The organism is Gammaproteobacteria bacterium (genome assembly GCA_029880545.1).
In the GTDB taxonomy this organism is placed as follows: domain Bacteria; phylum Pseudomonadota; class Gammaproteobacteria; order Acidiferrobacterales; family SZUA-150; genus JAOUOD01.
In genome coordinates this window covers 172,438-230,108 of record JAOUOD010000005.1, presented here as the reverse complement: position 1 = coordinate 230,108, position 57,671 = coordinate 172,438, and the positions used below count along the sequence as shown (strand labels likewise).

The 57,671-nt window shown below is 54.0% G+C and carries 58 protein-coding genes (2 of these 58 only partly in view); 26 read left to right on the top strand and 32 right to left on the bottom strand.

What is annotated here, in order from left to right; translation table 11 throughout:
• Positions 1–1,195, bottom strand: the 5' end (the start) of a protein-coding gene (gene hrpB / locus OEZ10_07850; protein MDH5632894.1) for an ATP-dependent helicase HrpB. 1,289 nt of this gene lie to the left of the window's left edge; the window shows 1,195 of its 2,484 coding nt (coding positions 1–1,195); it begins with the start codon at positions 1,193–1,195; its stop codon lies off the left edge, out of view.
• Positions 1,196–1,291: 96 nt separating this feature from the next.
• Between hrpB and OEZ10_07845 the strand changes: the two genes are divergently transcribed.
• On the top strand, positions 1,292–1,933 hold the full coding sequence (locus OEZ10_07845) for an AAA family ATPase (protein MDH5632893.1): 642 nt from the start codon (positions 1,292–1,294) through the stop codon (positions 1,931–1,933).
• A 5-nt stretch (positions 1,934–1,938) separates the two neighbouring features.
• Here the strand turns inward: OEZ10_07845 and OEZ10_07840 are convergent, their stop codons facing one another.
• From OEZ10_07840 to OEZ10_07820, 5 genes are all read right to left on the bottom strand, one after another.
• Positions 1,939–2,460, bottom strand: coding sequence for a YaeQ family protein (locus OEZ10_07840; GenBank protein ID MDH5632892.1), 522 nt, complete (start codon positions 2,458–2,460; stop codon positions 1,939–1,941).
• A gap of 7 nt (positions 2,461–2,467) precedes the next feature.
• A complete protein-coding gene (locus OEZ10_07835; protein MDH5632891.1) occupies positions 2,468–3,229 on the bottom strand; it encodes a lysophospholipase in 762 nt (253 codons plus the stop codon).
• 73 nt (positions 3,230–3,302) lie between these two features.
• Positions 3,303–5,267, bottom strand: coding sequence for an ATP-binding protein (locus OEZ10_07830; protein ID MDH5632890.1), 1,965 nt, complete (start codon positions 5,265–5,267; stop codon positions 3,303–3,305).
• A gap of 164 nt (positions 5,268–5,431) precedes the next feature.
• A complete protein-coding gene (locus OEZ10_07825; protein ID MDH5632889.1) occupies positions 5,432–6,670 on the bottom strand; it encodes a hypothetical protein in 1,239 nt (412 codons plus the stop codon).
• A gap of 26 nt (positions 6,671–6,696) precedes the next feature.
• Positions 6,697–7,494, bottom strand: a complete 798-nt coding sequence (locus OEZ10_07820) for an outer membrane lipoprotein-sorting protein (GenBank protein MDH5632888.1) — start codon at positions 7,492–7,494, stop codon at positions 6,697–6,699.
• A gap of 85 nt (positions 7,495–7,579) precedes the next feature.
• Here OEZ10_07820 and OEZ10_07815 point away from each other — a divergent pair, with 85 nt between their 5' ends.
• Together OEZ10_07815 and OEZ10_07810 are read left to right on the top strand one after the other, a co-directional pair.
• Positions 7,580–8,629: a lecithin retinol acyltransferase family protein gene (locus OEZ10_07815; GenBank protein MDH5632887.1), complete on the top strand. Its 1,050-nt coding sequence runs from the start codon at positions 7,580–7,582 to the stop codon at positions 8,627–8,629.
• A gap of 31 nt (positions 8,630–8,660) precedes the next feature.
• Positions 8,661–9,563, top strand: a complete 903-nt coding sequence (locus tag OEZ10_07810) for an alpha/beta hydrolase (protein MDH5632886.1) — start codon at positions 8,661–8,663, stop codon at positions 9,561–9,563.
• Here the strand turns inward: OEZ10_07810 and OEZ10_07805 are convergent.
• From OEZ10_07805 to egtD, 8 genes are all read right to left on the bottom strand, one after another.
• On the bottom strand, positions 9,558–10,619 hold the full coding sequence (locus OEZ10_07805; protein ID MDH5632885.1) for an AI-2E family transporter: 1,062 nt from the start codon (positions 10,617–10,619) through the stop codon (positions 9,558–9,560). The two genes, OEZ10_07810 and OEZ10_07805, sit on opposite strands and share 6 nt — an antisense overlap.
• A gap of 135 nt (positions 10,620–10,754) precedes the next feature.
• The gene (locus tag OEZ10_07800) at positions 10,755–10,952 is read right to left on the bottom strand and encodes a hypothetical protein (protein ID MDH5632884.1); all 198 of its coding nucleotides are present in this window, start codon (positions 10,950–10,952) and stop codon (positions 10,755–10,757) included.
• Positions 10,953–11,061: 109 nt separating this feature from the next.
• Positions 11,062–12,579, bottom strand: coding sequence for a DegQ family serine endoprotease (locus OEZ10_07795; protein ID MDH5632883.1), 1,518 nt, complete (start codon positions 12,577–12,579; stop codon positions 11,062–11,064).
• 72 nt (positions 12,580–12,651) lie between these two features.
• Positions 12,652–15,258 carry an ATP-dependent chaperone ClpB gene (clpB, locus tag OEZ10_07790; GenBank protein ID MDH5632882.1) on the bottom strand — a complete coding sequence of 869 codons (2,607 nt, stop codon included), beginning with the start codon at positions 15,256–15,258 and terminating at the stop codon, positions 12,652–12,654.
• Positions 15,259–15,385: 127 nt separating this feature from the next.
• Positions 15,386–16,270 carry a prenyltransferase gene (locus OEZ10_07785; protein MDH5632881.1) on the bottom strand — a complete coding sequence of 295 codons (885 nt, stop codon included), beginning with the start codon at positions 16,268–16,270 and terminating at the stop codon, positions 15,386–15,388.
• Between the two features lie 416 nt (positions 16,271–16,686).
• Positions 16,687–17,982: an MFS transporter gene (locus OEZ10_07780; GenBank protein MDH5632880.1), complete on the bottom strand. Its 1,296-nt coding sequence runs from the start codon at positions 17,980–17,982 to the stop codon at positions 16,687–16,689.
• A gap of 146 nt (positions 17,983–18,128) precedes the next feature.
• Complete coding sequence (locus OEZ10_07775; GenBank protein MDH5632879.1) at positions 18,129–18,461, bottom strand: metalloregulator ArsR/SmtB family transcription factor; 333 nt, start codon at positions 18,459–18,461, stop codon at positions 18,129–18,131.
• Between the two features lie 170 nt (positions 18,462–18,631).
• Positions 18,632–19,657, bottom strand: a complete 1,026-nt coding sequence (gene egtD, locus OEZ10_07770; protein ID MDH5632878.1) for an L-histidine N(alpha)-methyltransferase — start codon at positions 19,655–19,657, stop codon at positions 18,632–18,634.
• A gap of 160 nt (positions 19,658–19,817) precedes the next feature.
• On the opposite strand from egtD, the gene egtC reads away from it, so the two are divergent.
• The 4 genes from egtC (at position 19,818) to OEZ10_07750 (ending at position 23,365) form a co-directional block, all read left to right on the top strand.
• Complete coding sequence (egtC, locus tag OEZ10_07765) at positions 19,818–20,597, top strand: ergothioneine biosynthesis protein EgtC (protein ID MDH5632877.1); 780 nt, start codon at positions 19,818–19,820, stop codon at positions 20,595–20,597.
• Positions 20,594–21,760: an SUMF1/EgtB/PvdO family nonheme iron enzyme gene (locus OEZ10_07760; protein MDH5632876.1), complete on the top strand. Its 1,167-nt coding sequence runs from the start codon at positions 20,594–20,596 to the stop codon at positions 21,758–21,760. Before egtC ends, OEZ10_07760 begins: the two co-directional genes overlap by 4 nt.
• 62 nt (positions 21,761–21,822) lie before the next feature.
• Positions 21,823–22,659, top strand: a complete 837-nt coding sequence (gene nadC / locus OEZ10_07755; GenBank protein ID MDH5632875.1) for a carboxylating nicotinate-nucleotide diphosphorylase — start codon at positions 21,823–21,825, stop codon at positions 22,657–22,659.
• 292 nt (positions 22,660–22,951) lie between these two features.
• Complete coding sequence (locus tag OEZ10_07750) at positions 22,952–23,365, top strand: hypothetical protein (protein MDH5632874.1); 414 nt, start codon at positions 22,952–22,954, stop codon at positions 23,363–23,365.
• Between the two features lie 54 nt (positions 23,366–23,419).
• Here OEZ10_07750 and OEZ10_07745 read toward each other — a convergent pair whose 3' ends face one another.
• The 3 genes from OEZ10_07745 to rluD form a co-directional block, all read right to left on the bottom strand.
• Positions 23,420–24,265, bottom strand: coding sequence for a ZIP family metal transporter (locus tag OEZ10_07745; protein MDH5632873.1), 846 nt, complete (start codon positions 24,263–24,265; stop codon positions 23,420–23,422).
• Between the two features lie 71 nt (positions 24,266–24,336).
• A complete protein-coding gene (gene pgeF / locus OEZ10_07740) occupies positions 24,337–25,083 on the bottom strand; it encodes a peptidoglycan editing factor PgeF (protein ID MDH5632872.1) in 747 nt (248 codons plus the stop codon).
• Positions 25,076–26,047 carry a 23S rRNA pseudouridine(1911/1915/1917) synthase RluD gene (rluD, locus tag OEZ10_07735; GenBank protein ID MDH5632871.1) on the bottom strand — a complete coding sequence of 324 codons (972 nt, stop codon included), beginning with the start codon at positions 26,045–26,047 and terminating at the stop codon, positions 25,076–25,078. The genes pgeF and rluD overlap by 8 nt, the downstream gene beginning before the upstream one ends.
• Positions 26,048–26,125: 78 nt before the next feature.
• Between rluD and OEZ10_07730 the strand changes: the two genes are divergently transcribed.
• On the top strand, positions 26,126–26,926 hold the full coding sequence (locus tag OEZ10_07730) for an outer membrane protein assembly factor BamD (GenBank protein MDH5632870.1): 801 nt from the start codon (positions 26,126–26,128) through the stop codon (positions 26,924–26,926).
• Between the two features lie 122 nt (positions 26,927–27,048).
• On the opposite strand, the gene OEZ10_07725 is transcribed toward OEZ10_07730, so the two are convergent.
• The 4 genes from OEZ10_07725 to sucC form a co-directional block, all read right to left on the bottom strand.
• Positions 27,049–27,387, bottom strand: a complete 339-nt coding sequence (locus OEZ10_07725; protein MDH5632869.1) for a P-II family nitrogen regulator — start codon at positions 27,385–27,387, stop codon at positions 27,049–27,051.
• A gap of 74 nt (positions 27,388–27,461) precedes the next feature.
• On the bottom strand, positions 27,462–29,087 hold the full coding sequence (locus OEZ10_07720) for an NAD+ synthase (protein ID MDH5632868.1): 1,626 nt from the start codon (positions 29,085–29,087) through the stop codon (positions 27,462–27,464).
• Between the two features lie 3 nt (positions 29,088–29,090).
• On the bottom strand, positions 29,091–29,960 hold the full coding sequence (sucD, locus tag OEZ10_07715) for a succinate--CoA ligase subunit alpha (GenBank protein MDH5632867.1): 870 nt from the start codon (positions 29,958–29,960) through the stop codon (positions 29,091–29,093).
• A 10-nt stretch (positions 29,961–29,970) separates the two neighbouring features.
• The gene (sucC, locus tag OEZ10_07710; GenBank protein ID MDH5632866.1) at positions 29,971–31,131 is read right to left on the bottom strand and encodes an ADP-forming succinate--CoA ligase subunit beta; all 1,161 of its coding nucleotides are present in this window, start codon (positions 31,129–31,131) and stop codon (positions 29,971–29,973) included.
• A 162-nt stretch (positions 31,132–31,293) separates the two neighbouring features.
• Between sucC and OEZ10_07705 the strand changes: the two genes are divergently transcribed.
• From OEZ10_07705 to infA, 4 genes are all read left to right on the top strand, one after another.
• Complete coding sequence (locus OEZ10_07705; protein MDH5632865.1) at positions 31,294–32,439, top strand: GNAT family N-acetyltransferase; 1,146 nt, start codon at positions 31,294–31,296, stop codon at positions 32,437–32,439.
• 19 nt (positions 32,440–32,458) lie between these two features.
• Entirely contained in the window at positions 32,459–33,211 is a 753-nt protein-coding gene (aat, locus tag OEZ10_07700; protein MDH5632864.1) for a leucyl/phenylalanyl-tRNA--protein transferase, read from the top strand.
• The gene (locus OEZ10_07695) at positions 33,208–33,942 is read left to right on the top strand and encodes an arginyltransferase (protein MDH5632863.1); all 735 of its coding nucleotides are present in this window, start codon (positions 33,208–33,210) and stop codon (positions 33,940–33,942) included. Before aat ends, OEZ10_07695 begins: the two co-directional genes overlap by 4 nt.
• Before the next feature lie 125 nt (positions 33,943–34,067).
• On the top strand, positions 34,068–34,286 hold the full coding sequence (gene infA / locus OEZ10_07690; GenBank protein ID MDH5632862.1) for a translation initiation factor IF-1: 219 nt from the start codon (positions 34,068–34,070) through the stop codon (positions 34,284–34,286).
• Between the two features lie 192 nt (positions 34,287–34,478).
• On the opposite strand, the gene clpA is transcribed toward infA, so the two are convergent.
• Both clpA and clpS read right to left on the bottom strand, forming a co-directional pair.
• Positions 34,479–36,734: an ATP-dependent Clp protease ATP-binding subunit ClpA gene (gene clpA, locus OEZ10_07685; protein MDH5632861.1), complete on the bottom strand. Its 2,256-nt coding sequence runs from the start codon at positions 36,732–36,734 to the stop codon at positions 34,479–34,481.
• Positions 36,735–36,819: 85 nt separating this feature from the next.
• The gene (clpS, locus tag OEZ10_07680; protein ID MDH5632860.1) at positions 36,820–37,137 is read right to left on the bottom strand and encodes an ATP-dependent Clp protease adapter ClpS; all 318 of its coding nucleotides are present in this window, start codon (positions 37,135–37,137) and stop codon (positions 36,820–36,822) included.
• A 323-nt stretch (positions 37,138–37,460) separates the two neighbouring features.
• On the opposite strand from clpS, the gene OEZ10_07675 reads away from it, so the two are divergent.
• Positions 37,461–37,679 (top strand): cold-shock protein, encoded by a 219-nt coding sequence (locus OEZ10_07675; GenBank protein MDH5632859.1) that lies wholly within the window; start codon positions 37,461–37,463, stop codon positions 37,677–37,679.
• A 73-nt stretch (positions 37,680–37,752) separates the two neighbouring features.
• Here the strand turns inward: OEZ10_07675 and OEZ10_07670 are convergent, their stop codons facing one another.
• Positions 37,753–38,253 carry a hypothetical protein gene (locus OEZ10_07670; protein ID MDH5632858.1) on the bottom strand — a complete coding sequence of 167 codons (501 nt, stop codon included), beginning with the start codon at positions 38,251–38,253 and terminating at the stop codon, positions 37,753–37,755.
• Positions 38,254–38,400: 147 nt separating this feature from the next.
• Positions 38,401–41,295 carry a hypothetical protein gene (locus tag OEZ10_07665; GenBank protein ID MDH5632857.1) on the bottom strand — a complete coding sequence of 965 codons (2,895 nt, stop codon included), beginning with the start codon at positions 41,293–41,295 and terminating at the stop codon, positions 38,401–38,403.
• Between the two features lie 121 nt (positions 41,296–41,416).
• Here OEZ10_07665 and OEZ10_07660 point away from each other — a divergent pair, with 121 nt between their 5' ends.
• The 4 genes from OEZ10_07660 to OEZ10_07645 all read left to right on the top strand — a co-directional run bounded on the left by OEZ10_07660 (position 41,417) and on the right by OEZ10_07645 (position 45,663).
• On the top strand, positions 41,417–41,968 hold the full coding sequence (locus OEZ10_07660) for a pseudouridine synthase (protein MDH5632856.1): 552 nt from the start codon (positions 41,417–41,419) through the stop codon (positions 41,966–41,968).
• Positions 41,969–42,086: 118 nt separating this feature from the next.
• The gene (locus OEZ10_07655; GenBank protein MDH5632855.1) at positions 42,087–43,142 is read left to right on the top strand and encodes a porin; all 1,056 of its coding nucleotides are present in this window, start codon (positions 42,087–42,089) and stop codon (positions 43,140–43,142) included.
• Positions 43,142–43,630, top strand: coding sequence for a hypothetical protein (locus tag OEZ10_07650; GenBank protein ID MDH5632854.1), 489 nt, complete (start codon positions 43,142–43,144; stop codon positions 43,628–43,630). Before OEZ10_07655 ends, OEZ10_07650 begins: the two co-directional genes overlap by 1 nt.
• Positions 43,624–45,663 (top strand): EAL domain-containing protein, encoded by a 2,040-nt coding sequence (locus OEZ10_07645; GenBank protein MDH5632853.1) that lies wholly within the window; start codon positions 43,624–43,626, stop codon positions 45,661–45,663. The genes OEZ10_07650 and OEZ10_07645 overlap by 7 nt, the downstream gene beginning before the upstream one ends.
• Here OEZ10_07645 and OEZ10_07640 read toward each other — a convergent pair.
• Positions 45,660–46,616: a DUF4382 domain-containing protein gene (locus OEZ10_07640; protein ID MDH5632852.1), complete on the bottom strand. Its 957-nt coding sequence runs from the start codon at positions 46,614–46,616 to the stop codon at positions 45,660–45,662. The genes OEZ10_07645 and OEZ10_07640 overlap by 4 nt on opposite strands.
• A 458-nt stretch (positions 46,617–47,074) precedes the next feature.
• Here OEZ10_07640 and OEZ10_07635 point away from each other — a divergent pair, with 458 nt between their 5' ends.
• From OEZ10_07635 to OEZ10_07610, 6 genes are all read left to right on the top strand, one after another.
• Positions 47,075–47,527, top strand: a complete 453-nt coding sequence (locus tag OEZ10_07635) for an NUDIX hydrolase (protein ID MDH5632851.1) — start codon at positions 47,075–47,077, stop codon at positions 47,525–47,527.
• A 2-nt stretch (positions 47,528–47,529) separates the two neighbouring features.
• Positions 47,530–48,621, top strand: a complete 1,092-nt coding sequence (gene mnmA / locus OEZ10_07630) for a tRNA 2-thiouridine(34) synthase MnmA (protein ID MDH5632850.1) — start codon at positions 47,530–47,532, stop codon at positions 48,619–48,621.
• Between the two features lie 31 nt (positions 48,622–48,652).
• The gene (purB, locus tag OEZ10_07625) at positions 48,653–50,044 is read left to right on the top strand and encodes an adenylosuccinate lyase (GenBank protein MDH5632849.1); all 1,392 of its coding nucleotides are present in this window, start codon (positions 48,653–48,655) and stop codon (positions 50,042–50,044) included.
• A gap of 78 nt (positions 50,045–50,122) precedes the next feature.
• On the top strand, positions 50,123–50,620 hold the full coding sequence (locus tag OEZ10_07620; protein MDH5632848.1) for a hypothetical protein: 498 nt from the start codon (positions 50,123–50,125) through the stop codon (positions 50,618–50,620).
• A gap of 36 nt (positions 50,621–50,656) precedes the next feature.
• Entirely contained in the window at positions 50,657–51,148 is a 492-nt protein-coding gene (locus tag OEZ10_07615; GenBank protein MDH5632847.1) for a C40 family peptidase, read from the top strand.
• Positions 51,149–51,369: 221 nt separating this feature from the next.
• Positions 51,370–51,711 carry a PilZ domain-containing protein gene (locus OEZ10_07610; protein ID MDH5632846.1) on the top strand — a complete coding sequence of 114 codons (342 nt, stop codon included), beginning with the start codon at positions 51,370–51,372 and terminating at the stop codon, positions 51,709–51,711.
• A gap of 9 nt (positions 51,712–51,720) precedes the next feature.
• Here the strand turns inward: OEZ10_07610 and OEZ10_07605 are convergent, their stop codons facing one another.
• Positions 51,721–52,065, bottom strand: coding sequence for a thioredoxin domain-containing protein (locus OEZ10_07605; GenBank protein ID MDH5632845.1), 345 nt, complete (start codon positions 52,063–52,065; stop codon positions 51,721–51,723).
• 95 nt (positions 52,066–52,160) lie between these two features.
• On the opposite strand from OEZ10_07605, the gene hslO reads away from it, so the two are divergent.
• On the top strand, positions 52,161–53,069 hold the full coding sequence (hslO, locus tag OEZ10_07600) for an Hsp33 family molecular chaperone HslO (GenBank protein MDH5632844.1): 909 nt from the start codon (positions 52,161–52,163) through the stop codon (positions 53,067–53,069).
• 69 nt (positions 53,070–53,138) lie between these two features.
• Here hslO and OEZ10_07595 read toward each other — a convergent pair whose 3' ends face one another.
• Positions 53,139–53,564, bottom strand: coding sequence for a nuclear transport factor 2 family protein (locus tag OEZ10_07595; GenBank protein MDH5632843.1), 426 nt, complete (start codon positions 53,562–53,564; stop codon positions 53,139–53,141).
• Positions 53,565–53,751: 187 nt separating this feature from the next.
• On the opposite strand from OEZ10_07595, the gene OEZ10_07590 reads away from it, so the two are divergent.
• The gene (locus tag OEZ10_07590; GenBank protein ID MDH5632842.1) at positions 53,752–54,498 is read left to right on the top strand and encodes a protein kinase; all 747 of its coding nucleotides are present in this window, start codon (positions 53,752–53,754) and stop codon (positions 54,496–54,498) included.
• Positions 54,499–54,514: 16 nt separating this feature from the next.
• Entirely contained in the window at positions 54,515–55,312 is a 798-nt protein-coding gene (locus tag OEZ10_07585) for a serine/threonine-protein phosphatase (protein ID MDH5632841.1), read from the top strand.
• On the opposite strand, the gene OEZ10_07580 is transcribed toward OEZ10_07585, so the two are convergent.
• From OEZ10_07580 to OEZ10_07565, 4 genes are all read right to left on the bottom strand, one after another.
• Positions 55,309–55,884, bottom strand: a complete 576-nt coding sequence (locus OEZ10_07580; protein MDH5632840.1) for a DedA family protein — start codon at positions 55,882–55,884, stop codon at positions 55,309–55,311. The genes OEZ10_07585 and OEZ10_07580 overlap by 4 nt on opposite strands.
• 79 nt (positions 55,885–55,963) lie before the next feature.
• The gene (locus OEZ10_07575; GenBank protein ID MDH5632839.1) at positions 55,964–56,272 is read right to left on the bottom strand and encodes a PilZ domain-containing protein; all 309 of its coding nucleotides are present in this window, start codon (positions 56,270–56,272) and stop codon (positions 55,964–55,966) included.
• Between the two features lie 176 nt (positions 56,273–56,448).
• Positions 56,449–57,525, bottom strand: a complete 1,077-nt coding sequence (locus OEZ10_07570) for a mechanosensitive ion channel family protein (protein MDH5632838.1) — start codon at positions 57,523–57,525, stop codon at positions 56,449–56,451.
• Positions 57,526–57,584: 59 nt separating this feature from the next.
• Positions 57,585–57,671: the 3' portion of a PilZ domain-containing protein gene (locus OEZ10_07565; GenBank protein ID MDH5632837.1), read on the bottom strand. 231 nt of this gene lie beyond the right edge of the window; 87 of the gene's 318 nt are visible here — the last part of the coding sequence; the start codon falls outside the window, past its right edge; the stop codon is at positions 57,585–57,587.

Sequence of the window (57,671 nt, the reverse complement as noted above, 5' to 3'; positions counted from 1 at the left end):
TCAACAACGATCGCGCTTGCTGTACATGTGCGTCAGTTGGCACATCCACCCATTGCAGCGCCGTAATATCCGTCACACCCCAACATGCCAACTCCAGCACCAACGCTGCCAGGTCGGTACGCAATATCTCCGGGATACGCTCGGGCACAAGTCCGGCCTGCGTATTCCTCGACCACAATCGATAACATTGACCCGGCGCCTGGCGACCGGCACGACCACATCGTTGGGTTGCGGAATCGGCACTGATGCGCACCGTCTCCAGCCGGCTCATGCCGCTTGCCGCACGAAAGCGGTTTTCGCGTGCGAGCCCGGAATCAATCACTACGCGCACTCCGTCAATGGTCAGGCTGGTCTCGGCGATATTGGTTGCCAGTATCAGCTTGCGTTGACCCGGCAACGGTTGCATGACCCGATCCTGGTCAGCCAGGCTCAAGGCGCCATGCAACGGCAGAACACTGACCGGTTGCTGGGCCAGTTGCTGATCGAGCCGTGTACGTACGCGCTCTATCTCGGCAACCCCGGGCAGGAATACCAAAACATCCCCCTCGGTATTGACTAACACGTTATCTACTGTTTTTGCCAATACCGTGTCCAGGGAATCGACTGCCGGATCACGATCCAGGTAATGATGTTCAACATCGTGCATTCGGCCTTCACTGACAACTTCCGGGACATCACCGAAAAATTCACGCAGGCGCCTGACATCCAGCGTTGCTGACATGACCAGTACGCGCAGATCGTCGCGCAAGCCCTGCTGGATATCGCGAACCAGCGCAAGACCAAGATCACTGTGAATATTACGCTCATGAAACTCGTCAAAAATGATCAGGCCAACATCGCCAAGCTCCGGATCATTTTGCAGTCTTCGGGTCAGAATACCCTCGGTAACCACCTCGATCCGCGTTTGCCTGCTGACCTTGCGATCCAGTCGAACCGTGTAACCGACGGTCTGGCCTACCGGTTCACCCAGTTGCCGGGCCATAAAAGCGGCCGCTGACCGGGCCGCCAGGCGTCGCGGCTCGAGCATTAATATGTTCCGACCGGCGAGCCAGTCGCTCGAATACAGCGCCAGCGGTACCTGGGTGGTCTTGCCGGCACCCGGCGGCGCCACCAACAGGCACTGGCGACTATCGGCCAGGGTTTTGGCCAGTTGTGGCAACACTTCCTGCACCGGAAACGGGCTAAGAATGGTCATGATCCGGAAATCACGGGGCGAACCCTTGGCACGGGGTTTAATTCCCTGATAAGGTGTATAAACACAATTTCGGTACGTTTAAGGCACTTGCTCAACATGCGCAGTATTCTGGTACTCAATGCAAAAGGTGGTTGCGGCAAATCGACGCTGGCTACGAATCTTGCCAGCTATTTTGCCTGGGAAGAAGGCAAACAGGTGGCATTGGCGGATTTTGATCCGCAATCGTCATCATTGGCCTGGCTGAAGGCCCGCTCCGAGCAGTGGCCGGTTATTACCGGCCTCGATGGCAGCCAGGGCAGCGTTCGCGCGCCCCGTGATACCGAGGTGCTGATCCTGGATGCGCCCGCCGCCGTACACGGCAAGGATATTACTGCCCTCGTACGCAAGGCCGAAACCGTACTGGTACCGGTCCTGCCGTCGCCAATGGATATGCGCGCCGCCGCTGATTTCATCCAGGAGTTGCTGAAGAATGGCCAGGTCAGTCGTGGTGACAGCAAGCTTGCCATCATTGCCAACCGGGTACGGGAAAATACACTTATCTACCAGAAACTGCATGAGTTTCTGAAAAAGCTGGGCATTCCCCTTGTCGCTACCCTGCGAGATACCCAGAACTATGTGCGCGCCGCCGAACGTGGCGTTGGCATCTTCGAGATGGCGCCATCGGCCGTGTGGCAGGATGTCGAGCAATGGCAACCACTGATTCGTTACCTGCGCAGCAAGCGTAGCCGGGCCGCCTGATTCATTTATAACCGGCACAAGGTCTGGGTGCTGAATTCAAACTTGTTCTTGCCTGTATCGACAACAAAATCGTGATCCGTCAATTCCAGCATCCAGTTGTTGCGACGCTGCACTGATGCAAGCAGGCCGTTCAATTCACCTTCGACACCAATGATTGTTGCTGTCGCGCCATCGCGATTAATGCGCTGGCACAGCTCGGATGCACTGCGAATAAACCGCGGCCGCCATTCGAGACAAGTCAGCCGTGGATGCCTGACCGCAGCTTTGCGAATACGTTTCTGGTTATTGATCCCGACAATAATGCCATGCTGTTCAACCTGAAGATCCGGCTCGTCTCCCTGGCATACCGAGCCGGCCATTCTGATACCCGGCTGCCAGAACAGTCCCCAGGCAAGCAGCCGCATAAGACAATGTTCTTCAGTCTCGGAAGGATGTTTGGCGACAACCAGGTCAACTGCTTCATCCACACTGCAACCCTGGTCAACCAGGTGGAGTGAATATCGATAAATAATGGATTGATCTGACATAACCTTATCAGTCGACGTAACGACCGGCCCAGGTGACAACCAGGTTGCCGACATAGCGTGCATCAACCGGGTTATTGAGCAGATGATCGGCATCGGCCAACGAAACAAAACTTTTCGGGTGATGTGCAGCCATGAAAATGCGCGTGGCATTCTCCATCTCAACCGTTGCATCCGAAGACGCATGCATGACCAGGATGGGTGCTTTCAGCTTCTTCAGGCTTGCAGTGAGATCCGGCAGTTCGGCATCTGCCAGGAACCGTTCGCCGATCTCGAATCGCTGACCACCAATCTCGATTTCCGCCTTGCCGGTACTGCGCACCTGTTCACGCAGGTGCAGGAATCGCCGTGCCACGTCGCCACCATGAAACGGTGCACCAATGGTAGCGACCGCCTTGATTGATTCATCCTCGGATGCCGCCTGGATGGACGCCGCACCACCCAGCGAATGACCGACCAGTACTTCCACCGACATTCCTTGCTCTCGCATTGCGGAAATCACTGCATGAATATCGGCAACATCCGATGCAAAATTGGTATCAGCGAACACACCGTCACTCTCGCCGACACCGGTAAAATCAAAGCGGACAAATCCCCAGCCACTCTCCACTACGGCACGAGCAATGTTATTAATGGATTTGAGATTCTTGCTGCAGGTAAAGCAATGGGAATAGATAATATAGTGACCAGGCTCGCTGTTATCGGGCAAATCCAGCTGTACCGCCAACCCGGCCCCGGTACTGCCGGTTACATGAAACTTCTCACGACGCACAACCAATCTCCGCACTGACTCAGGCAGCCGGATAATATCATTAACTGCAGAAACTGGCGTGCTTTTACGGAAGCTACAGTGGCCAGACAACCCGGAACCGGGTGCCGTGATTGTTTTCAACGGGAGATTCAAGGCTGATAGACCCGCCATGCTCATCAATGATTTTCTTGACGATAGTCAGGCCAATACCGGCGCTTTCGCGGGTATCGCGGGCCTGCAGGGTCTGAAAGATTCGAAACACTTTGTCGTGGTACTCTTTTGGTATGCCCGGCCCATCATCGGTAACATCAAAAACACAGGCATTGTTCTCGATTTTTGCCGATACCTGTACAATTATGCGGTCGCTGTCTCCATGCTTGACAGCGTTACCAACAAGATTGGCAAGCACCTGTCGCAAGAGCACTGCCTCTGCATGAATCGTTTTCACATTTACATGCTTCACCAGCGTGCAGCCCTGTTGGACGGAATCACTCCAGATTTCATCCAGCAGGTCTTCAAAATTCACATCCTCGCTGGCGATCGCTTCCCGCCCCACTCGTGAGTACAACAGGATGCCGTTAATCAAATCATCCATTCGCCTTGCCCGACTCCTCAAAAGGCGTAGCTGTTCCCGTGATTCTTCGCTCAACGTATCGCCAATATCCTCTTCAAGCCATTCGGAAAGACTGGTAATGGCGCGCAAAGGTGATTTCAGGTCATGAGAAGCGATATAGGCAAACTGGTCCAGCTCCCGGTTGCGGGCAACCAGCTCCTGGTTTTTCCTGACCAGTCGTTGTTCGCTGCTGCGCAAGGTATTCACCAATCCAAGGAATGATCGAGCCAGAACACCCACTTCGGTGCGGTCATCCAGCGGTAACTTGCCAGCCGTATCACCCCTGCCATCCGAATTAACCCATTCAGTAATATTGCGGATTGGGCGGGTAATAATCTGAGAGAAAACCACTGTCGCCAGGACCGAGGACAAAAGGATCAGAGCGGCAACAAGTATGGTATTAACAACAATGTCATGGGTGCCGGCGATAATGTCATCGTAATCAGCTGATATGCCGATGAAGAATTTCTGGAAAAATCCCGGGCTGCCGACCTCGACAAGATCAAAATGCGTGAACATGCGCCTGACCGATCCATCGGACTGGTGTGAGTGTGTATGATCATCATGATGATCGAGCCCGCCGGTCATGCTGTCATGAGTCCTGGCATGCTCAATAATTGGTACAAGGCCGGGAAAATCTCTCACAGCATTGCGATGATCTCCAAATTCGAAAGCGAACTGCTTCGTATAGTCCGGATGATAAAGATAATCACCGCGATCATTAAGAACGAAATAGCGACTGCTAAACCCTTCGTCTTCGAGATTGATCAGGCTCCTGAGAATTGCCGAAAAATCCTGGTTGATAACAACCAGCGCGATGCGCTTGCCACGGCTGTCGAAGACTGGCGCGACCACCCTGATCACCGCTATCCTCGGGACCTGTATTTTGCCGTCATCCCGGCTGAGGTTAATTTCAGAAAAATAGATACCCCCCTGTCCAAGCAACCTCGCCTTCTGGAAATAGGGATTATCCGTCTTGCGCTTCAATTCCGGCCCGGCAACCACCTCGAGGGTTCCGTCTCCCCGGCTGACCCTGACCAGTTCCCGCCCCGATGCATCAGCCGTCAGCAGCCTGATCTCAAGATAATCCGGTCGCGCAGTCGCCATCTCCACAAATGCGCCGCCAACCAGTTGCAGCCAGCGGGACGTGGTAAAGCCAAATTTTGGATCCACCCGGTCGCCGTTCAACGATCGCGCATAACCATTTACCGGCTCAATAATTGACAGAAATCGCGCATCAGCGCCAAGCGCGTTGACGGCCGCCCTGAACCGGTCACCTGTGGCCCGGACATTTACCTCGAGACTGTTTTGCGCCTGCCTGAGCAACAACAGATTCTGGCCCTCATAGCCAACCAATATAATAGCGCCGCCACTGGCGATCAGGCCGAAGCTGACAAACAGGATGAGCAGCAGCGTAAAACCGGGCTGATGAAACCTGCGTCTCAAGCGCTCCTGCAATAGTTTAGGTCGGGCTTTTGGGTGAGTGCTGGATGTATCCATATCCTGCCGAAAACAAGCGTGAATTATTATCTATACAATAGACGGAAATGCCTGCGCCGTGGAAACCGGAGATGCAGTTTTAACAAGCTTTGACATTGTGCGGGAATACTTCAGAAATGAGCGCGCCATTCCAGCACCACGGAAACGGGATAAGCGCCATACTCACTTTCAATCCTGTAGTTTTTTACAGGTTTCCCTCTTGGCACCGAAAACGTCAAATCAATATCGCTGTCATCGGCTAGCGAATGCACCAGGCCGAATATAATCATCGATGAATGGTCGATACCGTTACGCAACCAGACACTATTCAACGTGGTCAATGGCGAAGCCTGCCAAACCAGTCCGGCCGATGCATAGCGTCGAGCCAGGTACATGCTATCCAACGGGTTCATCCTGTAGCGTTTCACCTCGTGCGCGCCATCGCCCTGATAATAATATTCGTAACGCAGATCCAGCTCCGCGGATGGCCGATACCCAAGGCCGGCCGCCCAACGGGCATAACTTCCGTGGGGCGCCTGGTCCAGCTCGGCGCGATGACCTTCCGCCCGGATATCGAGCAGGCTGAACAGGCTGGTTTGCACGCTGCCGCCTATAACCTTGCGATCACGAACGTGGCCGCCCAACACTCCCAGCTCCGTTCCGGCAACAGGAGCTGAAGCCACGCCGACCCAGGAGCGTCGCTCGGCATCCGGCTCAACCGACCAGCCGGTATCAGTGGACATATCCCGGGCATAACCCTCAATCGATATAACCGACAAGCGCCACAACGGCTGGGGCTCCCAGGCCAATCGCAAAGCATCTACGCCGGGCTTGTATTCCCGGAAAAATGCCTGCGCGGCAAACGGCGCGAAAAAATCGTTAGGGGTAAAATAGAAGGTTCGGCTCAGGTTCACCGGCATTCTGCCAAACATTGCCTCCCAGTTGCTTGTTGCAAACTGGATCGCCAGGCGATCAACATCCAGCGCCGAATCGGTTTCACCGCTGTAGCGCCAGGACAATCGACTGCTTCGCTCCGCTTCGACTGCCTGCATTATGTTGTCGCCGGACAAGACGCCGTATTGTGCGGCCACGGTAATTCTGAGGTTCGCAAACAAGTCATCGTACATGCCGCGCAATGACACGGCAGCCCCGTTGCCATGTCGGCGACCGGTTGGCACGTTGTTATCATCAAACTCAAAGACATAGGCCTGGCTTCGCACCAGGCCGCCAAAGGGTCCATCGTCTTCAGCAAAGACCGGGGCCGGGGCCGATACCAGCACCAACACCAGCGCGCCTTGCAGGCATGCCAACCTGTGCCGTTCTGACACTGAACGGGATAACTGCGGGCTGCCATCTACCGGGGTTTTCATGACACTTCCGTCTTGGAATTAACGTCCTACCTCGACATGCGCAGGCGGTTCAGGGAAAAAAATTCGTTTTTGATGCCAATATTGAATTCGATATGTTCGTAGGTGAGAACCGTATATTCATCAGGTTTGTCCGCCGGCACTACCTTGAGTACTGACGGCATTTTTCGTCCACCGAGCAACCTGATGTCACTGAACTCCAGGGTACGCGCTACCTTCATGGCCTCGTCATAGAAGACTTCACTGACAGGCAGATAGTCCGGCAAGCTGACTGTTGTGACCACCTTGCCCCATACCACTGCCGCCGTCTCCCGGGGAACAAGCGTGAACTCCATCAGGCGCAGGCCGTTTCGCTTACCTTCAAACGAAATGCGAATACGATAATCTCGTTCGCGACGAGAGTCCTGGACCAGGTCATCGTTTGTGAAATGGCTGCCCATCCATGAACCACTCATCATTCCCGCACTGAGACGAATGGTTCGATCAGTCTTGGGCAGGTAGGTATACAGGTGCTCACCGGACTTGAGGGATGCCGTGCCTTTCTCCCTGGCAGGAAACAGAATCCTGATAAGACTCTTGTCCGCTCCCCGGGACCAGGCCTCCAGCCTGAGGGTCCTGGTGTAATGCCGGGTTTTCACTTCCATGGCCAGCCGGGCATGGGATGAATCCTGGCGCCACATGTCATCGATTTGGCGCAATATATCCCTGGCGCGCTGCTCATCAGCATCATTGTTCCCGAATGCCGCGGATGCAAAAAAGCAGCTGAAGCCGGTTAATACCAGCAACCATGGCTGTACACGCCTGCGGCCGGAAACACGAATATTCATTTACCCAGTCTAACGCTTCCCTGCACATTGTTAAACCGGGTGGACAATTCTAGAATCAGTTCCAGTGAAACAATCAATAATAAACATGGAATCAGAAAATTTCCGTCCCGGTGACCACATCAGGATTCGGCGCCGGTTTTACAATCATCACGGCATCTGCATTGGTAACGACAAGGTTGTTCACTATGCGCCGCCACCCGGTAAAGGCGTTGCTGATGGCATAGGCTGGCAACAAGTACTGGGAGTCGATTCCACCGTCAACACCATTCACGAAACCGAGTTAAAGGATTTTGTTGCGGACAGCGACGAGCCGCCCAGGCTGATCAGCTATGACCCGGATTTCAGCTATCCACCACTCAAGGTCGTTGCCCGCGCCTGCAGTCGGCTTGGAGAGAATGGCTACAACCTCTGGGGCAATAATTGTGAGCACCTTGCCAGCTGGTGCAAAACGGTCCAGGCCACTTCCGACAAAAAGGCTTTGTGGGCGCGTATGCGCGATGGCGCATTACTGGGCGCCGGCGGTTCGCTGCAAACCCGTCAATGGCAGGCAATTCTTGCCAGCGCCGGGGTCGGTTTGCTGGCTGGCGCGGTAAAATACTGGCTTGAAGACCGGGAACTCAGTACCAGCTACGATGAATTTGCTGCCTACGCCAGCACCCTGTACCTGGCCCTGTCTGAACGCGCATCACCCTACCCTCTTGGCAGCGCATTCTTTCACAGCAACCAGAACTACTGGTTTCGACTGCCGAAAATTCCGGAACACCTGCCGGACCAGGAAATCCTGTTCGTCTGCAACAACAGCTGGCTGGGCAGGCCCGGCGAACGGGACTGGTTTGTAACCGAGCGATCAATCATCTGCCTGTCAAACAAGCTCCACATCCATCTCCATAAAGTTGCGACAATCCGAAGCCATGCCGGCAAGTTAGTGGTTGATACTGTTGATAACCGGCACCACGTACTGACAAGCAGCTTTGTTCATGCCAAGTCACTGGCACGGTTTATTAACGCAGCCATTGCCGGTATTCCGGTTGATGCTGAAGCGTTACGCATTACCCGTCGTTCACGCATGCGCCAACTTCTGGTAGGCTGGTTCGAACCGGCCGCAAGACTTGCACCGCCGACCAACAATAGCTGAGCCACTGGCAAGCCGGATACCCTGACGCCTTATGACCACCAAGGAACTAAAACAGGTTCTGATGCTGAGCGACGGTACGTCGGTAACATACCGGCTGACTCGCCCGGGCAGCCATCGACGACTGGTTATCCTGATACACGGCGCTGCCAGCAACATGTCGCGGTGGTCCGAATTTATTGAACACACCACCCTCGGCCAGGATTGGGATATTCTCAGGCTCGATCTTCGCGGTCATGGCGAATCCACGTGGCGTGGCCTGCTGGATCTGAGTACCTGGAGCCGGGATATTTGCGAAATTCTCGATCGCGAACGCTACCAGGATGCGGTCATCATTGGCCACAGCCTTGGCGCCCAGGTCGCCATGGATATGGGTATGCGCTACCCGTCACGGGTGGCCGGCCTTGTCCTGATTGACCCGGTTTTTTACGACGCACTTTATCCGCGATACAAGTGGTTCTACCGTTCACGCTGGATAACACGTCCGTTGATATGGCTGGGTGCCGCCCTCAACCGGCTGGGCATCCACCGCCGCCATGTCCGGAATCGCGATCTGCGCCTGCTCGATGAATCCACCCGCAAGAAGCTGCTTGCGGTCGGCAAGGGTGAAGAAATGGCAAAATTTTATGGGTCACCTTGGCCGGACCTCAAACACTTTCCGGCAATCAATTACTTTCAGGAGCTGTACCTGTCCATCAAGCCTGTTGCCAATACCGGGAGACTCCGGATACCGTTGCTGGCCATCTTATCGACCACGCCAACCTATACCAGGACCGGGATAACAGCAGAGATTGTTTCAGGCCTCGCTCGCGGCGAAATTGCGCATGTCGATGCCTATCATTGGCCATTAACCGAGAAGCCGGAACAGACACGCCTGCTGATTGAACAATGGTGCAGCAATACCTTTATCAGCAGCCATCGACGAAATGGTTCATGATGGAATTGCTGCGCCCTGTTCGCGCGGCCAGGCACTGAGCAGCGCCTGCACAAGGGTTGCCAGCGGAATGGCAAAAAACACACCCCAGAAACCCCAAAGCCCGCCAAAGAACAGTACTGCTACAATAATGGCAACCGGATGAAGATTGTTCACTTCCGAAAACATCAGCGGGACGAGCACGGTTCCATCGAGCGCCTGGATAAACAGATATGCCGCTACCAACCAGGCAAACTCTGCACTCCACCCCCACTGGAACAATGCCACCAGCACTACGGGGAATGTCACTGCTACGGCGCCAATGTACGGAACCAGTACCGACAGGCCGACAAGCAGGCCAAGCAACACCGCGTACTGCAGTCCGAGAACGAGGAATACGATGACGCAGACGGTGCCCACGATCAGTATCTCCCATATCTTGCCACGCACATAATTACCCAACTGGGTATCCATTTCCTTCCAGACGCGCGCCATCAAATCCCTGTCCTTCGGCAGGTACCGATCAAACCACAGGAGTATGGCCCACTTGTCCTTGAGAAAGAAAAATACCAGTAATGGCATCAAGACCAGGTAGACAACCAGGGTAATCACATCGGATATGGAGGACAAGCCGGTGGTAACCAGGCCGTGTCCCATCTTTCTTACTTCCTGGCCAAAGGTGCCTATCAGGCTGCGAATCTGTTCTTCGGTAATATACGGGTGATGCTGCGGAATCTGCAGCAGAATTTCCTGGCCACGATTGATCATCACGGGCAATTCACGGAAGAGATCGACCACCTGCCCGGCCAACAACGGCATCAGGCCAAAGAGTATGAATATCAACGATGCCAGGAACACCAGGAACACCAGCGCAACAGCACGCAACCGTCTCGGTCCGCGACGCTCGAGGAATAACACAATACTGTCGAGCAGGTAGGCAATAACAATACCGGCGAAAACCGGTAACAACATGGCGCCGGCAAAAATGACGACCGAGAAACCGAGCAACAACAAAAATGCCAGGTAAACGGCCTGCGGATCAGAAAAATTCCGATCGAACCATTTTCGAATTATCTGCAACATATGATACCGGTTCCTCGAGCAATATTATCCGTTTATGGAACGGGACAAAGCGGATGACGGATTATCACGGTAAAACATGATTCTGCTCCACCGAGTCCTGCCGTTCCTGCATTACACAAGATCCTGTTCCGTTCATGCAAGCAACACCACGACGATACCAGACCGCAATACGCCGTCAAAGTTGTCCGCTCCACCCGTCGAGGCAGGCTGCCGAATATCGCCGATTCGCGAGATATATTCGGCAATCAACATGCTCATGGTACTGCCCGGGCATACCGGTGTTGTAATGGATACCGCCAACACCCCGGGAGTTAACGATAGCAGTTCCACGACAGCACATAATCCTGGACACAACAGCATAGCAGAGCGCGCATCGAAAATGAAAAACGGGGGCCAGGGCCCCCGTTTTATTCTTCTGCCTTATAAAGGATTCAGCAGGTCAAGGCTTGATAATAATAAACGCCTTGCCCGTTTTGCGAACGATGCGGAGCAACATCTTCTTGTCCTTCAGCTTGCCCGCGACACGATTGAAATCGGTGGCATTGCTGATGCGCTTGCGGTTCAGGCTGACAATCACATCACCACGCCGCAATCCTGCCTGCTGGGCCGCGCTGCCGGGTTCAACAGCAGTCACAACAACACCTTTTTCCGAAGTATCAATTCCGAGTTCCTCGGCAATCTCCGGGGTCAGTGTTTTGACCCTGAAGCCGGTCGCTTCGGCGCCATTTTCTGCGGACTCTTCATCCTGTTCGACAGGATCGCGCCCCATGTCCTTCGGTTGCTTGCCGGTCTTGACCTTCAGGGTCTTGCGCTTGCCGTCGCGAATCACGATCACTTCAACACGCTTGCCTACTTCGGTGCGGGCGACAATATTGCGCAGGCCGGTTGAGTCATCCACCTTTTGTCCATCAAAGCTGACAATAACATCACCGGCTTCCATACCGGCTTCAGCAGCCGGGCCATCCTTCATGATTTCGCTGATCAGGGCGCCGCTGGCTTCCTTCAGATCAAACTGCTCGGCAATATCCTTGTTCACATTCTGAATCGATACACCCAGCCAACCACGCGTAACTTTTCCGTCCTTGATCAGGCTGGTCATCACACCCTTGGCCATGTTGCTGGGTACGGCAAATCCGATACCCATGTAGCCACCTGAACGGGAAAAGATAGCGGTGTTGATGCCCACCAGTTCACCACTGGTATTGACCAGGGCGCCGCCGGAGTTGCCCGGATTGATGGCAGCATCAGTCTGGATAAAATCTTCATAATCGGCGATACCGACATTGGCGCGACCGACAGCGCTGACGATGCCCATGGTAATGGTCTGATTGAGCCCGAATGGATTACCGATAGCCAGGACATACTCACCGACTTCCAGCCTGGTGGAATCTGCCCATTTCAGACTGGGTAAATCCTTGCCCTTGATCTTGATAACCGCGAGATCAGTCTTGGGGTCGGTACCTACCACCTCGCCTTCAAACTCACGCTCATCATTCAACACCACTTTGATTTCATCCGCCTTGGCAATAACGTGGTTGTTGGTAATGATGTATCCCTTGGGATCAACAATGACACCCGAACCCAGGGCATTCTCTTCCCTCCGTCGCGGGCCGCCGAAACGATGACCAAATTCATCACCAAAGAAATGCTTGAAAAACGGATCGTTGAACAACGGCGAGTCCGGCATGCCCTTGGCAGACTTGCTCTTGACCACGCGCTTGGTGGAAATATTGACCACTGCTGGAGAGGCAGCTTTGACGATTGGCACAAAGTTGTTTCCCGGGCCATTGACCGGTACTGATACGGCACTGCTTTGCGCCAGTGCCAACGGTGCCGCACTTTCCGCCACCGGCATCCAGTTCATTCGTGCACTCAGCGCAATTCCGGCAACTGCGCCAACCACAAGGAACGCGCCAGCAATCAGTCCCATTTTGAACGAGGTTCGTTCAATAGCCATTTACTACCTCCACATGTATTTCTCTAAAAACTTGCATCCCGACCCGGGTCGCCCGCTATGCAACGGCGGAGCTCAGGCCACCCGTGACGGCGCATCGGAATCCTGAATGCGATTAAACACCAATTCCTCACCAGACACATCCACCGAAACGGTGTCACCGGCCGTAAATTTGCCGGCGAGAATCTCCTGCGCCAGCGGATTCTCAATGCGCTGCTGAATCGCCCGTTTTAACGGCCTGGCGCCGTAGACCGGGTCAAAACCGGCCTCGGCAATACGATCCAATGCTGCCGGGCTAAGCTCAAACCCCATATCGCGGCTGGCAAGTCGTTTTCGCAGATACTGCACCTGGATTGCGGCAATACTATGCAGCTGATCACGCCCAAGTGAATGAAATACCACGGTTTCATCGATTCGATTGATGAATTCCGGTCGGAAATGGTCACCGACAATATGCATCACCGCTACTTTCATCGCATCGTAATTCTCGTCGCCGGCGAATTCCTGGATCGCCTGGGAGCCGAGATTTGAGGTCATAATAATCACGGTATTCTTGAAATCCACGGTCCGGCCTTGCCCGTCGGTGAGGCGGCCATCATCCAGTACCTGCAACAACACGTTAAATACATCCGGGTGCGCTTTTTCCACTTCATCCAGCAGAATCACCGAGTACGGTTTGCGACGCACGGCTTCCGTCAGGTAGCCGCCCTCTTCATAACCCACGTATCCTGGTGGTGCGCCAATGAGGCGGGCAACCGAGTGCTTTTCCATAAACTCGGACATGTCTATACGCACCATCGCTTCTTCGGAGTCGAACAGGAAGCTGGCCAGGGCCTTGGTCAACTCGGTTTTTCCGACACCGGTCGGGCCCAGGAACAGGAAAGAGCCGTAGGGACGATCGGGATCAGACAACCCGGCCCGGGATCGACGAATGGCATTGGAGACCGCATCAATCGCCTCGTTCTGGCCGACCACGCGCTTGTGCAACTCATCTTCCATGCGCAGCAGCTTGTCTCGCTCACCTTCCATCATTTTGGTTACCGGAATTCCGGTCCAGCGCGACACCACTTCCGCAATCTCGTTTTCGGTTACTGAATTTCGCAACAACTGGTTGTCCTTGCCTTCAGCAGCACTGGCCGCTTCAAGCTGTTTTTCCAGTTCGGGAATTCGGCCATACTGCAGTTCTGACATGCGCGCCAGATCATTGCCACGGCGAGCGGTTTCCATTTCCTGGCGGGCACGCTCGAGCTCTTCCTTGGTATGCTGGGCACCCTGAACAGCAGCCTTTTCCGCTTTCCAGACTTCCTCAAGATCGGAATACTCTTTTTCCAGGCGCGTGATTTCGGATTCAAGATCTGCCAGGCGTTTTTTTGACGCCTCGTCACTTTCTTTCTTCAGTGCTTCGCGCTCAATTTTCAGCTGGATCAGCCGGCGATCAAGCCGATCCATGGATTCGGGCATGGAATCAATCTCCATGCGAATACGTGATGCCGCTTCATCCATCAGGTCAATAGCCTTGTCCGGCAATTGGCGATCCGTGATATAGCGATGCGACAACGTTGCCGCGGCCACTACGGCGGGGTCGGTAATATCAACACCGTGGTGAACTTCGTATTTTTCCTTGAGCCCGCGCAGAATAGCAATCGTGTCTTCGACGGTTGGTTCACCTACCACTACTTTCTGAAAACGCCGCTCCAGAGCCGCATCCTTTTCCACGTACTTGCGATACTCATCAAGCGTCGTGGCGCCAATACAATGCAATTCACCGCGCGCCAGCGCCGGCTTGAGCATGTTGCCGGCATCCATTGCGCCTTCAGCCTTGCCGGCACCCACCATGGTATGCAACTCATCGATAAAAAGGATAATTTGACCTTCCTGCCTGGACAGGTCATTCAACACGGCTTTGAGACGCTCTTCAAATTCGCCTCGATACTTGGCGCCGGCGATCAGCGAGCCCATATCCAGTGACAACAGCCGTTTGCCCTTGATACCTTCCGGCACTTCACCGTTGACTATACGCTGGGCAAGACCTTCGACGATGGCGGTCTTGCCGACGCCCGGTTCACCGATCAGCACCGGGTTGTTCTTGGTGCGGCGCTGCAGCACCTGTACGGCTCGTCGAATCTCTTCGTCGCGACCGATAACCGGATCAAGCTTGCCTTGCTCGGCACGCTCGGTCATATCGATAGTGTATTTATCCAGCGCCTGGCGGGTATCTTCCGCGTTGGGATCCTGCACGTTCTGACCTCCACGCATTTTCTCAATGGCCTGCTCCAATTGCCCGCGGGACAAACCGGCATTCTTGAACAGTCTTCCCAGTTCGCCCTTGTCTTCAAGTGCCGCCAGTACAAACAGCTCGGTAGAAATATACTGATCCTTGCGTTGCTGCGCATACTTGTCAGTCAGGTTCAGCAGTCGCGAAAGGTCATTGGATATATGCACATCACCACCGGCTCCTTCAACGGATGACATACGATCCAGCGCCTCGCCGAGCTGTGAACGAAGGCCGTTTACATTAATGCCTGTCGGGGCCAGCAAGTGACGCGTCGTACCATCGCGCTGATCCATCAGGGCAATCATAACGTGAACCGGCTCGATAAACTGGTGATCCCGACCAAGCGCAAGACTTTGCGCCTCAGCCAGGGCTTGCTGGAACTTGGTTGTCAATTTGTCCATATTCATGGCGATACCCCCCGGAAACAATACGAACTGACCGGGAACGTTTGCGCCCTGGTCACGATGATCTCTGCATCCTTAATGGGGGTCGAGACCGGGTTTTCAAGGGATTTATGATGGCCAGGCCGGTTAATCAGGCCAGCAGCAGGCCGGTCGCCAGCAACAGCGGGTACAGCAGACTGGCCACAACGTTGGCTGCCAGGCCGGGCTGCAAAGGAGTTCCATGAGCAAGGAAAACGGCCAGTCTCAGGGTAGAGAACAGGCTCGCCGGCAATGCCAGCAGCGCGATCAGGCCCAGGTGCGGAAGGTAGTGCATCCAGACCGCAACGCCCAGTACGACGTATGGCAATAATGCAAACACCGCGTATACATACAAACCGACCCGCGGACCGAACGCAATCAGGAGGTGTCGACGACCTGCCCGCCGATCCGGTTCAATATCCGGGTACTGGTTCATCAGCAACAGGTTGTTCACCAGGAAAAAGGCCGGCAACGAAACAATTACTGCCGGCCATGAATACTCGCCGGTAAACACCATATAGCTGCCGATAATCATAACCGGTCCGAAGCCAAACCCCGGGGCCAACAGGCACAGCAGCGGCTGCCGGGTAATCCAGTTGGTATAAAAAATAACCAATGCCAGGCCCGCAATCCCTGGAACCAGCATCATCGGTCCGCGATACCAGGCAAAAAACAATCCAATAGATGCGCTGACGACCAATGCGGCAATAGCCAGTTCCAGCACTCGATTTGCCAGATGGGGATTTTCCGGCAACGCTCCGCTGCCGCCGCTAAAGGGTGTACGCCGGGTTTGAGCATCAAGCCCGCTGATAAAATCCAGGTATTCGTTAAATGCGTTGACACTGACATGGGCCGCTACGGCACCAATGCAAGCATAGACTATCAGCAGCAGATCGGGCCGGTAACCCAGCCAATGGGCTGTCGCCAGTGCCAGGCCCACCATGATCGGTGACAGCACCAGGAAATGTGGTCGGGTTGTTCGTAATACCGGGTTCAACAGTCAAATACCTGGGGTTTGAATAATGAGCAGCCTGTATAACACAGCCTGCTGTTGGCGAAAATATCGAGTCAAAATTCTCGTCAACATCCCTCGGCATAATAATCCCGCACTGTCGCGTCTTTCCGTAATGTGCCAATGGTTTCTGATTGCTGCTGTACCTGCTCCGGGCCAGGCATCATATCGCCTCGATCAAACCCATGCACAGTGATAGAACGTAAATTGAATTCAAAAAACATTCACCGTCACCGACAATATCGCCGTGGATTTCGGAGAAGACACGATTACCATCCCGAACGATGGCGTTATCATCTGCGCCGGCGGTATTTTGCCAACCGGTTTGCTCAAAACTCCTGGGGCTGAGGTGAAAACCAAGTACGGCACAGTCTGACCGGTTACACTCAATTAGCATCTAATCAGGCAAACGTTTTTGTCGCCGCCTGCCGGCCTCGCTGCTCGTCAATAGTGAACAACAATAATAATCCAGCCACGAAGAATCCCGTCGTTACCAGGATCGCCTGCCGATGATCCCCGGTGATATAGGTGACGGCGCCATAACTAAGCGGTCCGACGACAGCAGCCAGCTTGGTTGCCATTGACCACAAGCCAAAAAACTCGGCGCTGTGGCTGGCAGGCGAAAACTGCCCGACCAGGGCGCGCCCGGCGGACTGGCTTGAACCCATGGCTACACCGATAATGTTGGCCGCAATCCAGAATGTCACGCGATCATGGGTATAGTAGGCAATGACCAGCGCCGCTATCCATAACAGCAAGGTCAGCGCCAATGTTTGGATAGAACCCAGTCGATCCTGTATATGCCCGAATGCAAAGGCGCCTACGGCCGCTGTAATATTTACCACCAGGATCAGCTTGATATTATCGACCGTATCGAAACCCATTACCTGCTGGGCATAAACCGCCGCCAAGGTCACGACGATATAGATTCCACAATAGAAGATTGCCAGGATGATCAGGAATCGGAACAGGTCGCGATAGTGACGCACATGTTTCATGGTCTGACCCAGGCGGAAAAAGCCTGTTCGAACATATGCTGACAACGCCAGTGGCGGGCCCGCCTGCGCTCGTTCACGCAGCCACAAGTACGAGGGCAGCGCGCCAACCAGGAAACTGGCCGCGGTAATCATCAAGCTGACGGAGACGTAGTGATTGGCGCCCAGTCCTCGCAGCTTGGCCGACTCGATATAGACAAGACACAATGCCAGCACCAACAGGCCGCCTAAATAGCCTACCGCCCAGCCGTAACCGGAAATCCGCCCCATTTTTTCCGGTGGCACCAACTCCGGGAGAAATGCCGAGATCAGGCTTTCACCGGCCGCGAACATGAACGTCGCCATGATCACACCAAATACCGCCAGCGCGATATCGCCTTCCCTGGCAGTTGCCAACAGCACGGTAAAACCAATACAAGCCAGCGAAGTAATTACCAGGAAACGCTTTTTATGCGCGCCGTAATCAGCGATAGCACCGATTACCGGGGCGCTGGCAAGCACCATAAGATAGGCAATAGATGTTGTGATCGTCCACAGCAAGGTTGCGGCATTGCCATTACTGACAATTTGCCCGGCAATCACAGATACGAAATAAGCGTTGAATATTGCCGTTAATACGACTGTCGTGAAACCGGAATTGGCAAAATCAAACATCGCCCAGGCGACAATCTCGCGACGGCGTACAGGCTCGTAACCGTTCACACACCCCCCTCGCATTGCGGTGACCACGGGTAACCGCGCCAATGCATCAGCTCATTCCACCACCGGGTCATTCCGGGCAGAAATGGCCATACTACAAATAATTATTAATTATAAATTCGCGCCTGAGAGGTGTCGCCAACTGAATATCAATTGATCAGCTGGCCCTGCTTGTTCTGCTCGGCCATGGTCCGATACACCACTTCAAGAACATTGGCAAAGTATTCGCGATTAACGCTGTAATACACTTCTTTGCCGCGCTTTTCGCTGTTCACCAGACCAGCGTTGCGCAAGACTTTCAGGTGATGGGAAATCGCCGGGCGACTGATATTAAACAAGCGCGCGATATCGTTTACACAGATTTCCTCGTCATGCTCAAAAATTAACAGGATTTTTTGTCGTGTTTCATCGCCCAAGGCGGCGAACATGCGAGAATATGGCATCCAGCCATCTGGCAAATGGATTGCAAATTGCGTCTTCACTGTCACTCCCGATAGATCTGTCGTTATTGTTTGCCGCGCCAGTTCCCGTCTCGATATTTCAAGTTACCATGACATCGCTAACGCCCGCATTTTTCCGGATTGTCATCCCTTCTCCGGATTGCCCGGCCAGCTTACCGCATGATTCTGTAATCGACAAACGGTCCGGGACGTCAAATTCTACCACTTGTCGGGCGGACCAAAAACAGAGAAAAGTAACTATTATCTGGCTCGAAATGCGCTTCAGTGTCGAGACCTGCTGCAGCCAGGAGTTGTTCAAACGAATTACGGGTAAACTTGCGACTGATCTCGGTAAGAATGGTTTCATCTTGCTCAAAACAAAACCGGTTAGGCAGGTCACGCATCCGGACTTTCTGGGCCCTGATTGCGCGCAAATGCATTTCAATTTGCGCGTCCGATTCATTGAACCATGCCCTGTGTTCAAACTGATCTGGATTGAACCCGGCACCCAGTTCACGATTCAGCACCCGCAACATATTGAGATTGAATTCTGCCGTCAGGCCTTCGGCATCATTGTATGCCGCGTTCAATATGCCATGATCCTTTACCCTGTCCACACCAACCAGCAACCGATCATCATGGCGCATGATATTTCGCACTTCTGACAGAAACGTGCAGGCTTCCGTCTCGGTAAAGTTCCCAAGCGTACCGCCCAGAAAGGCAAACAATCTTCGCTCGTTGCGGTCCTCCAGGTGCTGCAAATCGGCCGTGTAATCCAGCACCATGGCATCAATTTCCAGCCATGGATACAGGCCGCAAAGCCTGCTTCCCGCATGCAGCAACATTTGCCCGCATATATCAACCGGGCGATAGGTTGGTTTGATGTTCCGCCGTTCGCAGGCGTCGAAAAAATGGCGGGTCTTTCGGCTGGCGCCACTGCCGAGCTCAACAATGGAGTGCGGGTGAATGCATTCCAGGATGTCAGCGGCGCAGCAGGAAAGCAACTCATCTTCAGTACGAGTAGGGTAATACTCTGGAGTCAGGCAAATGCGATCAAAAAGATCTGAACCACGTTCATCATAAAAATATTTTGCCGGCAGACTTTTTTGTTCCCGTGACAACCCACTGGCCACATCGTCGGCCAGGTCCTGGTACACCGGCCTGTCTGTAATCGTGGTGATATTGATCCGATCCTGTACAGCATGCGCGGTCAATATCCCGGAAAACCCTGATTCCATGATCGCTCCTCCAGTGTTCTCTTGTTACGCAAGGCGCATCATGCTACCACACTAACAACGCGCATTTAATGTGATATAGACTGTGGTTTTATCCGTGTATCGGCAGCAACCGCAGCAGCAGTGTGTGGCTTGAGACATCAATTGACGTTATTATTGTCACATGTGCCGAATCGCCTGTTATCTTGGTCGCGAGATCCTGCTCAAGGATTTACTGCTTGAACCTCATCACAGTCTGCTCAAGCAATCCTGGGAACCCCTGGAGATGCGCGAGGGCCGACTCAATGCCGACGGCTACGGTTTCGGCTGGTACGATGATAACGGTCGCGCAGCACGCTACAGCAACCCCATGCCCATCTGGACGGATCCGAACCTGGAGCCGCTGGCGCGCAGTCTCAGCAAGCAACTGTGGATGGCCAACGTACGCAGCGCCACACGCAATATGGACGTGAGTCATGCAAACACCCAGCCGTTCCTGGATGATCGATACATCTTTCTTCATAATGGCTACATCAAGGATTTTCCCACCGAAGTTCGTCACGGATTTCGGTGCGGACTGGACGCCGATATTGATGCCCACGTACATGGAACAACGGATTCCGAATACCTGTTTGCCCTGTTCAGGCAGTTGCGCCGAAAGCACCAGAACTTTGAACTGACTGACCTGCTTGCCGCGCTACTGGACGACCTGGGCAAATCCATGGCAGGCAGAAAATGTCTTCTGAACATCGCCGTCAGTGATGGCCAGAATATTGTTGCCAGCCGCCATGCCGTTAACGGCGACTGTCCCAGTCTTTATTACACGGTCAACAATGCATGTTTTCCCGATGCGGTGGTGGTTGCATCAGAGCCATTGCACCCTGATCGCGGCTGGGTCAGCCTGCCGAATCACAGCATCATCAGTATTGACGACAACGGACATGCCGACATAAGTCCGTTATGAAGGTCACCAGCCTTGATCTCGACCAGGCCCTGCAGCACGGCATTACCATAGCATCACGATTGCCCGAGCATGCCTGGACTACGCAATTCCATCCCGAGCTCAGCCCGGTTGGCTGGCATATCGGTCACATGGTTTTTATCGAGCGCTATTGGTTGCTCGAACAAGTACTGGGTCAACCGCTCCAGGATCTTGAGAAACAACTCTATTTCCCCTGGCTAAGCCCAAAATCGCTTCGCGGTGGTCAACTGCCTTGCCGGGCGCAACATCTTGACCGGCTGCTTCGGCTACACGAAGAAACTGTTTATGTACTGAACAACCTGGTTGCCGATGGTCACTCGCATGAGCTGTTGCGAGACGATTACTTGCTGCTGTTCCTGGTCCAGCATCATCACCAGCACAACGAAACTCTCATGCAGGTTTGCCAGCAATATGCGCTGCAGCATTCCGACCCGGATTTCACCCCTTCAAGCTGTCCAGGTGGTCGCGACGTTATCAGTCCATCTGTGTTGCTCGAAAGCGCAATGGTGACTATTGGTCTCCTGGACGATGCCCGCGCGTACGACAATGAAATTCCGCGCCATGAAGTCCCGGTTGAAGAATTTTCCATTGCCTCCGGGCCGGTAAGTTGCGCTGAATACCTGGGCTTCGTGGAATCGGCTGGCTACAGCCGGCCTGAACACTGGACACCGGATGGCTGGCGCTGGCTGCAACAGAATAACATTGCGCTACCTGGAAACTGGCGCCGTCATGATTCCGGTCGCTACTATATTATAGATGTGGCCACGGGCTCACTCGGCCCCCGGGAAATGTCTGCCGCCGAGCCGGTCACCCTGCTCAGCCACCATGAAGCCAGCGCTTTTGCATCCTGGGCCGGCTTGCGGCTGCCGACCGAATTCGAGTGGGAGTACAGTCGATCGTACAAATCCTTCAGCGAAGATCAATCCAATCAGTGCTGGGAGTGGTGCAGCAACACGTTTCAGCCCTATCCCGGTTTCAGACCATTCCCCTACGATGGTTACTCAACTCCCTGGTTTGACAACCGGCATTACGTCCTGCGTGGCGCCAGTCGATTTACCTCTGACTGGATCAAGCGTCTCAGCTTCCGGAATTTCTATACTGCCGATACCCGCCACATCTTTTCCGGGCTCAGGCTGGCTGACTGAGCCCGGCTTGTACTGGTGCGCAGTTTGGGTATGCTTGCGCCATTATCACCACGGGCACGGTCATGCTGGATCAGGAAATCAAGAACAATGTCGCCAATGCACTCAGGGAAGACCTGGGCAGCGGCGACCTGACTGCACAACTGCTGCCGGCCGACGGCCAGGCTGTTGCAGAGATCATTTGCCGAGAACAAGCGGTCATTTGCGGCCAGGCCTGGGTGAATGAATGCTTTGCCATGGTGGATCCAGTCATTCACCTCGACTGGCACATACAGGAAGGCCAGCAAGTCGATGCAAACAGCAGCGTATGTCGCATCAATGGTTCAGCACGAAACATGTTAATAGCCGAGCGAACAGCATTGAATTTTTTACAGACATTATCTGCTGTCGCCACCGCCACGCAACACTATGTGAATGCCGTTGCCGGTACCGGGGTTCGCATACTGGACACCCGGAAAACCATCCCCGGCCTGCGCCTCGCCGAGAAATACGCTGTACGTTGTGGTGGTGGTCACAATCATCGTATCGGCCTGTTTGATGCCATCCTGATCAAGGAAAACCATATCCGTGCGGCTGGCTCCATCGCCAAGGCGCTTGGCCTGGCAAATTCTTCCACTGATGGGTCAGTAAAAATCGAAATCGAGGTGGAATCGCTGGATGAACTCCAGCAGGCATTGGCCGCCGGCGCACGCTACATTCTGCTGGACAACTTCAGCAATGATCAGTTACGCGAAGCGGTCCAAATCAATAGCGGTCGCGCCAATCTTGAAGCATCCGGCGATGTCAGCCTCGATACTGTTCGTGACATTGCCCTGACCGGCATTGATGAAATTTCCATTGGCGGCCTGACCAAGCATATCCGGGCAACAGATTTCTCGATGCTCTTTGATATAAGCCAGTAACCAGGGCTGCATCTCACACTCAAGCCGCGACCGGCTGTTGATTGTAACAGCCTGATCGCTATCCCTTTCGGTGCCACCAACACCATCCGGGCAATGCCCTGACGACACCGTGATCCAGCACCGCTGACTATGCCGCAACCGGAAAGATTACAGCTGACCAGGCTTGTTCTGGACGAACAGTGCCAATTTCTGCACAATTCATTCAGACAAACCAATTACGAGTGCACCTGATAGCGCCACCATCATGAAATCGACCTGCAGAATCCTCCTGGGCATTTCTCTAATACTGCCAATGTCCACGTCATTTTCTGATGATGTGCCATCCATCAGCGTCGATAATGGCAAGGACGGTCGCTATATTTTCAATGTCACACTGCATAACGAAAAGGAAATCCGGGACCTGCTGTCGCGGGCCAGGCAATTAAAGGAGACCATGCGCAATAACAAGGAACAAACCGGCATCGCCCTGGTCTTGCATGGTCCTGAAATCCGGTTCTTCTCAAGGAAAAACTACAGTCGCTATAAAAAAATTGTGGACGACGCCGCGTTACTGGATGCTGATCGCGTTATTGATATCAAGATCTGCAAGACCCAGATGGAACTGATGGACATCAGCGACGAGGATATTCCCGGGTTTATTGATATTGTGCCTTATGGCCCCACCGAGGAAGATCGGCTCAAAAGAAAGGGCTACATCTATCTCTGATGCCTTCCGTGTTGGCTCTATCCTGGCGAGGCGCACCAACCCGGAATCCTGTAACTAGTGCAGCGATGAGTGTACGAAGTAGATTACAACAACACCGGCGCCGATCAACGATACCTGGGCAAGTGTTTCTGAAATGTCGGTACGCTTGTGCAGCCCTGGGATCAGGTCGGCTACAGCGATATAGATAAAGCTCGATGCCGCCAACGCCAGTACGTACGGTACGGCAGATTCTGCATCGGCGAGAAAGAAATAGGCCAGCACGCCACCAATCACACTGGTCAGTCCTGAAAGAATATTGAACATGAATGCCTTGCTGCGACTCATTCCGCCCTGCAGCAGGATGGCGAAATCACCCACTTCTTGCGGAATTTCATGGGCAATTACCGCCAGCGCCGTCACCATACCCAAATGCACATCGACCAGGAACGCGGCAGCAATCAGTACGCCATCCACCAGGTTGTGCATGGCATCACCGACCAGGATCAGCTTGCCGGCACTGACATCATTATTGGCCGCCGCCACCGGACCATGCCCATGGTGATGGTCATGATCGTGATCGTGATCGTGATCAGCGTGTAACTCGGTTCCATGCGCCTCGCACTCGGCGTGATGACAGTGGCGCCAGAGCACCATTTTTTCCAGGACAAAAAACACCAGCAAACCGATGAGCACAGTGAACGTAATATCGTGAACGTCGGTTACTTTCGGATTCTCGAGGGCATGCGGCAACAAACCGAGGAATGCCGCGCCGAGCAGTGCGCCAATGGCAAAACTCACCAGCGATGGCAGAATGCGGTCAGCCAGGTGTCGCGGCAGCACCAGGAACAGGCCGGCGCCGCTGACGCTGAGCACGCCACCCATGGCGGTAAATACCACTATCCACAATAACAACGAATCCATATTCAGCTCTGCGCCCCGTCCCGGTTAAAGTCGACGAATCATACTTGAATGTCGCATCCAGTCCAGCCGGTTCACGCAAGCCAGATCAGGCTGGCCATGCGCCCGGTTTCATTGTCGCGACGGTAGGAAAAAAACCGGTCAGGATCGCTGAAGGTACAAAATTCGCCGCCATATATCTCACTTACCCCCGCGCTACCCAGGCGAATTCGCGCAAGACTATAGATATCCGCCAGCCACTTGCCATCAGCAACGGGCTCAAAAGCTGTAGCCGTTTCGGGATGCTGGCTGATAAATGCATCGCGCACTTCGGTACCGACTTCAAAGGCGTGCGGCCCGATGGCCGGACCCAGCCATACCAGCACATCCGCCGGCGATACAGCCATCGCCACGAGCGCTTGCTCCAGGACTCCCGCAGCCAGTCCCCGCCACCCGGCATGGGCGGCGGCAACCACAGTACCCTGCCGGTTGCAAAACAGTGCCGGCAGGCAGTCGGCTGTCATGACAACACATACCGTTGTGAGTTGGCTGGTGAAGCTGGCATCCGCATCAACAGCTATGGATACGGTCGCCGCATCCACCACGGCTGTACCATGGACCTGGTTCAGCCATCTTGGTTCGGCAGGCAAACTCGCCAGCTGTGCAAGCCGTTCCCGGTTGGTCGTCACGTTATCCGGCAGATCATTCACATGCCGGCCTAGATTCAGACTGCCCCATACACCCCGGCTGACGCCGCCAATCCGGGTGGTCGAAACGGCTTTCACTGAAGCCGGTGCCGGCCAGTCAGGCACAATCAGGCTGGCGCCGTACTGCTCAGTCATCGGCATGTTCCCGGGCATCAGCGCGCAATACGTCGAGGAGGTCCTCCATGTCCCGCGGCAGCGGTACGTGCCAGCTCATTTCTTCCCCGGTTTGCGGGTGCTCCAGCATCAACCGGGTCGCATGCAGCGCCTGCCGTGAAAACCGGCGCAAGCCGTCTTTCATGGATTCAGAACAGGCTTTTGGAAACTTGAGACGCCCCCCGTAAACCGGGTCACCCACCAGCGGGTAGTTGATATAGGTCATGTGAACGCGAATCTGGTGGGTTCGACCTGTCTCCAACGATGCCCGAACCAGCGTATGGGCACGGAATTTTTCCTCGACGCGGTAATGGGTCACCGCATCCTTGCCGCCATAGGGTACAACCGCCATACGCTTCCGATCCTTGGGGTGACGCGCCATGGGCTCATCCACGGTGCCACCGGCCACCATCAGCCCATTCACTACCGCCAGGTACTCGCGCGCGACAGCGTGTTCAGCCAACTGCTCTACCAGGTTCAGGCGAGCCGACTCGGTTTTGGCAACCACCATTAACCCGGAGGTATCCTTGTCGAGCCGATGCACAATCCCGGCGCGGGCAATGTTCTCGATCCCGGGAGCATGAGCAATCAAGGCATTGAGCAGTGTTCCGTTGGTATTACCGGCACCCGGGTGCACCACCAGGCCGGCCGGCTTGTTGAGTACCATGATCTGGTCGTCCTCGTAGATGACATCCAGCGCCATAGGCTCCGGTTGCCAGTCATCAGCCGGCTCTGGCTCGGGAACACGAATTTCGAGACGGTCACCGGCGGCTACCCGGTCACGCTGTTTCGGCTGCCGGTCTCCCAGCAAAACCCGGCCGTCCTTGATCCACTGCTGCAACTGGGCTCGGGAATGTCCAGCCACCATGGACGACAACGCCTGATCCAGCCGCATATTGGCCAGGTCTTCGGGCACTTCCAGTATCAAAACCTGCTCTTCGCTCATAATCTGTTGCAAAACCTGCCAATGACCCTACAATTAGGCCCATTCCAATCTGACCCAAGCATATCTTAATTACACCTTATGTCACGTCGAATCATTTACCTGTGGTCTGTAATCGCAGCCAGCCTTCTGATCAGCGCTTGCGCCACGACCGAAGAAGATCCAACCAAGGACTGGTCGCCGCAACGCTTTTATGTTGAAGCCAAAAATGCCTTTGCTGCCGGCAACAAGGAAACGGCGATCAAGTACTTCGAACAGCTCGAAGCACGCTATCCCTACGGGCGTTACGCCGAGCAGGCCCAGCTTGAGGTAGCTTATGTCTATTACAAGCACGAGGAGCCGGAACTGGCACTGTCTGCTGCAAACCGGTTTATCCGCCTGCATCCGACGCATGCCAATATTGACTACGTCTACTACCTGAAGGGCCTGATCAATTTCAACAATCGTGGTGGCACACTGGGTCGCATGCTCGGCATCGAAACAGACGTGGCTGATCGTGACCCGCGCGCAGCACGCGAAGCATTCAATACTTTCCGGGAACTGGTAAACAAGTTCCCACGCAGCCGCTATGCTCCGGATGCACGCAAACGCGCTGCCTACCTGCTTGATTCACTGGCGCGTCATGAAATCAAGGTGGCGCAGTACTACCTTAAGCGGAAGGCGCATACCGCAACCCTGAATCGCTGCAAAATCATCCTGGAAAAGTACCAGCGCACCCGGTCTGTTGAAGACGCACTGGGAATTATGGCTGTTACCTACGGAGAGATTGGCCTTGACGATCTCAGGAAAGATACCTTGCGCGTACTCAGTAAAAACTTTCCAAACTCGGATTACCTGAAGGCCGGTGCCGCCGATCTGGCACGCACCAAGGAATTTTCCTGACAGGACCGCCTTGTTCGGTCGACGGGCGCTGAGATGCGAAAACGGCGCCCGCGGCTGGCAAGCCACCAGTCGCCCGAACACCCTAACCCTTTCGAGCCGATCCGGGCAGCGCGCCCGAGAACCTAGATCGCGTCTTCGTCTGTTTCACCTGTACGGATTCGCACTATCTTGTCAACAGAGCTGACAAATATCTTTCCGTCACCGATGCGGCCGGTACGCGCCGCTTCGGTGATGGCTTCAATCGCGCCATCTACCATGGCCTCGGCCACCACCAGTTCAATTTTTACTTTGGGCAAGAAATCGACAACATATTCCGCACCGCGATAGAGCTCGGTGTGACCCTTTTGTCTGCCAAAGCCTTTGACTTCTGTAACCGTGAGACCGCTTACCCCCACTTCGGACAATGCCTCGCGCACATCGTCCAGCTTGAACGGCTTGATGATTGCTTCGATCTTTTTCATTGTAAAATTCTCGTTTTACCTGATGCAGTATAACTATTGTAACCAAGCGCTGGCCGCACTCCAACCACAATAATCTATTTCGCTTTCCCGCGATAACCCGATGTTATCGGGTAGCGCCGATCACGACCGAAGGCTTTGCGACTGATACGCACTCCCGGTGGCGCCTGCCGACGCTTGTACTCGTTCAGATTCACCAATCGAATTACCCGGGCAACTGTCTCGGGATTGAACCCTTGAGCCACAATTTCCTCGGCACACATATCGTTTTCCACATAAGCTTGCAGGATTGCATCGAGTACCGGGTATTCGGGCAGTGAGTCGCTGTCTTTCTGATCCGGTGCCAGCTCTGCCGATGGCGGTCGATCAATGACACGCTGCGGAATAACCGGCGCCAGGCGGTTGCGCCAATTGGCCAGTTTGTACACCAGTGTTTTGGACACATCCTTGATCGCCGCAAAGCCGCCAGCCATATCGCCATACAGGGTTGCATAGCCAACTGCCATTTCGCTTTTGTTCCCGGTAGTCAACACCATCTTGCCCAGCTTGTTGGAAATCGCCATCAACAACACGCCGCGCACGCGCGCCTGGATATTCTCTTCGGTCGTATCAATCTTGAGACCGGCAAATTCATCCTTGAGCGCATCAAGGAAACTGTTGAACATGGGTTCAATTTCGATCACGCGGTAATTTACCGCCAACGCGCTGGCCTGTGCCTGCGCATCCTCAAGACTCATGTCGGACGTATAGCGGGAAGGCATCATTACCGCCTCGACCCGGTCCGCACCCAAGGCATCAACAGCAATAGCCAGCGTCAGCGCGGAATCTATACCACCGGACAATCCAATCACCACGCCATTGAACCCGTTCTTGTTGACGTAATCGGATACGCCCAGCACCAGTGCCTGGTAGATACAGGCCTCGTCGACAGGATAGGCAACAACGCCATCACGCGATGTCAGCGCACCGTCCACCAGCCAGTCCACCGTGGTGACTTCTGGTTCAAATGCTGATGCGCGATGCGTTACCTCACCACTTGCATCCATGGCAAACGATGCGCCATCAAATACCAGCTCATCCTGCCCACCCGTCTGGTTGACATAAATCACCGGCAACGACTGCTCACTGATGCGTTCGCGCACAATAGCTTCGCGCTCTATCCACTTGTTTGCATGGAAGGGTGACGCATTGAGATTAAGAATAATCTCGGCGCCGGCTTCCCTGGCCAGGGCTACAGGTTTCGGATCCCATATATCTTCACATATGGTTATGCCCAGGTTGCGGCCATTCAGCTCAATAACACAAGCTTCACTGCCCTGGGCAAAATAGCGCTTTTCATCAAAGACACTGTAGTTAGGAAGAACTTGCTTGTGATACCGGGCAACTGCGCGGCCATCAACCAGCACCGATGCTGCATTATATACAGCACCGTCACTGCCATGAGGGTGGCCTACAATCCAGACCATATCGCTGACTGACGCTGCCAGCTCGTTGAGCACGGAGTCTGCCAGGTCAACAAAACCCGGTCGCAACAGCAGGTCTTCCGGCGGGTAGCCGGTCAGGCTCAATTCGGGGAAAACTACCAGGTGTGCGCCGAGTGTTCTGGCTTCACCGGCCGCCTGTTTCATGCGCTCGGCATTGCCATGAATATCGCCAACCAGTGGATTGATTTGCGCCAGCGCAATGCGCAGCGATGTTGTCATGGCCTAACCCAGTACCTGCTTCATGCGTGTGCCCATATCAGCGGGTGAACGCACGGTATGCACACCGGCTGCTTCCAGCGCGGCAAACTTGTCTTCAGCAGTGCCCTTGCCGCCGGCAATAACGGCGCCGGCGTGACCCATGCGCTTGCCCCTGGGTGCGGTAACACCGGCGATATAGGCCACTACCGGCTTTTTCATGCCGGACTTGATAAAGGCGGCTGCATCTTCCTCGGCCTGGCCACCGATTTCACCAACCATAATCACGCCTTCTGTTTGATCGTCGGCTTCAAACATTTCCAGGCAATCCACAAACCCCAGGCCATGCACCGGGTCACCACCAATTCCTACGCAGGTGCTCTGACCCAAACCGGCCTCGGTTGTCTGGTGTACTGCTTCATACGTAAGCGTTCCGGAGCGGGAAACAATACCGATCTTGCCCGGCTTGTGAATCGCTCCCGGCATAATACCGATCTTGCACTCACCCGGTGTAATTACACCGGGACAGTTGGGCCCTATCAGGTGCGCATCATACGAAGACAATGCCGCCTTGACCTTGAGCATATCCAGCACCGGGATGCCTTCTGTAATACAGGCGATCACCTTGATGCCGGCATCAGCCGCTTCCAGGATAGAATCTGCAGCAAACGCGGCAGGCACATAAATCATGGTCGCATCGGCGCCGGTTTCAGCCACCGCATCGGCAACGGTATTGAATACCGGTCTGTCCAGGTGCATTTGACCACCCTTGCCGGGCGTAACACCGCCGACCATGCTGGTGCCGTAAGCAATGGCCTGTTCTGAATGAAACGTGCCCTGCTTGCCGGTAAAACCCTGGCAGATTACACGCGTGTCCTTGTTAACCAGAATACTCATAACAATATCCCTAACCCGCAGCCTTGACCGCCTGGATGGCTGCGTCGGTCAAACCGTCTGCCGCGATAATACTGAGGCCGCTGTCCTTTAACAGCGCCTTGCCCTGTTCAACATTGGTGCCTTCCAGTCGCACGACGATAGGCACAGCGGTCTGTATTTCCCGAACTGCTGATATCACGCCTTCAGCAATGAGATCGCATCGAACAATGCCGCCGAAGATATTGACCAGGATGGCCTTGACGCTGGTATCGGACAAAATGATTTTGAGTGCCTCGGCCACCTTGTCAGCTGTTGTACCGCCGCCCACATCAAGGAAGTTTGCCGGGGTACCGCCGTGCAACTTGATCAGGTCCATGGTTGCCATGGCCAGGCCGGCGCCGTTGACCATACAGCCGATGCTGCCATCAAGCGCCACGTAGTTCAGCCCGAACTGGTTTGCCTTGTGTTCTTTCGGATCTTCCTGGGTCGGATCGCGCCATTCTTCCAGTGCTTTTTGTCTGTACAATGCGCTCTCGTCAATATTGATCTTGGCATCCAGCGCCATCAGCGCATCATCCTCGGTAACAATCAATGGATTGATTTCCACCAGGCTCAGGTCGTTCTCGCGCACGGCGCGCTCAATGCGCATCATGATCTGCACCAGCGACGTTACCTGCTTGCCTTCAAGTCCGAGTGCAAACGCCATCTTGCGGCACTGGTATGGCTGCAGGCCTGCCACCGGGTCAATCACTGTCTTGATAATCTTTTCGGGGTTGCTGGCCGCAACTTCTTCGATGTCCATGCCACCGGAAGCGGAACCAATAAACACCAGTCGTGACAAGGGCCTGTCCAGCAGGCAGGCCAGGTACAGTTCGCGCCTGATTCCGCATGGTTGTTCGATCAACAGGCGATCAACAGGCTGGCCATCGGCACCGGTTTGATGTGTAACCAGGCGCGAGCCCAGTAACTGATCAACGGCTTTTTCAAGCTCATCGCGGCCATTCACCACGCGTACGCCACCGGCCTTGCCGCGACCGCCTGCATGCACCTGGGCCTTGACCACCCAGCTTGTACCACCCAGTTCTTCGGCAACTGCAAGTGCTTCAGCGGCGGAATACGCGGGCTTGCCCGCCGGCACCGGAATGTCATAGCCGGCAAACAGGGTTTTGGCCTGGTGTTCGTGTAAATTCATAACTGACTGCTTCCTGGAATCAACCGTCCTGTCGGGGGCGCTATTTTGGGCCAAAGCCAGTGCTTTGCAAAGGGCTTCAAGGGAAATAATCTGCGGATATCAGGCAAATCCCGGGCATTTTCCCCTGCCTTTGCGTTGCCGGCGCTCTGCTACACTCAGCCCATGAATCTCAGGATTATTGACGATATCACTCAACTGGCTGCCGCCGACTGGAATGCACTGGAAGGCACGGACAATCCGTTTTTGCGACATGAATTCCTGGCGGCGCTGGAACAAAGTGGCTGCGTTAGCCCGAACCATGGCTGGCAACCCCGGCATCTTGCGCTGTACGACGATCACCAATCCCTGATCGGTGCGGCACCGCTTTTCCTCAAGAGCCATTCCTGGGGCGAATATATTTTTGACTGGGCCTGGGCCAATGCCTATATGCGTGCCGGACTGGATTATTACCCGAAGCTTACCGGTGCCATTCCGTTTACCCCGGCAACAGGGAACCGCCTGCTGGTTCTTGCGGGGCATGATCAATCATGGGTACGGGAGCAGCTAAGCGCCGCTGCCATTGAGCTGGCCACACTGCACAATGCGTCATCACTGCACTGGTTGTTTACAACAGAGGAAGAAAAGCACCAGCTTGCCGGTCACGGCCTGCTGCCACGCAGCAGCTTCCAGTTTCACTGGTCTAACAATGATTACACATGCTTTGATGACTTTCTTTCAGGCATGACGTCGCGCAAGAGAAAGAAAGTGCGCCGCGAACGACGTTACGTCAGCGATGCCGGTATCGAGATGCATCGTGTACCAGGCGAAGCTTGCACGACCGCTGACTGGGATCGGTTCTACCGGTTCTACCGGCGCACCATCATGATTCATGGTGCCAGCGCCTACCTGAACCGTGAGTTCTTTGAACAACTGGGCGCCACTATGCCCGGTAACGTACACCTCTTGTTTGCCCGCGACCAGGGCAATACAGTTGCCGGCGCATTATTCCTCGAAGGCGGCGATACGCTGTATGGACGTTACTGGGGTAGCGATGATGATTATCACAGTCTGCACTTTGAAACCTGCTATTACAGTCCCATTGAATATTGTATCAACACCGGATTGCGGCGTTTTGAAGCCGGCGCACAGGGACGGCACAAGCTGGCGCGTGGATTCCTGCCCAGCCCGACTCACTCGGCGCACTGGGTTCGCGAACCGCAATTCCGCCAGGCTATTGCCGACTACCTGAAATATGAGAGCCAGGGCGTGAGCGAAGAGATCAGTGAACTGGGGCAAGACTCGCCGTTCAGGCATCAACAACCGGGCTGAATCCGCGTAAACTGCGATCATGTTTATTCTTGCACCAGACCATTTTACTTTTCCGCCGGCAGAGCTGGCCTCCCCGGAGGGGCTGCTGGCCATTGGCGGCGACCTGCAAACAGGGCGCCTGCTTGAAGCCTATGGTCACGGTATTTTTCCCTGGTACAACAATGACCAGCCAATCCTGTGGTGGTCACCGGACCCGCGTGCGACCTTGTTTCCGGACCAGCTTCGAATCTCGAAGAGCCTGAAAAAAACCTTGCGCAAGCAAAAGTTTCGCGTCAGCTTTGATCACGCATTTGAGCAGGTTATTCGTGCCTGCGCAGCATCGAGAGCCGGGCGGCGACGACCTGAACAGGAGGCCGGCGACGCTACTGATCCCGGAACCTGGATACTGCCCGAAATGATTGAGGCCTACTGCATACTGCATGAACAAGGCTACGCCCATTCGGTGGAAACCTGGCTCGACGACAAGCTGGTTGGCGGCCTTTACGGCGTCAGCCTCGGGCGCGCATTCTTCGGCGAATCCATGTTCAGCCGTGAAACCGATGCTTCCAAGGTGGCGCTGGTATTCCTGGCCGAACAACTGAAACAATGGCGATTTGAACTGATCGACTGCCAGGTATCGTCACCGCACTTGCAAACCCTTGGTGCCGTTGATTTGCGTCGAGAGGACTTCATGACTCACCTCAGTCGTGCCCTGGCTGGCCCCGACCAACCCGGCTCCTGGGCCGGCGCTCGACCCTGTTCACCCTGGTTCATCGACGGTGAAGTGCCATGAACCGCAAAACCGAGGCGCCATCGCTTTACCTGAGCCTGCCACAGACCTGTAGTTACCTGCAGGACCTGCAAAGCCAGATCCTGTTTCTCGATCCTGACCAGGCCGTCAACCCGGCCATGTACGACAAGCTTCTCGGCCTTGGATTTCGTCGCAGCGGCAAATTGGTCTACCGGCCCCACTGCCCACACTGTGGCGGCTGTATCCCGGTACGCATTTCAATTGCTGAATTCAGGCCATCTCGTGGACAACGACGCACGCTGGCAAAAAACCGGGATCTGCATATCAGGGTTGTCGAGCCTTACTTCGATGACACCGTATTTTCACTATACGGGAAATACCAAAACCGGCGCCACCAGGGTGCCGGCATGGATAATCCCCGCCCCGAGACATTCACGGACTTTCTGGTCGCCACACCAGTGGACACCCGGTTCGTGGAATTCCGGGAGCCGGGAACCGGGCGATTACTCGCCGTTGCCGTTGCCGACCTGCAGCCGACCAGCCTGTCTGCCGTATATACTTTTTTTGACCCGGACCAATCGCGCCGTGGCCTGGGCACCCTGGCCATTCTGTGGCAGGTGGAATATGCCCGGAAAAACGGTTTGGAATGGCTGTATCTCGGCTATTGGATCGAAAACAGCCCGAAAATGTCTTACAAACAGAATTTTCAACCGCTGCAGACGCTGTCTGCGGACGGTCAGTGGCATTTGATGAGCGAGGAATCTGACAATTAAACGGCTTTCGCGGCGCTGAGCGCTTTACGCCCTGCCCCCTTTGCGGCATTATACGGCGCGATCACGACCCCGGCTAACAGCGCGAGCCGGCAACTTCATCGGAATGCAGTGTAGTAGAGAACGTAGTGGCAAAAGAAGAAAGCATAGAAATGGAAGGCACGGTAGTGGATACACTGCCGAACACCCTGTTCCGCGTTGAACTGGATAACGGTCACGTTGTCACGGCGCATATTTCAGGAAAAATGCGCAAGCACTACATTCGTATTCTCACCGGTGACAAGGTAACAGTGCAATTGACCCCTTATGACCTGACCAAGGGTCGCATAGTATTCCGCGCACGCTAGGCCACTCCTGGCCCGACCCGGGTCTGATTATCAGTTGATACACCACTATTCAGCCGCCATCGACTCTGGACCAGCTACTCCAGCGCCTCCAGGATGACTGGACATACATCCAGATTTGACACGCTGATAAAACCAAAAAGCCCGCATTGCGGGCTTTTTGGTTTCCGGGATCGGCTATCATTCAGTCGAAAACTAGGTGGTTACCGGCTCCGGTATATCAAAGTGGAATTCACCATCTTCAACACGAATAACGACATGGCCGCCACCGGACAGGCTGCCAAACAGGATTTCATCAGCAAGCCCTTTCTTGATCTTTTCCTGGATCAGGCGTGACATGGGCCGGGCGCCCATGGCTGGATCGTAACCATGCTCTGTCAGCCAAGCTCGTGCTGATTGTTCAAGTTCAATAGTCACGTTCCGATCAGCCAGCTGCGCTTCCAGTTCCATGATGAACTTGTCGACCACGTGAGCAATGGTGTCCTTTTCAAGTGCCTTGAATCGAATAATGGCATCAAGACGATTGCGGAACTCCGGTGTAAACATCCGGTTAATGTCTTCCATGTCATCAACACTGTTATCCTGCTCGGTGAAACCCATGGATGCACGCGCGGCACGCTGTGCGCCGGCATTGGTAGTCATGACAATGATGACGTTACGAAAATCCGCCTTGCGGCCATTGTTGTCCGTGAGCGTGCCGTGATCCATTACCTGCAATAGCAGGTTGAATACGTCGGGGTGCGCCTTTTCAATTTCATCAAGCAGCAGCACTGAATGTGGATGCTTGGTAATGGCATCGGTCAGCAGGCCACCCTGGTCAAAACCGACATAACCCGGCGGTGCGCCAATCAGTCTTGAGACGGTGTGGCGCTCCATGTACTCGGACATATCAAACCGGATCAGCTCGATACCCAGTGTATGTGCAAGCTGGCGGGTAACCTCTGTTTTACCGACACCGGTCGGGCCGGAGAACAGGTATGCACCAATCGGCTTGCCACCTTCGCGCAAGCCGGAACGGGACAGCTTGATGGATGTCGACAGCGCTTCGATAGCAGCGTCCTGCCCATAAACTACCATCTTCAAATCACGATCAAGATTGCGCAGCGCCTCAAGGTCTGACTTGGAGACACTCTTGGGCGGGATGCGGGCAATCTTGGCAACGATATTCTCAATATCTCCGACACCAATGGTTTTCTTGCGCTTGGATGGCACGAGCAACTGCATGCTGGCGCCGGCTTCATCAATAACGTCAATCGCCTTGTCAGGCAAATGACGGTCGGTGATATAGCGTGCCGATAATTCGACGGCACTGCGCAAGGCCTGGTTGGTATACTTGATATTGTGATGCTCCTCGAACCGGGTCTTGAGGCCGCGCAGGATTTCAAAGGTCTCGTCCTCGGTAGGCTCAACCACGTCAATTTTCTGGAACCGGCGGGACAAGGCGCGATCCTTGTCAAAGATCCCGCGATATTCCTGGTAAGTGGTAGAACCAATACACTTGAGATCACCACTGCCAAGTACTGGCTTTAACAAGTTTGAGGCATCCATGGCACCGCCGGACGCGGCACCGGCTCCGATTATGGTATGAATCTCGTCAATAAACAGGATGGCGTGACGCTGCTTCTTGAGCTGACCCAATACCGCCTTCAGGCGTTTTTCAAAATCACCGCGATACTTGGTGCCGGCCAGCAACGCGCCCATGTCCAGAGAATAGATCACCGCATCGGCCAGCACCTCCGGCACCTCGCCGTCAACAATATGCTTGGCCAGTCCTTCAGCAAGTGCGGTCTTGCCGACACCGGCTTCGCCCACGTACAAGGGATTGTTCTTGCGACGCCGGCACAGAATCTGGATCGTACGTTCCAGTTCGTAAGCTCGGCCTATTAGCGGATCAATCCTGCCTTCCAGCGCCCGCTGATTGAGGTTGATGGTAAACACATCAAGCGGGCTGCGTTCGGCCTGGGCCGTCGACTCTTCACCTTCCTCGGGAGCAGGCAATTCATTCTGGTTCTCTCCCGGCACCTTGGAAATGCCGTGGGAAATGAAATTCACCACATCAAACCGTGTGATATTTTGCTTGTGCAGAAAATACACGGCATGGGATTCCTTTTCGGCGAAAATGGCCACCAGGACGTTGGCGCCGGTCACCTCTTTCTTGCCGGCCCCCTGAACATGGAGCACGGCGCGCTGAATAACACGCTGGAATCCCAGGGTCGGCTGGGTGTCCACTTCGGCGCCGCCGGGGACCTTGGGTACATTCTCGCTGAGAAACTCGTCAACACTCTTGCGCAGGCTTTCAATATCACCGCCACACGCTCGCAATACTCGTGCGGCAGTAGCGTTGTCCAGCAGCGCACCCAGCAGATGCTCTACCGTAATATATTCATGACGCTCATCCCTGGCCGCCTGGAATGCCGCATTCAAGGAGTATTCCAATTCCTGTGACAACATCGCTAACCCCGCTCATTACGTCTTCAATATATTCTGGATATCTGGCCTGTAGCTGCGCAGAACCCTGAAATGCTTCATGCAATAATCATTCCGGCTCCATCACGCACTGCAAAGGCTGTTGATGATCCTCTGCATACTGCATAACCTGCATCACCTTGGTTTCGGCGATATCGCGCGAATAGACGCCACAAACTCCCCGGCCCCGCGTATGCACATGAAGCATGATCTGGGTGGCTTGCTCCCGGGTTTTCCGGAAGAAAAGCTCCAGCACCTCAACGACAAACTCCATGGTTGTATAGTCGTCATTCAGCAGAATCACTTTATAGAGCTTGGGCTTTTCAAGCTTCGGCCTGGATTCCTGAACGACCAGTTCGTCGTGGTGTTGCGGTACTTTTTCGCTCATTCTGCTTCTCTAATTTCTATGGTAGACCATTTTTTGACGGGCTGGGTTCATTGTGCGGCCCGGACACAAAATTTCAAGCAGTCTGTTTGCAAGGACTTTTTTCCCGGTTATTTCCTAATTTTACCAGCTTTCTTGGCAGGTAATTCCCTGACTTTTTAGACAGTTGACTTACTCGGACATTGGCGCATCATAGTGATTCTCATTTTCATTAATGCTTTGGCAGGGCCGTTTCCCGGCGACCTGGCAGAAAACCTGACCAAGACGGCCGGAGACGGGATTGATAACACGGTGAACCATCACCAGGCAGGAAGCAGGAGATCAGCATGGCATTAGGTACAGTTAAGTGGTTCAGCAACAACAAGGGCTACGGCTTTATTTCCCCTTCTGAAGGTGGACCGGATGTATTTGCCCACTATTCAGCCATCCAGATGGATGGCTACAAGACCCTGAAACAGGGCCAGGAAGTGCAATTTGAGCTGAACGAAAGTCCGAAGGGGCTTCAGGCCGCCAACATTATGGCTGCCGAACAAATCAGCCACTGAGCACTGAATATTCCAAATATCAAACCCGGCCCGGGCAATCGGGCCGGGTTTTTCTTTGGTGGCGAGTTGTCGGCTACTCTCCCAAGCGAGCATCCATGGTTGGACTGGCAACCCAGACACCAATATCTTTGGCTACCGCTTGGGCCGCATATTGCAGGGCGCTGCATGTGCGTCGGCCCTTGGATGTGCCGCGCTGCGCAGTAAATGTACCTATCACTTTGCCATCACGCTTTAGCGTACCAACCGTTTTAACGGTGCGACGTCCGCCCATGCCCCAACCACCGCCACCGTGACCCATAGCATCTTCGATTTTTACATCCAACACGTCACCCTTCGCGCCTTTCAGACTGCCGACCTGCTCAACCTTGTCATAGCCCTTCGCTGCCTTTCTAATCGTCTTGGACAGCGTCTCCGGCAATTTGCATTCGGTTACAATGGCAGCCCGAATCTTCTTGGCGTCGACGAAGTCCGCTTTTTCCGGAATTGTCAGCGTGCCGCCTGCAAATACAGATACAGGCAAGATCAGGCATACCGAAACCATCAGCCGACCCATCCCCGAAGTTATATTTTTCATTTCCATGTCTCCTTTTAATACTGTATAGATTTCAACATCTGCGCATCATTGCCCGGATTCGCAATTCCGGGTTTCAGGTCAATTCATCACAGATAGATCACAGCATAGCAATCTGGAACATGAATTCCACCACCGATGTCACTACCATCAAAACGACGCCCCAACGCCCAGGTAAACCTGGTCTTCGCCACCCAGGTCAAAACCGTGCGCATAGCCAACACGCAAGTCGAGCACACCACTATAAAATGCCGTGATCTCAAAATGCCCTTCCACGCCGGCGCCGGTAAAGTACTCGGTGGCAACTTCCTGCTCGCTGTTCCAGGCTGCGCCATAATCAACAAACAGCGTGCCATGAATCTGGCTGATGCCGATAGGCGGCATTGTCGAGCCACGCTCAATCCGCACAACCGGGAATCGGTATTCCGCCGAGCCCAGGTGCATATTGCGACCGGTCAACCAGGCCAGGCCACTGGGATAACCACGCAAGCCATAACGTCGCTGGGCAAACGGTGAATTCACCAGCGTGCTGTCGAGCAGGTACGACGTCCCACCGGCGCCAATTGAGCCACCAAGCCTGAAAGGAACCGGCCACTCGGTACTGCGGGCACCAGCAAAACGCAGGGCCAGAACATGCTCGCCCCAGAGCGGCCAGAATTCGCGCCAGTCCAGCAGATATAACTCACCCGAATAATTATCGTCGTCAACCAGGTTACTGTTTTCATAAACCAGGTTGATTTGCCTGCCATCATTACGACTGATGCTGCGCGAGAACCACTTGCTGGAGTTATAGACAAACGCCAGGCCGGCGAGACTGTCTTCATCATCAGGTTCTCCATCAATACCCGCAGTCTCATTTATCCAGCCATCTGATTCCTTCAGGTGCACATAACCAAGATGCGTGGTAAGACGCCGATCCAGGCTCAACCAGGGAAACACGAGCTCGGCCTGGTAGACATCATTCAGGCGAATCCGCTGAGTCTCGCTGTCCAGGTTCAGGTAACTCGTCGAATAGCGTGATGCGTGGTATTTGAACGTTGGCCACCAGCGGTCGTAGATGTAATCCACCGAACCGACTGCCCAGTCATTCTGCACATCCCAGGCAAGCAATCCGGAGTAGATATGACGGTTTAACACATCGGTTCCGGATGTCATTACACCCATTTCGGCCAGTCGATCGGATACATTCTCATAAGGCATCCACCAACGCGGATACAGTGTTGACCAGGGCCAGTAGTCCTTGGTCTCGGTCTCACCCAGCTCCGGCCAGTCCGTACGTACTTTTGCAGAAGGGCCAGCCTTGGCAACCACGGCTTTTGTTGCTGATGAAGCCGCGTTCTCGACACGGTAGATATCCTGACCGCCGGCATGATAGCCGGTGAAATACAGCGAACCATCATCAGCCAACACCGGGGAGAATGCACCACCCAGCACATTGGTCAGCGTCGTGATCTTTCCTGATGCAACATCAAGGCTGTGAATATTGTAAACATCGTTGTAATCCGCGCTGTAGATGATTGATTTTCCGTCAGCGCTGTATTGCGGGTGCATTTCAATGGATTGCTGCTTCGTGATCCGTTTCCAGGTCCTGTCGGAAACCGCAAATTCTTCAAGATCCCAGCCGTTTTCCGGGCGCCACACCGATGCCACGATGAGATTGCCATCCGGTGACCAGTCCAGCTGTCCGATTACTGTATCGTCGCTCGCCTGCCAGAGTGTTTCAGCACTATCCTTGTCACCGTGCGCATTCATCAGCACCAGGCTGCTTTTTCCGTTATGCACTCGCGCTGCAGCAATACGCTCACCGTCCGGATGCCAGCTGGCGGCATGGTATTGGCCACAGCTGGTCAGCCGCCGGGTGCGCCCGGAATCCGGGTTAACCTGGTACAGATCGTAAAACAATTGCGCATTGCCACAAAATTCCGGTTGCGCCAGCAGGATACCGACCTTTGGGTGAATATCGAACGTGGCGTAAAAGTGCACATCGGCCAGGTGGCTGGCTTGTTGCTCACCCTTGCCCAGCTTCATTAGCGCCGGGCGACGCATGTCATCTGAACGAATATAGTAGAGATCGCCGTCAAGCAGCCGGGCATTGCCGGTATCATAGCCGTGCGCAGTCAGGCGTTGCCCCTCTACAAGACCACTTTTTTGCAGGCCCTCGATTTGCGGCATGTAGCGCTTTTTAAGGTACGCCTCAAAATCGCGCCACACCCCGTTAATATTCTTGCCAAAAACGGCGCCCATGTTGGCATTGACCCGAAACGCAAGACCATCATCACTATAATCTTCCACCATTTTCACAACGGCATCCTTGCCTTTGGTTTCGGCCAGGAAATCGAAAAAGTGCACACCATACAGATAAGGGATAGTTCCGGTCGGCCAGTCCACCGTGTACCAGTTGGCCTGGCGATAGGACTTGATTCCTTCCAGCACTTCCATGCGCATCATCATGCCGAAATAACTGCTTTGGCCACGGCCAATGCCGCGCTCCCGGTCCGTTTCATAGTAGGTGGCCAGGCCCTCTACCACCCAACTCGGCTGAAACGCGTTGGGAAACACGGAAAACGGGAAGAATGACGGGTAACGTCCGATAACATAGCGCATGAACTTCGGGAAGCCGCTGGCCTTGTCCAGGTGCAGGGTATGGATGTACTCGTGGGTAATAACGGTTTCCAGCCAGCCACCATGATCTTCCAGTGAGTTGGGCTCGGTCGGTGGCGTAACATAGATGGCTTCACGATTGTCAGGCACCGGTGTTGACCAGCCGTTGGACAGGCCGATTTCATCGGTCAGGATCATGTTGGTTCGACCGCCCGGTTCCCATTTCAGGATTTTGCTGTATCGATCGTGCACATCTTCTGCGATACGCGCCGCTTTTATCGCCAGTTCCTCCAGCCCGTCGTGGTAATGCACCTTGAAATGCGGTGTTACCAGCACCTTCCATTCGTGACCGGCGGTGTGGCTGACCGCTGCCCAGCTCCCGGGCATAAACAGGACCAACCACATCAAAAGCAGCCTGCGACCAAAGTATTGCCTCATATCCATCCCCAAAAGCCTTCCTGGTTGTCTGCCGGGCAAATTCAGGCACCCGGTATTTATGGTTTGTTTTCCAATATAATAATAAGGAGGAAACAAAGAAGCCAACCCCTGGTACTTGGTATAGCCGATGCTGATTGCGTTTAACAAACCTTTTAACGTGCTGTGCCAGTTTACAGACAAACACGACCGGCCAACACTGGCCGATTACCTGTCTGTACCGGGAGTCTATCCCGCCGGGCGCCTGGATGCCGACAGTGAAGGCCTGGTGTTGCTGACTGATGACGGCGCATTGCAGAACCGCATCGCCAACCCGGACAGCGGCATGGAAAAGACCTATTGGGTCCAGGTAGAAGGCATACCTGACCGGGCTGCTCTTTGGGCGCTACGACGCGGAGTGGAAATAAAAGGCGGCCCAACCCTGCCTGCCCGGGCGAAGCTGATTGACCCTCCTGCCATTTGGACCCGAAATCCGCCGATCAGGCAACGTAGAAACATTCCAACCTCCTGGATTGAACTGGTGATTTCCGAAGGCCGCAACCGCCAGGTTCGCCATATGACAGCGGCAGTCGGCAATCCAACACTTCGCCTGATAAGGGTTGCGATCGGCTCCTGCAGGCTGGACAGCCTCATGCCCGGGGAGTATCGCGAGATTGATGCTGAGACCGAAATAGCGAATTGAAAATCATTAAATCGGGTGCACGCTAACGACTTTTGCCCACCCCTTTTCAGACTGGTCAAAATGTATATATGCAATTACAATGAGTGAATAACAAATTACAAAAATTCAATCACTTATTATGACGTATATACGGAAAGCAACAGTATTTCTGCTTGCACTGGTCTATTGTGTTTACGCTACCGCGGAAACCAAGGTGACGGGTTATGCGTCCATCGTTGCCGGGAAAACTGCGGGTGATAGCCAGTTTCTCGCCGACTACCCCAAGGCCGGTATCTATGAAAATGAAATCAGCTTCAAACCTGATACCTCGGCAGGCATCCAGATTTCCGCCGAGCTTGGGCCAGGGCTTGATTTTATTACCCAGCTTGCCAGTCACGGCGCCAGGGACTTTGCTACGGAGGCCGGATGGGCCTATCTCAGCTATGAAATACGTCCAGAACTGATTTTTCACCTTGGCCGCAAGGCCTTGCCGCTCTATTACTATTCAGACTCATTTGATATCGGTTATACCTATCACTGGATACGCCCACCAGCGGACAACTATACGTGGCAGATATCACACTACAATGGCGCCAGTATCAGTTACATCCCGCAACTTACCAACTGGGATGCATCGATCATGGTGTATGGCGGGCGCGAGGACAGCGAAGACAATGACCTGTTAAGCCTGTTGTCCGGCGCATCAGTCGACGAGACCTGGAAAAACATGATCGGCCTGGTGGTAGAATCCTCATACAACTGGCTGGACGTCAGGCTATCCTATCTGCATGGACTGGTTGATCGGGATGTAAACAACATTCCGACAAAACGAAATGTCGCACAGGATTTTTACGGCGCATCAGTCAACCTGGATTTCAATCCATTCAAAGTATTCTCCGAGTACAACGAATACCGTCGTGACCTCGATTCCAATTTTATCAACACGGGAATGTACTCCATCAGTTACCGTATTGGTGATTTCACGCCACATGTCACACGGTCACGCTTTACCCAACACGTGCGCGGAAAAAGCGGCGATGAGGCGCATAACACCACCTCGGTAGGGGTCAGGTGGGATGTAGCAAATTCTCTTGCCCTGAAAATCCAGTATGACAAGGTCGAAGATGAAGGCGTTAACATACCGGTGCTGGGCAACTCCAGTGTCTACTCTGTCGCGGTTGACCTGGTGTTCTGATGACTACGAATAGCAGCATGTCCGGCCCATTGCGCGTGTTGCTCGCTTCCATACCGGGCATGGCGCCAGCGCTTGCACTGCTGGTCTTGCTGATAAATGCGCCAGTCCTCGCCAGCCAGGAACTGTCAGCTGTACTGATTACGACTTCAACAAACAGTCTCCCGCAGATTTCGAAAACCGACGTACGACGAATGTATCTCGGCCTGCCGTCAATAAATGACACCGGTCGCAGCAAGCCGGTTCTGAATCTCGCAGACGAAGTTTTGTACCGGGAATTCCTTAAAAATGTGATGCACATGACTGAAGACGGATACAAGCGGAAGCTGATCAAACGCGTATTCCGCTATGGTGCCGCGACGCTTGCAAGCGTGGAAAGCCTGGAAGGACTTGACAATCACCTTGCGGAAAACCCGGAGGACATCTGCTTTGTCCGGATCACGGATGTAGACAAGATACGAAACGCCAGGGTGCTAATGACGTTATGGTAGATCATGCAGGAAAACCACGTGGATTCGGTATCAGTCGATACGTCATCATCAGCATAATACTGATGCATGTTGCCCTGATGCCCTTTATCTACATGGCGATCATGAATGCCTACAAATCAAATACCGCGGAACAGTTTATCAGCCAGGCCCGGGCAGTTGCCGGGCTGATATCAGATATGCTGTCCACAAGACAACTCGAATCGAATCGCAAGGATATTATTGCAATTCTGGATTCTGCCATACTCGGAAATGATGTTGTCTATATCCAGGTTTCGGTAAGCAACCAGGATATTATTCTGCCTTCAGATGCCCCGGCGCTATCCGCGCGAAATTACACGGAAGACAGTACCATTGGTGAAAACGGCGACAACACCTACTACCTAACCGTTCCGGTCTACTTCAGTGACACGAAAACCATCGCCACGCTGAATATCGGTTTTGATGAAACTCCGATTTCGGACAGCTATCAGAAAATAGCTGCGCGATTTTTGCTGATCACCCTGCTGTACCTGGTAGCGCTGGTTACATTGGTAATTACCGGTGTTCACCTGATACACAAACCATTGGTTGTGCTTAGCAATCGATCCAGGGACATTGCTGACGGCAACATTGATACGCCACTTCATCTTGACACGCGCATTATCGAAATCGATCAACTGGCCGCCGACCTGGAGACCATGCGTACGTCGCTGGTAACACTGGCAGATGATCTGCAACACAAGGCCACCCATGACGACCTGACAGCACTGGCCAACAGGAACCTGTTTAACGAGCGCCTTGATCGAGCGGTTACCGAGTCGATCCGGACACACGAACCATTTGCCGTGTTGCTTCTGGACCTTAACCGGTTCAAGGAGATCAACGACATACTGGGTCATGATATCGGTGACGAGGTCCTGAACGTTGTTGCTGCCAGGATGAAAGCTTCGGTTCGAGAGTCAGACGTACTTGCCCGGATCGGCGGTGACGAATTTTGCCTGCTGATATACGGCGCCGGCCAGATCCTGGCCGAGAAAATTGCAGCCAATGTGCTGGATACCCTGAAGCCAAGCATGAGCATCAAGGGTCATACACTCAAGATTGGTGCCAGCATCGGCATATCCATCTATCCCGATAACGGCAAGACTGCGGAAGACCTCATGCGACGTGCTGATGTGGCCATGTACCACGCCAAACGCAACAACCTCACACTGGCGTCCTATCACGATGAAATGGACTCCGACAGTCATGCCAACCTGATTATCGCTCACGACATCAAGCAGGCTATGAAAACCGGTCAGCTTCGTGCCGTATTCGAGCCCAGGATCGATATCGCAAACAACAAGCTGGCGGGATTTGAGTTGCTGCTTCGATGGGAACACCCGACGCTGGGCATTCTGTCGCCCGAACAATTCATCCCGTTGGCGGAAAGGGACAACCAGATATGCAAGATCACGCGCTGGGTCGTATCCCGCTACCTGCCGGAGCTGGCCAGCATATGCGGGCAGTTTCCCGGCCTGGTTTTCTCGCTCAATGTCTCGCCCAACGACTTGCTGTGCAACACTCTGCTGGATCTCGTTCTCGAAACATCTTCCGGCTTCAGCTTCCCGCTGAATCAGCTCACCATCGAGGTAACTGAAAACACAATTATGAGCAACCCCAGTCGTTCTGCCGGCATCCTGAACAGGTTTCATGAGTCTGGCGTCAACGTCTCGGTAGATGACTTTGGCACCGGCTACTCTTCCCTGTCGTACTTGCAGAAGTTTCCCATCAGTGAACTGAAAATCGACAAGTCATTCATTCACAAGCTGTCTCGCGATTCCGGAAATTACCCTATCGTAAACGCCAGTATAACCATGGCACATGATCTCGGAATCAAGGTGGTTGCTGAAGGCGTCGAGGATGCTGAAACCTGTGAGCTGTTGCGCGACATGGGCTGTGACTCCGCCCAGGGTTATTACTTCGGGCACAGCGTCGAACTGGCAGCGCTGGAATCGTTTATTCCGCGGTTCAATCCTGGAAAAAATGTTGTCGTGAAAATGCCGCTGGATTAACGAACAACATCAACAATGTTGTTGCCGGCGCTCACTGTAATATTGCTTGAAGGGAAAAACATCACCGGATCGTCAGACTCGGGCTGATCCAGATCAGCATTGCAGCTGAATGCGACAGTGTAGTCGCCGTAGGGCAGAAAACCGATCTTGTATTCGTATTCGCCACTGCCTGCATTAAACACGACATTACCCGACGTCAACGGCTCTGAAGCCCTGCCATCAATGTCATCCGGCACCACGTTGGCACCTTCGAATACATACACTACGTTCCCGGTATTGGGGTCAGCATCAGAACACATCGCGGGATCCGTCAACAGCGACGAGGCAATAACGCCGGACAAGGTGCCCGAAGATTGGTCAGCCATTCGCAACACCGGCTTGAGATAATAGTCGGTCGGATTTGCCGCAACGACGGATTTACGCAAATCAAAGTCGATAACCTTGTTGCTATTGCCGTTGGCCAGAACTGTCAGACCGTTGCTCAACTTGAGCCCGGTTTCAGCACCACTGGGAATCGTCAGCTCGCGACGGTCACCGTCTACGGTGCCATCGTCAAAAACTATATACGTATCAAGCACGCCTGCAGTTTCGACATCCAGACGAACCCAGTTGTACTCCCCGGCGGGAACAACAACATCGACAAACAGGTCGTCGGTCAAATCACCCTGGAGGGCCAACAAGTTAATATCCCTGGGGGCATCGAACACCACCTGAAAGGGGTCCATATCCTTGGGCTTGAGCGTTACCCCGGAGAACCGAACCCAGACTGCTCGCGCGCCATCAACCGGAGCGTCGGTTATCTTGAGAGAGAGCATACCGTTTACCACACCACCACGACCGCCACTCAAATCAAGACTGCTGCTGTCTCCGGCGCCGCAACCGGAAACAAGAGCGGCCGCCGTCACGACCGCAGTCATGACCTTTTTTTGCAATATTGGCAGTAACGTGTTCACCTGGGTAACTCCGGCGTCGCAATCGGTCTTTTGTCGTAACAAGCCAGTTACGACACTTTCTGAACCTTTTCTGATGCCTAAATTCTAACGTAAGCCAATATTGACGCCTAGTATTTGCTCTAATTAGAAATCGACTGATTCCAGCATTAGGAAACACTAATAATAAATTAATTACAACAAGTTATGGCATTTATTTAAGCTAAAATATTATTTATCTCGGATATCCTATACATGCAGAGGTTCCGCCAACCCGCCAAACTGTGAACCAGTTCACAGTTTGGCTCATACCGTATTCCAAAAATACGCAACCATGCGGTGTGCCGATTTTTCCGTCATCCTGGGCTACCCATCGCTGCGGATTTCTGACCTTTGCACCGGGCTACCTGTTTTGTAGCTTGATAATTTTCCGGCGGCAACGAAACATTCGCCAGGCACCCGTGATTTGGTACCATCGCGCCATGATCTGGAAGCCCCATGTAACTGTTGCAGCGGTTGTTGAACGTGACAACCGGTTTCTGCTGGTTGAAGAATACGCCGACAACCCGAACCGTACCGTATTCAACCAGCCGGCCGGGCACCTGGAAAAAGGCGAAAGCATTATTGAAGCAGTCATCCGGGAAACCCTGGAAGAAACGGCGTGGCAGTTTACGCCCACCGCGCTCGTCGGAATTTATCGCTGGCCACATCCACAAAAGGATCTGACTTACCTTCGTTTCGCCTTCACCGGAACGGTAACCGGCCACAACCCGGTGCTTTCACTGGACGACGGCATTGTCGGAACCGCCTGGAAAACCCGCGACGAGATTGAAGCGCTGGGCAACAGGCTGCGCAGCCCACAGGTTTTGCGTGGCATCGATGACTACCTGGCCGGTCATCGCACCCCGCTGGATATCTTCAAAGACCTCGACTGACCATGATCACCTCCCGGCATGTTGTATTGGGCCTGTCCGGCGGCGTGGATTCCGCTGTTGCCGGCTTGTTGCTGAAAGAACAGGGTTACCGGGTCACCGGCGTATTCATGAAAAACTGGGAAGAGGATGATACGGACGAATACTGCTCTGCCGCCGAGGATCTGCGATCAGCCACCGAGGTAGCACGGATTCTCGATATCCCGCTCAAGACAGTGAATTTTTCCGGCGAGTACTGGGACCGCGTGTTCGAATACTTTCTGGCAGAATACAAGGCCAATCGCACACCCAATCCGGACGTGCTATGCAACAAGGAAATCAAGTTCAAGGCATTCCTGGATTATGCACTCAGTCTTGGCGCAGACACGATTGCTACCGGCCACTATGCCGGCATCCGCAAGACCGGCGACCGCTTTGAGCTGATCAAGGCCAAAGACGACAACAAGGACCAGACATATTTCCTGCACCTGCTCGACCAGGCAGCATTAAGCCGCAGCCTGTTTCCCTTGTGCGATATTCCCAAGCCGGAGATTCGACGCATGGCCGAGGCCGCCGGCCTGCCAAACGCCGATCGCAAGGACAGCACCGGGATATGTTTCATCGGCGAACGTAATTTTCGCCAGTTCCTGTCCTCTTACCTGCCGGCCCAGCCTGGCGACATCAAAACCCCGGACGGCGAGCTCAAGGGCGGGCACGATGGATTGATGTACTACACCATTGGCCAGCGCCAGGGCCTGGGCGTTGGCGGACCGGGTGGACCGTGGTTTGTCGTCGACAAGGATATTGAGAACAACGCCCTCATCGTCAGCACCGGAGACGATTCACTGCTCTACAGCCCGGCATTGGAGACCCTGGCGCCCCACTGGATCGCCGGCGAGGCGCCTGGACTGCCACTGGCCTGCACAGCCCGCATTCGGCATCGACAACCCGAGCAGGCCTGCACCCTTTTCCCCTCGGAACAAGGCTTGCGCGTCGAATTCGTCACACCACAACGCGCCGTCACACCGGGGCAGTCCGCCGTGTTTTACCGGGGTGACGTCTGCCTCGGAGGTGGTATCATTCGCCGGTCGCTGGGATCGGCCTCGCCGGACTCCTGATAAATCACCGAACAACAGGCTTGAAAAACACATGGCAGATACTTTGGCTCTGGACAACCTTACCGCTCTTTCACCGCTGGATGGCCGCTACGGCCGCGTCACGGCGTCACTGAGGCCCGTATTCAGTGAATTCGGCCTGATCCGGTCACGCGTCACTATTGAGGTGCGCTGGCTGCAAATGTTGAGCACCAATGTCCAGATCAAGGAAGTACCCATTTTCCACAAGGATGCCGATAAGCTGCTCAACAGCATTGTTGACAACTTCAGCATTGAAGACGCCAGGCGAGTAAAGGAAATCGAGTCAACCACCAACCACGATGTGAAGGCGGTTGAATATTTTCTCAAGGAGAAAATCAAGGGCAACACTGACCTCGAAGCGGTTCAGGAATTCATTCATTTTGCCTGCACCTCGGAAGACATTAACAACCTGTCTCACGCACTCATGCTCAAGGAAGCGCGCGAGCAGATCCTGCTGCCCAAAATGGCCGAGATTATCAATGCCGTTGTTGATCTCGCGCATACGTACGCGGACGCGCCAATGCTGTCACGTACTCACGGGCAACCGGCATCGCCAACCACGCTGGGCAAGGAAATGGCCAACGTCGCCTGGCGACTGACCGAACAAATGAAGCGCGTACGCGACGTCAGCATACTCGGAAAGATCAACGGCGCTGTCGGCAACTACAACGCGCACCTGTCCGCCTACCCGGATATAGACTGGCAACATGTTGCCGAGCAATTTGTCGAGAAGCTTGGTATTCACTGGAATCCCTACACCATCCAGATCGAGCCGCACGACTACATCGCTGAACTGTTTGATGCCGTATCCCGGTTCAATACCATCCTGGTCGATTTTAACCGTGATATCTGGAGCTATATCTCGCTTGGCTATTTCAAGCAGAAGGTAATTGAAGGTGAAGTAGGTTCATCAACCATGCCGCACAAGGTCAATCCCATAGACTTCGAAAACTCCGAAGGCAATCTTGGTATCGCAAACGCGGTCATGGGGCACCTTGCGGAAAAGCTGCCCATCAGCCGCTGGCAACGTGACCTGACAGACTCCACCGTGTTGCGCAACATGGGCGTCGGGCTCGGCTATTCCATGATCGCCTACAGTTCCTGCCTGCGCGGCATTGGCAAGCTGGAAGCCAATCGTGACTTGCTGCTGAAAGATCTCGACAACAACTGGGAAGTGCTGGCTGAACCCATCCAGACAGTCATGCGCCGCTACGGAATTGATCAACCTTATGAGAAGCTGAAAGCACTTACCCGTGGCAGGGCCGGCATGGACCAGGCAACCCTGGCCGATTTCATCAAGACGCTTGCGCTGCCCGGCGATGCGCAACAGTCATTGCTCGATATGACGCCTGCCAACTACATAGGCAACGCCATTGCCCAGGCAAAAGCCATCAAGAAAGTCTGAACCCGTCGCCTCGGCCCGGGTTGACCTCGGCACCTGTTTGATCGAACATGGATACATGTTCGATCAGGCCGCGACTTCATGAGCGAAGACCAATCATCATCGGGAACGCTGGAGCATGTACACGACCCCGCCGTTGTACGCGATATCCTGGTATCTGCCCCGGCCCGGGCCACGCGCAACCTGAGATTGTTCGCGCCCACACTGTCCGACGCCCTTTTTAACAGCACCGAATGGGGCGAGGCGCTGGCCCGATTCTGCGCACAACATCAGAACAACCATTTTTATCTGTTGCTTGAAGACGCGGCAACGACACGGCGTCGCAACCCGATACTCTTTGATAATTTTCGCAAAGTTTCCGATCGAGTCAGCATCCGTGAAACCACCGAACCCTACCGCGGCCTGAGAGAATTCCTGCTGATTATTGATGACAGCCTCGTACTCCATCAACCCAGCCTCGACAACCTGGATTCAGTCCTTATCCGGGACTACAGACCGCGCATCCGGGATTTTACTGACCGGTTCCAGCGTATGTGGCAACGTGCCACTTTAACAACACTGTCTACAACCGGCCTGTAGACGGCGCCTGGACAACAATCAGGAGATACCACGCTCATGACCGGAAATCGAACCCTTGCCCGCTCCCTGGCCGCTTCCCTGGTTTTTCTGATTTGCAGTTGCGCCAACAGCCCGGCAACAACGGCCGACGTTCGGCGGGGCGATGCGGCAACTGTGCAAACCGCGGCAGCCAAGGTTGCAAAAAGTATGGTTGGCAAGCGTTATCGCTACGGCGGCAACCATCCGGCCAAGGGATTTGACTGCAGCGGACTGGTTCACTACAGCTACGGCGAAGCCGGCATGAACGTCGCCCGCAGCACTACATCACAACGCAAGGCCACACGCGCGATTACCGCTTCCAGTATGCGTATCGGCGACCTGTTGTTTTTTAACCAGGAGGGGAAAAAATCGTCGCACGTGGGTATTTACATCGGAAACCAGCAATTTGTTCACGCCCCGTCTTCCGGAAAAAAAGTCCGCATTGATCGTCTGGATACACCTTATTGGCGCAAACACTGGGCAAGCATTCGCCGATTTATCGACCTGTAACCGATGAAACACCTGATTTTCTGACTTTCAGCTAGACACTCGTCTGACTATAGGCATAAAATGATTTTTTGCCTGCATAAAAAATATAAAGAACAGAAAACGACAACTGTATTTAAGAGTTCGGTGGGGACAGTGACGGCGTGATACGCCAGGCACACGGGAGTCCGACACAGCCATTTCTGGTGGCAAGAGGCAGCCCCCGCAACCCGAGGGAAGAGTCTATGAATACAGAACGCCGCTGGACACCGAGATTTCCAATATCGGTCAATATCTCGATCTATTACAGCGGTCTTGGCCTGATCAGCGCCAAGACCAGCAACCTTAGTCAGCGTGGTGCATATGTTGAAACCGGACACATACGATTGCGCCTCGGCAGCCATGTTGAGCTTATCCTGCCGGTCTCGACAGACCCTCAAGGCAATCACCAGCGATTGGGGGCCCGAATCGCGCGAATTGATAACAGGGGGATCGGACTGGCGTTTCGCGATGCGCCCTCCGAGGATACGGAAAGCCTTCACCGACTATTGAGTCAATACCCTCCGGAGCGCGTTGTCGCCGGGTGATCCAGCAAATCAGCTACGCAGATGACCTTCGATAAAATGCGCCACAAAGTCCGCATTGCGAAAGCTTGCAAAACGATCCACCTCCTGGCCGTCGACAAATAACAATACTGTGGGAAAGCCCTTCAGCTGATAGCGACCGGCAAGGCGCATGTTGTCGTCGACCTCCACTTTTGCCAACAGAACCTTGCCCTGGTACTGCGGCACCAGTTTCTCCAGGACCGGTGTCAGAGCCTTGCACGGCGGACACCAGTCAGCCCAGAAATCCACCAGTACCGTAGCCTCGTGTGACCCGTTAATCACCCGCTCATCAAAATCGGATTCGGCGACATCAAAAATCAATTCCATCGTGCTCATAGGGTTACCCTGACTGAAGTCAACTTCCAGGCGCCGAATTGTAGTGATGTTCAGCGCTATGACAAGACGGGTATGTCTGATAACCTTCCGCGCCCATGACCAAACCACTTTCTGACAACGACCTGCTTTGGCGCTTCTTGTTTCAGGACGCCCCTGTCCGCGGCGAAGCCGTGCACATGGAATCCAGTTGGCAGATAATACTGGAACGCGGTCAATATCCTGCCGCAGTTCGCAGCCTGCTCGGTGAACTGCTCGCCGCGGCAACACTGCTTACGGCTACACTGAAGCTCGAAGGATCGATTATCATCCAGGCACAGGGTCACGGCCCGGTCAGCTTCCTTGTAGTGGAATGCACCAGCGACCGGCGCCATCGCGCCATGGCAAAATGGGATCAACAAACCGAGGGTCTCGACAAACCGCATCGCGATATCAGGAAATTGCTTGGCGACGGGCGACTGATCATCACTATCGATCAGAAAAACCTGAAACAGCGCTACCAGGGTATTGTTGAGCTGAATGGTCACAGCGTTGCTCAAATACTCGAGCACTATCTTGAAAAATCCGAACAACTTGGTACCAGGTTATGGTTATCTGCCGACGAACACTGTGCAGCTGGCTTGCTGCTACAACAGCTACCGGCAGAACATCACGCGGAAATTGATGATGACGCCTGGAATCGCGCGGTCAAACTTGCACTTACCGTGACCAAGGAAGAGTTGCTCGAAGTCGATTCGCGTACACTGATCCATCGCCTTTATCACGAAGAAAACCTGAGACTTTTTGATCCGGATCCGGTCAGCTTTCATTGTCCTTGCTCACGTGAGCGCGTGGCCAACGCCATTCGCACACTTGGCTACGATGATGTACACAACCTCCTGCTTGAACGCGGCAACATCGAGAGTCACTGCGAATTCTGCAATGCCCGCTATGAATTTGACGCCGTGGATGTCGAGCAGATTTTTGCCGCCGATCACATGAATTCGCCGCGACCCACTCGTCACTGAGTCATCCGGTTCCGGGACAAGTTTCTGCCCATTTAGTCTATTAACGGTTAGCAGTTACGACTGCATCCGCTATTCACCTGGCTCATGCCAGTTTGCCCGGAAAACACGCCAGTCACCCGATACCTTGACCCAATCCAGCAATAACACTACACGACGCATGCGCTCCGGAATCAGTCCATCAGCGCCGGTTACCGTTACCGTGCATTCTGTCCGGGCATGGTCGGCATTTATCTTGATTTCCGGCAGCCCGATATAGACACCAACCCTGCTATTGCGCAGCAGCAGCCCGGCCACGTAGCCACGGACTGCACGCGCATCCCGGCCCTGCTGATCCTCAAAATCATCAGCCAGGTAGGAGACAAACTTTCCGGCATTCTTTTGCACGACTGCTTCCTGCATGGCCTCCAGCGCCTGCCTGATCCTGGTCTCTTCGCTTGCTGGGCAAGCCGTCAACAGCAACTGAAGCAGCACTATACTGGCAGCAATAGTTTTCATAACCCGATTCCTTTGCGGTATATCACGCCTCGACTGAAAGCATAAACAGATAACTGTCGACTCAAGAGAAAAACAATATTATGCTAATCACAGCAATTTGCGCAGAACAATAACACGGCGATCGCCGGCGCAACATGCACTGTCGGTCAATGATCGGGACAGAACAGACCCTGCGGAGAGACATACTGTGCCAGCTGTAAAAAGAACCGGTACCCTGCCGGATATCGACAGTTTCAATTTCACCCCGGGCCGCATTATCGCCAAGAAATATGAAATTATCAGCCTCCTGGGCGCAGGCTGGGAAGGTGAAGTATACAAGATCATCGAAACCCGGACCGGCATTGAACGTGCCGCCAAGTTTTTCTTCCCGAAGCGCAACATCAAGGACAGTGCGGCGAAATTCTATGCAAAGAAGCTGCATAAACTCAGGCAATGCCCGATACTGATCCAGTATCATCACCAGGAAACCATCAGTTTTCGCAACCAGCCAATAACCTGCCTGATTTCCGAGTTTGTCGACGGCGAGATGCTCAGCGACTTTGTTGCCCGGCAACCCGGAAAACGGCTCTCCGTATACGAAGGGTTGCACCTGTTGCACGCCATAGCCAGTGGCATGGACTGTATTCATCGCCACCGTGAATACCACGGAGATCTGCATGATGGCAACGTCATGATCAAGCGCCGCGGCCTTGAGTTCGATATCAAGATTCTCGATCTTTTTTACATGACATCTGCAAAAAGTGAGCTCATCCAGACTGACGTGAACGACATGGTCAGAATACTCTATGATTGCATCGGTGGCGCCAAGCACTACGCCAAGCATCCACCACAAGTAAAAGGTATCTGCAACGGACTGAAGCAGACACTGATCAGAAAGAAGTTCCGCACTGCCGGGCAGTTACAACGCTACCTGGAAAATATGGAGTGGGATTGATTCCCGGATCAACAACGTGTCTCGCTACCAGATAATCAACCAGGATTTCTCCAGTGAAGCAGACTGTGTCGAGATGGCTTCGGGAACAGTCTGCTGGACCAGCGAATGCTCACCTGAAAAGGAAACAGGTAACGAAGACTCCATCCTGATAGGTCAACGAGATGATGGTGCAATCATTCTTGCAATAGCCGATGGCGTCGGCGGTCAGCCCGGAGGTGCCGGAGCTTCACATCAGACACTTCAGACCCTTGCATCCGAGGTTATTGAATCGGATGGAGAAGATGCTACAGCTGACATGATCAATGCTATTGACAGGGCAAACAAGGCTATTATTAACAGGCAGTCAGGCGCGGCAACCACTCTTGCTGCAGTTATCATTGACAACAGGCAACTCAGAAATTTTCACATTGGCGATTCCGAAATCCTGGTTTGCGGACAACGCGGGCGAATCCGACTGCAGACCATTCCCCACTCTCCAACCGGATATGCTGTCGAATCCGGCATGCTGTCCGAAGACGAGGCGCTGCAACACGAAGACAGGCACTTCGTTTCCAACCTTGTTGGCAGTACTGATATGCGAATTGAACTGGGCTCCGTTATCAGGATGGCGGATTTTGATACCCTGCTGCTTTGCAGCGACGGAGTCACCGATAACCTGCTTGCCGATGAAATAGTTGAATTGATCAGGAAGGGGCCCGTCAAACAAGCTGCAAATAAGCTGCTTGCGGCCGTCAGAAAGAAGATGGCAACCGACGAAGGCAAGCCCGATGATTGCAGTTTTATTCTCTACAGAAACCGGAAAACCGGCTGCTAGCGAAGCAACACGATAGCCACGACGACAAGCACAACCATTAACCAGCCAACCAGGTCGATATACTTCCTGATGACACGCTCCATCGGCTCACCACCAAACCGGATAATACCTGCAACAAGAAAATAACGTGCGCCACGACTGGCCAGCGACGCAAGAACAAACGGAACAAGCCATTGCGACATGGTCCCGGCCGTAATGGTAAATATCTTGTAGGGAACAGGAGAAAAACCGGCAACAAAAACAATCCAGAAACCCCATCGCTCAAACCAGTCCCTGGCTTGAAGGTACTCATCCCAGTAGCCAACACTGTGCAGCACCGGCTCTATCAAACCGAACGCATAATAACCAATCACGTACCCGGCCAACCCGCCCGCAACTGAAGTGATTGTGGCAATGGCGGCATAGCGCCATGCTTGCCCCGGCTTCGCAAGACACATCGGCGCCAGCATAACATCGGTTGGTATGGGGAAAAACGAGGCTTCGGCAAAACTCAGGACACCAAGATACGCTGGCGCATGACGATGCCGGGACCAGTTGATTACGCGTTCGTACAGTGCCGCAAAAAGCTTCATGAAACGGGTGTCACTTGTTGATTTGGCGCGAGCATACCACGCCCGCGCAACAACCGCCCCGGCAATCTACTCGGGAACCCTACTTGACGTACAGTAACTTGAGAATGGAGCCGAAGGTGCTTATATCAAACTTGCGAAATCTCAGTGCTGCGCCATTGTCACCGATACGCGCCACCTTGGCCGGAACCTTGTGCTCCGAACCATTTCCTGCAGAACCGATACTGAGCTCCACATCATCATCTACGTTGAGCCCCTGGCAGCCACACTCGATAAAGGCGCCATTTAGATTCATATCCCGAATATGGCAGTCGCGCTTCTGGTTACCACTGCTGAGTGTCACAACCAGCTCTACCGGTTTTCTTTCAAGATCCCGCTGTTCGTGCAACATTTTTTCCAACCTCCGTACGAATTACCAGTACGCAAACCCAACTTCATTTGCCGGCCCCTCCCAGGGCCATATAGTTTTGACGAGGGACGTTACGGCTACCCGCGACCTTATGATACTTGCCAACTTGACTGGTACGGCACCAGACCCGGAACCCGCGAACCAGCATTACCCGGTGATCAGTTTTCCCGGGGTTCGTGCTCGTACCCGCGAACATGGACCGTCGATGTGGGAAAGGCCACCTCTGCGCCGTGCCGCTGGATGATATCACTGATGCGTATCAATACATCCTGCTTGACTTCGTGGAAACGGATCCAGTCGGTCGTTCTGGTGAAAGTATAGACGAAAAAATCCAGTGAGGAGGGAGCGAAGCTGTTAAAATTCACAATCAGGGTTTTCTGCGGATCTATGTCCGCATGCGACTCCAGCATGGCCCTGACATCGGCCACGATTCCGGCCATCTTGCTCATGTCTTCATAGCGTATGCCGATAGTCTCGTAGATTCGACGGTTTGTCATACGAGACGGATTTTCCACCGCGATATTGGCAAAGGTGGCGTTCGGGACATAAAGCGGGCGCTTGTCAAAAGTCCGGATCACCGTCAGGCGCCAGCCGATTTCCTCAACCGTACCCTCGATCTCCCGGTCCGGCGACCTAACCCAGTCCCCGACAACAAATGGCCGGTCAAGATAAATCATCAGGCCACCGAAAAAATTGGCCAGCAAATCCTTTGCCGCAAAACCAACGGCAATACCACCAATACCGCCAAATGCCAGGACACCGGAAATACTGAAGCCAAGAGTCTGCAGGATAACGAGAGCTGCCGTAATAAAGAAAGACAGTCTCACCAGCTTGGCGATTGCATCCACTGTCGTAATATCCAGGTCCTTGCCGATGCTCCGGTTCTTCTCCACGACATTGGACTCGATCCGGCGGGTCAGCCGCATCAGGAACCAGGTGATGCAGGCGATCACGCCCACATCACGAATGGGGTCGATTGCCTGAAAAATTACTGCTTCAGTCTCCTGCTGGACGAACTTTGCAGCCAGCGCCAACCCCGCTATCCAGATGAGCAAGGTCAACGGGCGACGCAAGGCGTCGACTACCGCATCGTCCCATACCTTACTGGTACGACTCAGGCGATCGTGCAATCTGTTTAATATTCGCTTCTGGACAAAATTGAGAAGCAGCACGAGGAATACAACAACAAATACCTGCGCCACCCAGAAATTGGCGCTTAAATAGTCTTTTATCACTTCCTGAAAATCCTGCATGCTAACGCGTTACTCTTGACCAACCGTCATGGTTAAGTCGATCAACCGCTGTATACCAGGCCCAGTACTGCCCCGTAGCGATCAATATCCATTTGCTCAAACCGCAGACTGACGCCATCAGCAGATAC

Coding starts and splice junctions, on each gene's coding strand:
- OEZ10_07845 (MDH5632893.1), top strand. CDS start 1,292: ATGCGCAGTATTCTGGTACTCAATGCAAAAGGTGGTTGCGGCAAATCG.
- OEZ10_07840 (MDH5632892.1), bottom strand. CDS start 2,460: ATGTCAGATCAATCCATTATTTATCGATATTCACTCCACCTGGTTGAC.
- OEZ10_07825 (MDH5632889.1), bottom strand. CDS start 6,670: ATGAAAACCCCGGTAGATGGCAGCCCGCAGTTATCCCGTTCAGTGTCA.
- OEZ10_07820 (MDH5632888.1), bottom strand. CDS start 7,494: ATGAATATTCGTGTTTCCGGCCGCAGGCGTGTACAGCCATGGTTGCTG.
- OEZ10_07815 (MDH5632887.1), top strand. CDS start 7,580: ATGGAATCAGAAAATTTCCGTCCCGGTGACCACATCAGGATTCGGCGC.
- OEZ10_07810 (MDH5632886.1), top strand. CDS start 8,661: ATGACCACCAAGGAACTAAAACAGGTTCTGATGCTGAGCGACGGTACG.
- OEZ10_07795 (MDH5632883.1), bottom strand. CDS start 12,579: ATGGCTATTGAACGAACCTCGTTCAAAATGGGACTGATTGCTGGCGCG.
- clpB (MDH5632882.1), bottom strand. CDS start 15,258: ATGAATATGGACAAATTGACAACCAAGTTCCAGCAAGCCCTGGCTGAG.
- egtD (MDH5632878.1), bottom strand. CDS start 19,657: ATGGAATCAGGGTTTTCCGGGATATTGACCGCGCATGCTGTACAGGAT.
- egtC (MDH5632877.1), top strand. CDS start 19,818: ATGTGCCGAATCGCCTGTTATCTTGGTCGCGAGATCCTGCTCAAGGAT.
- OEZ10_07760 (MDH5632876.1), top strand. CDS start 20,594: ATGAAGGTCACCAGCCTTGATCTCGACCAGGCCCTGCAGCACGGCATT.
- nadC (MDH5632875.1), top strand. CDS start 21,823: ATGCTGGATCAGGAAATCAAGAACAATGTCGCCAATGCACTCAGGGAA.
- OEZ10_07750 (MDH5632874.1), top strand. CDS start 22,952: ATGTCCACGTCATTTTCTGATGATGTGCCATCCATCAGCGTCGATAAT.
- OEZ10_07745 (MDH5632873.1), bottom strand. CDS start 24,265: ATGGATTCGTTGTTATTGTGGATAGTGGTATTTACCGCCATGGGTGGC.
- pgeF (MDH5632872.1), bottom strand. CDS start 25,083: ATGACTGAGCAGTACGGCGCCAGCCTGATTGTGCCTGACTGGCCGGCA.
- rluD (MDH5632871.1), bottom strand. CDS start 26,047: ATGAGCGAAGAGCAGGTTTTGATACTGGAAGTGCCCGAAGACCTGGCC.
- OEZ10_07730 (MDH5632870.1), top strand. CDS start 26,126: ATGTCACGTCGAATCATTTACCTGTGGTCTGTAATCGCAGCCAGCCTT.
- OEZ10_07725 (MDH5632869.1), bottom strand. CDS start 27,387: ATGAAAAAGATCGAAGCAATCATCAAGCCGTTCAAGCTGGACGATGTG.
- OEZ10_07720 (MDH5632868.1), bottom strand. CDS start 29,087: ATGACAACATCGCTGCGCATTGCGCTGGCGCAAATCAATCCACTGGTT.
- sucD (MDH5632867.1), bottom strand. CDS start 29,960: ATGAGTATTCTGGTTAACAAGGACACGCGTGTAATCTGCCAGGGTTTT.
- sucC (MDH5632866.1), bottom strand. CDS start 31,131: ATGAATTTACACGAACACCAGGCCAAAACCCTGTTTGCCGGCTATGAC.
- OEZ10_07705 (MDH5632865.1), top strand. CDS start 31,294: ATGAATCTCAGGATTATTGACGATATCACTCAACTGGCTGCCGCCGAC.
- aat (MDH5632864.1), top strand. CDS start 32,459: ATGTTTATTCTTGCACCAGACCATTTTACTTTTCCGCCGGCAGAGCTG.
- OEZ10_07695 (MDH5632863.1), top strand. CDS start 33,208: ATGAACCGCAAAACCGAGGCGCCATCGCTTTACCTGAGCCTGCCACAG.
- clpA (MDH5632861.1), bottom strand. CDS start 36,734: ATGTTGTCACAGGAATTGGAATACTCCTTGAATGCGGCATTCCAGGCG.
- clpS (MDH5632860.1), bottom strand. CDS start 37,137: ATGAGCGAAAAAGTACCGCAACACCACGACGAACTGGTCGTTCAGGAA.
- OEZ10_07675 (MDH5632859.1), top strand. CDS start 37,461: ATGGCATTAGGTACAGTTAAGTGGTTCAGCAACAACAAGGGCTACGGC.
- OEZ10_07670 (MDH5632858.1), bottom strand. CDS start 38,253: ATGAAAAATATAACTTCGGGGATGGGTCGGCTGATGGTTTCGGTATGC.
- OEZ10_07665 (MDH5632857.1), bottom strand. CDS start 41,295: ATGGATATGAGGCAATACTTTGGTCGCAGGCTGCTTTTGATGTGGTTG.
- OEZ10_07660 (MDH5632856.1), top strand. CDS start 41,417: ATGCTGATTGCGTTTAACAAACCTTTTAACGTGCTGTGCCAGTTTACA.
- OEZ10_07655 (MDH5632855.1), top strand. CDS start 42,087: ATGACGTATATACGGAAAGCAACAGTATTTCTGCTTGCACTGGTCTAT.
- OEZ10_07650 (MDH5632854.1), top strand. CDS start 43,142: ATGACTACGAATAGCAGCATGTCCGGCCCATTGCGCGTGTTGCTCGCT.
- OEZ10_07645 (MDH5632853.1), top strand. CDS start 43,624: ATGGTAGATCATGCAGGAAAACCACGTGGATTCGGTATCAGTCGATAC.
- OEZ10_07635 (MDH5632851.1), top strand. CDS start 47,075: ATGATCTGGAAGCCCCATGTAACTGTTGCAGCGGTTGTTGAACGTGAC.
- mnmA (MDH5632850.1), top strand. CDS start 47,530: ATGATCACCTCCCGGCATGTTGTATTGGGCCTGTCCGGCGGCGTGGAT.
- purB (MDH5632849.1), top strand. CDS start 48,653: ATGGCAGATACTTTGGCTCTGGACAACCTTACCGCTCTTTCACCGCTG.
- OEZ10_07620 (MDH5632848.1), top strand. CDS start 50,123: ATGAGCGAAGACCAATCATCATCGGGAACGCTGGAGCATGTACACGAC.
- OEZ10_07615 (MDH5632847.1), top strand. CDS start 50,657: ATGACCGGAAATCGAACCCTTGCCCGCTCCCTGGCCGCTTCCCTGGTT.
- OEZ10_07610 (MDH5632846.1), top strand. CDS start 51,370: ATGAATACAGAACGCCGCTGGACACCGAGATTTCCAATATCGGTCAAT.
- OEZ10_07605 (MDH5632845.1), bottom strand. CDS start 52,065: ATGAGCACGATGGAATTGATTTTTGATGTCGCCGAATCCGATTTTGAT.
- hslO (MDH5632844.1), top strand. CDS start 52,161: ATGACCAAACCACTTTCTGACAACGACCTGCTTTGGCGCTTCTTGTTT.
- OEZ10_07595 (MDH5632843.1), bottom strand. CDS start 53,564: ATGAAAACTATTGCTGCCAGTATAGTGCTGCTTCAGTTGCTGTTGACG.
- OEZ10_07580 (MDH5632840.1), bottom strand. CDS start 55,884: ATGAAGCTTTTTGCGGCACTGTACGAACGCGTAATCAACTGGTCCCGG.
- OEZ10_07575 (MDH5632839.1), bottom strand. CDS start 56,272: ATGTTGCACGAACAGCGGGATCTTGAAAGAAAACCGGTAGAGCTGGTT.